This window comes from Thiobacter subterraneus, from assembly GCF_055379455.1.
Genome location: NZ_AP042402.1, coordinates 181,023 through 234,545 on the forward strand (window position 1 = coordinate 181,023; position 53,523 = coordinate 234,545).

A 53,523-nucleotide genomic window follows, 5' to 3' on the forward strand; every position below is an offset into this window, starting at 1 on the left:
GTTGATGGGCGTCATTCTCACCATGACCATGATCATGATGACAGCCCTGGCCATGACCCGGGAGCGGGAACGGGGCACCATGGAAGCGCTGCTTGCCACGCCGGTGAGTCCCCTGGAAGTGATGATCGGCAAGATCGTGCCCTACATCCTGGTGGGTTACATCCAGATCACGCTCATCCTCGTGGTGGCCCACTTTCTGTTCGGCGTGCCGGTCCAGGGCAGTGTTGCCCTGCTGCTCGCCTGCGCGCTGGTGTTCATGCTTGCCAATCTCTCGGTGGGCATGCTGTTTTCCACAATTGCCAGAAATCAGATGCAGGCCATGCAGATGACGTTTTTCTTCTTCCTGCCCTCCATGCTGCTGTCAGGCTTCATGTTTCCCTTCCGCGGCATGCCCCATTGGGCGCAGCACCTGGGCGAGATCCTGCCGCTGACGCACTTCCTGCGCATCGTGCGCGGCATCCTGCTCAAGGGCAATGGCGCCGCGGACGTCGTGCCGCATCTGTGGCCCCTCGCAGCCTTCATGCTGGCGGTGATTTTGCTCGGGCTCAAGCGCTATCGCAGGACGCTCGATTGAACAGGGGAGTGCCGCGTGATGGACCGCCGCGGGAGGTTGCGGCATAGGGCGGATGGCCGGGAGAGAGGGTAGGTGGCTCCGGCGGTTGGGATCGAACCAACGACCAACGGATTAACAGTCCGCTGCTCTACCGCTGAGCTACGCCGGAAGGTAGAGAACACGCGGCGGGGCCGCGCAACAAGCCGCGTATAATAGCCACTCGCCCCATTTCGGTCAACACGCGGCGGCGCTTGCAACGCCTGCCGCCAGGACGTCGGCATGAAACCCATCAAAACGCTGGGCCTGATCATCCTTCTGCTGGTGGCGCTTGCCCTGGTGCTGCCTTTCCTGATTCCGGTCAGAAGCTACATCCCGACGCTGCAGAAGCTCGCCGCGGACAGGCTGGGTGAGCCGGTGGTCATCGGCAGTCTGGGTTTCCGCCTGCTGCCGGCGCCGGTGGTGGCGCTGCAGGACCTTCGCATCGGGCCGCAGGAAGAGGTGAGAATCGGTGCGGTGCATGTGCATCCGGATGTGTGGACCCTGACTGCCCCAGTGAAGATCCTGCGGCGCGTGGAAATCGAGGGCGTGACCGTGGACGCACCCCTGGTGCAACGGCTGGCGCACTGGTCGCAGAAACCGGCGGGGCCCAGGACGGTGGCGGTGCGTGAAGTCCGGCTGCGCGACGTACGACTGGCCTTCGGTGATTTCCAGTGGGGCCCCTTGCGGGGGGATGTCTGGCTCGACCTTGAGGGCCTGCAAAAGGTCGAACTGGGCACGCAGGACGGCAGCCTGCAGGTGAACCTGGCGCCGCAAGGGGAGCAATATGCCTTGGCGCTGGAGGCACGCAACTGGACGCTGCCCGTGAAACCGGCCCTGCGTTTCGACGAACTGCGGGGCCGGGGCACGCTGGATGCTGCACGCCTGATCCTGCCGGAACTGGAGGGCCGGCTCTATGGCGGTGAGCTGCATGCGGCGGGCAGCATCGGCTGGAAAGAGGGCATCCGCATCGAGGGCGAGGCGCGCGCGGCGGGTGTGGAGATCGAGCCCATCGTGCGCCTGCTGACCCAGTCTGCCGCGGTGAGCGGCCTGCTCTATGGGGGAGGACGCTTCCAGCTGGCGGCGAAGGAGCCGGCGCGCCTGGCCGACAGTCTGCGTGCCACGTTCCGCTTCGAGGTGAAAAAGGGCGTGCTTTACAACTTCGATCTGGCCGGGGCGGTGCGTTCCCTGGCGCGCGCAGGCACCCGGGGCGGGCAGACGAGTTTCAACGAACTGTCAGGCACGGTGCATCTGGTGGGCAGGGCCGTCCAGCTGCGGGACGTGCGGGTGGCCTCCGGCCTGCTTCAGGCCGACGGCGATGTGGACATCGCCGCCAACCGCAGTCTGTCGGGCCGGGTGAATGTGGAAATGAAGGGCACGGCCAGTCTGGTGAGCGTGCCCCTGGAACTGGCCGGCACCCTGCGCGATCCGGTGCTGTTCCCCAATCGCGCGGCCCTGGCGGGCGCGGCAGTGGGGACGGGACTGATGGGACCGGGCCTGGGCACCACGGTGGGGGCCAGGGCGGGCACCGCGCTGGAAAAACTGTTCAGGTAAGACGCCGCGAAAACCTCTGGCGGCGGCCGGTTCGGGCGCGACCCTCAGGCCAGCGCCTGCTGCATGCGTGCCAGGGCCCGTTGCAGGTTTTCCAGGGAGGTGGCGAAGGAGAGGCGGATGTAACCCTCCAGGCCGAAGGCCGAGCCCGGTACCACCGCCACCCCGGCCTTTTCCAGGAGATAGTTGCTGAAGGCAATGTCGCTCGCCTCGGCAATGCCGCCCCTGGCGTGCAGGGACCGGATGGCCTCGCGCACGTCCGGGAAGGCATAGAAGGCACCGCCCGCCGGCAGGCAGTGCACGCCGGGAATGCGGTTGAGCGCGTCCACCACGAAGGTGTGACGGCTGCGGAAGGCGGCGACCATGGGTGCGATACAGGCCTGATCACCGTTCAGCGCCGCTTCCGCCGCCACCTGGGAAATGGAGGTGGGGTTGGACGTGCTCTGGGATTGCACGTTGGTCATGGCCGTGATGATGGACTCGGGCCCCGCCGCGTAGCCGATGCGCCAGCCTGTCATCGCATAGGCCTTGGACACGCCGTTGAGCACCAGGGTGCGGTCGTAGAGTTCCGGGCAGGCGTTGAGGATGTTCACGAAGGGCGCGTCCGTGAGACGGATGTGCTCGTACATGTCGTCCGTGGCAATGAGCACACCGGGGTGGGCCTTGAGCACCTCGCCCAGCGCCCGCAGTTCCTCCAGGGTGTAGACGGCGCCGCTGGGGTTGCTGGGGCTGTTGATGACCACCAGCCGGGTGCGCGGGGTCAGGGCGGCCTCCAGCTGCGCGGGCGTGATCTTGAAGCCCTGTTCGATGCCCGCCGGGACAAACACCGGCGTGCCATCGGCGAGCAGCACGATGTCCGGATAGGACACCCAGTAGGGCGCGGGAATGACCACCTCGTCGCCCGGATCGACGACGGCCTGCACCAGGTTGTAAAAGCTCTGTTTGCCCCCACATGAGACCAGGATCTGGCGCGGCGTGTATTCCAGGCCGTTGTCGCGCCGGAATTTGGCGATGATGGCCTGCTTGAGCGAGGGCGTGCCGTCCACCGCGGTGTACTTGGTGAACCCCTTGTGGATGGCCTCGATGGCCGCGGCCTTGATGTGATCCGGCGTGTCGAAATCGGGTTCGCCCGCCCCGAGACCGATGATGTCCTTGCCCTGGGCCTTGAGACTGGCCGCAAGCGCGGTCACGGCAAGGGTGGGGGAGGGCTTGATGGCCTGTACACGTCTCGAGAGTTGCACTTGGGGTTCCACCGGGCGCTAGGGGGATGGTCGGGTCCGAATCGGGCGGCACCCCCGGCACCGGGGGCAAATCGGCCGCGTGCTAGAATCCACTGTTTTGCAAATTGCGCAATTCTACCCTTGATCGTCACCTTCCCCAATAGCCCCTACCAGCTCCACCAGCCCTTCCCGCCGGCGGGGGACCAGCCCACGGCCATCGAGCAGCTGGTGGAAGGCATCCGGGACGGGCTGGCCTTCCAGACCCTGCTGGGCGTGACGGGCTCCGGCAAGACCTACACGATGGCCAACGTGATCGCCCGCCTGGGGCGGCCGGCCATCGTCATGGCGCCCAACAAGACGCTGGCCGCCCAGCTCTATTCCGAGTTCCGGGAATTTTTTCCCCACAACGCGGTGGAGTATTTCGTCTCCTATTACGACTACTACCAGCCCGAGGCCTACGTCCCCGCGCGGGACCTGTTCATCGAAAAGGATTCCTCCATCAACGAGCACATCGAACAGATGCGCCTGTCCGCCACCAAGGCCCTGATGGAGCGGCGCGATGCGGTGATCGTGGCGACGGTCTCGGCGATCTACGGCATCGGCGACCCGGTGGACTATCACTCGATGATCCTGCACCTGCGCCAGGGCGAGAAACTCACCCAGCGCGACGCCATCCGGCGCCTGGCGGAGATGCAGTACGAACGCAACGAGACGGAGTTCCGGCGTGGCGTGTACCGCGTGCGGGGCGACGTGATCGACATCTTCCCCGCCGAGCACGCCGAGCTGGCGGTACGCCTGTCCCTGTTCGATGACGAGATCGAAAGCATCTCCCTGTTCGATCCCCTCACCGGGCACATGGTGCAGAAGGTGCCGCGCTTCACGGTCTATCCCTCCAGTCATTACGTCACCCCTCGTGCCACCACGTTGCGCGCCATCGAAGCCATCAAGGAGGAGCTGCGGGAGCGCATCGAGTGGTTCCAGAGCCAGGGCAAGTTGGTGGAGGCCCAGCGCATCGGCGAGCGCACCCGCTTCGATCTGGAAATGCTCAACGAGCTGGGGTTCTGCAAAGGCATCGAGAACTATTCCCGGCATCTCTCGGGACGTCAGCCGGGGGAGCCGCCGCCCACCCTGATCGATTACCTGCCGCGGGATGCCATCATGTTCATCGACGAGTCCCACGTCACCATCCCCCAGATCGGCGGCATGTACCGGGGCGACCGGGCGCGCAAGGAAAACCTGGTGGAATACGGCTTCCGCCTGCCCTCGGCCCTGGACAACCGGCCGCTGCGTTTCGACGAATTCGAGAAGCTCATGCCCCAGACCATCTTCGTGTCCGCCACGCCGGGCGATTACGAGGCGCGCCATGCGGCCCAGGTGGTGGAACAGGTGGTGCGCCCCACTGGCCTGGTGGATCCGGAGGTGGAAGTACGGCCCGCTTCCACCCAGGTGGACGACCTGCTGGCGGAAGTCAGGGCGCGCGCGGCGGCCAACGAACGGGTCCTGGTGACCACCCTCACCAAGCGCATGGCAGAGGACCTCACGGATTACCTGCTGGACCACGGCGTGCGGGTGCGCTACCTGCACTCGGACATCGACACCGTGGAACGGGTGGAAATCATTCGCGACCTGCGGCTGGGGGAGTTCGACGTGCTGGTGGGCATCAACCTGCTGCGCGAGGGGCTGGATATTCCGGAGGTCTCGCTGGTGGCCATTCTGGATGCGGACAAGGAGGGTTTCCTGCGCTCCGAACGCTCCCTGATCCAGACCATCGGCCGCGCGGCGCGGCACATCCACGGCAAGGCCATCCTGTATGCCGACACGGTGACCGAATCCATGCGTCGCGCCATCGACGAGACCGAGCGGCGACGGGCCAAGCAGATTGCCTACAACCAGACCCACGGCATCACCCCCAAGGGGGTGGTCAAACGCATCAAGGACATCATCGAGGGTGTCTACGACTATGAGCAGGCCCAGGAAAAGCTGCTCGCCCAGCAGGAAGCCGCGGGCTATGCCCACATGAGCGAGAAGGAACTCACCCGCGAGGTGAAGCGCCTGGAGAAGGAAATGCTGGAAGCGGCGAAAAATCTGGAATTCGAGAAGGCCGCCCAGCTACGGGACCGCATGAATCTGCTCAAGCAGCAGTTGTTCGGAGTGGTGGAGCATGACCAGGGTTAAGGTGCTGTTCGTGTGCATGGGCAACATCTGCCGTTCCCCCACCGCGGAAGCGGTGTTCCGCGCCCACCTGGAGCAGGCAGGGCTGGACCGCCACGTGGAGGTGGATTCGGCAGGGACCCACGCCTATCACGTGGGGGAACCGCCGGATGCCCGTGCCCAGCAGGCGGGGCTCAAACGGGGTTACCGCATGGCCCACCTGCGCGGGCGCCAGGTGAGCCGGCGGGATTTCGAGGAATTCGACTACGTGCTGGCCATGGACATGGACAACCTCACCCGCCTGCAGCGCCAGTGTCCCGAGGAACATGCCCACAAACTCTCCCTGTTCATGGAGCACGCGCGCAACTTCGTGGAACGCGAAGTGCCGGATCCCTACTATGGCGGTCCCGCCGGTTTCGAGCGGGTGCTGGACATGGTGGAGGACGCGAGCCGCGGCCTGATCGAGCACATCCGGCGGCGGCATTTTTCCGACCGAGGCTGACCAGCCTCGCCCCGGCGCGCCGCCGAAAAGCCTGCCTCGGTGGAACCTGTCGGCCCGGCAGGGATTGCCCCGCGATGAAAAACGCCGTGCCCGGGGGCACGGCGTCGGCGCGGCGAACCGATCAGAGATCGCGCCGGGTTTCCACCTGCTGCAGGGGCTCCTCGCTCACGGGCATCGCCTGCTGGGCCCAGGCCGGCTTGGGGCGCGGGCCGCGGGGCCGGGGCGCCTGCTCCGGCTGCTGGGCCTGGACGGCGGCCAGGGCCTCGGGACGGGTCTCGATGAGGATCAGGCCCGCCGCTTCCAGATCCACCGTCACCGGTTTGGGCGCTGCCGCCTCCTCGACCTTCACCGGCGCAGGCGCGGGCGCCAGCGGCGCGAAGGGCAGTTCCGTCTGGATGGCCACCGGCACGGGCGGTGGCGCACTGGGGACCGCCGCCGTGGGCGCCGTTTCGGGGCCGGTTCCGGTGGCTTCTGGGTGGGCCGGGGCGGCTTCCGACTGGGCCTGGGCGGCGGCAGCGGCGCGCGCGGCCCGCGTCAGCGCGGCATCCTCGATGATGGCCTCGATGACGGGCGCCGCCGGCTCGCGGGGGGCGCGGGCCTGGCCGCGCTCCCGCCGCCCATTGCCCTCCGCGGGACGCGCGGGGCGGGCTTCAGCCCCACCCCGGCCTTCGCGCGCGGCCGCTTCGCCGGCCCTCGCTTCCCGGGTCTCGGTCAGGCCGGTCTCCTCCCGCCGCTCGCCGCGGCCACGGCCGCGCCGCCCCCGGCGACCTCCGCGCTCCTGGGCTTCCGCAGGGGCCGCGGCCGGGGCAGCCGCGCCAGCGGCTTCCGGTTTCTCGGCGCGCGGGGCTTCCGCCCGCGGCAGGACGCTCTCGCTGCGGGGCGTCTGGCTTTCGGCCCGCGCCTCCCGCCGCTCGCCGCGCTCGCCCCGATGGCGATCACGGCCGCGCCCACGCCCACGGCCCCGCTCCCCACGCTCGCTGCGCGCGGCCGGACGTGCCGCAGGCGCGGCTGCCGTTTCGGTTTTCTTCTCGCCGCCGAACAGGCCGGCAAACCAGCCTGCCACCTTGGACAGCCAGGCTTCCTTCTTTTCCTCCTTTTCCGGCGTCTTTTCCGGCACCACCGGCGCGGGCTGTGCAGGGGTGATGTCCCGTACCACGGCCACCTGGCGCGGTTTGGGCGGCTCGGCAGCAGCTTCCGGTTCGGCGGTTTCGGCCGGCGCTTCCACCAATTCGTAGGTGGGACGGTCAATGGCCGCCACGTCATCGGCCTTGAGGCGCTGGACCTTGAAGTGAGGGGTCTGCAGGTGGACGTTGGGGATGAGCACCACGCTCACCTTGAAGCGGGCCTCGATCTTCCAGATGTCCGCCCGTTTCTCGTTGAGCAGGAAGGTGGCCACGTCCACGGGAATCTGCGCGTGGACCGCGGCGGTGTGCTCCTTCATCGCCTCTTCCTGGATCAGGCGCAGGATGTGCAGGGCAGTGGACTCCGCGCCCCGGATGTGGCCGGTGCCGTTGCAGCGGGGGCACACCACGTGGCTGGTCTCGCCCAAAGAGGGCTGCAGACGCTGGCGGGACAGCTCCAGCAGCCCGAAGCGGGAAATCTTGCCCATCTGCACCCGCGCCCGGTCGAGATGCAGGGCGTCGGCCAGACGTTTTTCCACCTCGCGCTGGTTGCGCTGGCTTTCCATGTCGATGAAGTCGATGACGATCAGCCCGCCCAGGTCGCGCAGGCGCAGCTGGCGGGCGATTTCGTCCGCGGCCTCCAGGTTGGTGCGGAAGGCGGTTTCCTCGATGTCCGCCCCCTTGGTGGCGCGGGCGGAGTTCACGTCGATGGCGGTGAGGGCCTCGGTATGGTCGATGACGATGGAACCGCCGGAGGGCAGATTCACCGAACGCGCATAGGCCGACTCGATCTGGTGCTCGATCTGGAACCGCGAAAAGAGGGGCACGTCATCCCGGTAGAGCTTGATTTTGTTGACGTTCTGGGGCATGACGTGGCTCATGAACTGCCGCGCCTGCTCGTAGATCTCCTCGGTGTCGATGAGGATTTCACCGATGTCCGGCTGGAACAGATCCCGGATGGCGCGGATCACCAGGCTGCCTTCCTGGTAGATCAGGAAGGCGCCAGACTGGCTCGCCGCGGCGGCCTCGATGGCGCGCCACAGCTGCAGCAGGTAGTTGAGGTCCCACTGCAACTCCTCCACGGTGCGGCCGATGCCGGCGGTACGGGCGATGATGCTCATGCCGGGCGGGACGTCCAGCTTGGCCATGGTTTCGCGCAGCTCGTCCCGGTCCTCGCCCTCGATGCGGCGCGACACGCCGCCGCCGCGCGGGTTGTTGGGCATGAGTACCAGGTAACGGCCGGCCAGGCTGATGAAGGTGGTGAGGGCCGCGCCCTTGTTGCCGCGCTCGTCCTTTTCCACCTGGACGATGAGTTCCTGGCCTTCCTTCACCGCATCCTGGATGCTGGCCCGGCCCACCGTGGCCCCCTCACGGAAATAGCTGCGCGCGATTTCCTTGAAGGGCAGGAAGCCATGCCGCTCCGCCCCATAGTCCACGAAGCAGGCTTCGAGACTGGGCTCGATGCGGGTGATGACGCCCTTGTAGATGTTGGACTTGCGCTGTTCCTTGGCTGAGGATTCGATGTCGAGGTCGATGAGCTTCTGACCGTCGACGATGGCGACACGCAGTTCCTCGGCCTGCGTGGCGTTGAACAACATGCGTTTCATTTGTTTGGTCTCCCGCGCTCAGGACACGGGAAGGCCAGACCGCGCACATCACGGGGATGCGCGATTCCTGCTCAAACGAAGGAGAGACGGGAAAATCCGGATTCGTTCAGGGGCATGGAAAAGGCTGGTCTGGTTGAAACGTCGGCGATGGGATGCATCCAGGGCATCGGCAGCCGGCCAGGCATCAGGCCCGGGCTGCTCACATCGCCTGTAAAGCCCCGTTCGCGGGGCCCCGTGGCTTCAGGCCGGCGCGCAGCGCGCGTCGGCGGAATCCCAAGTGCTCTGAGCGCGTAAATCAAGTACTATCGCTGCTTTTGCCGCGGCGGTGAGCGAGATAACCGCCTGCTTTTGCGACGCCGGTTCGGGAGTGCCGGGCGCTTTCACTCAAAGCACGCCGCCAACGCCGTTACGGGGACCGGATCACCCGCCGGACCCGGGGCCCGGAGCCGCTGTGGCGTCTCCGCAGCCAGGGCCGGAGGCGACAGTATATTGAAAATGAAAGAGTTAAGCAAAGAAACCGTCACCTGGCTGACGATCGGGGAACAGGCAGCCGGCCAGCGCATCGACAATTTCCTGCTGCGGGAGCTGAAGGGGGTCCCCAAAAGCCACATTTACCGCATCCTCCGCAGCGGCGAGGTGCGGGTGAACAGCCGCCGGGTGGACGCGACCCACCGGCTGGCGGCGGGCGACCGGGTGCGCCTGCCGCCGCTAGCCCGGCCGACGGCGTCCGCGCCCGGGCGGGCCGGACGCTTCGCCGGCAGGCTGCTTTACGAGGACGACGCCCTGCTGGTGGTGGACAAGCCGGCGGGTACCGCGGTCCACGGGGGCAGCGGGGTTTCCCACGGCCTCATCGAGCAGCTGCGCCAGGCACGGCCGGAGCTGCGGTTCCTGGAACTGGTGCATCGGCTGGACAAGGAAACCTCGGGCGTGCTGCTGCTCGCCAAGAAGCGCCCGGCGCTCACCCGGCTGCACGCCATGCTGCGCGAGGGGCGGGTGGAAAAGCACTACCTGGCCCTGGTGAAGGGGCGTTGGCCCCATGCCCGGCAGCACGTGAAGCTCGCCCTGCACAAGTTCGTCACGGCGTCGGGCGAGCGGCGGGTGCAGGTGAGCGAGGAAGGCCAGCCGGCCCACACCATCTTCACCCTGGTGCGCCGGCTGGGGGACTTCAGCCTGCTGGATGCGGAACTCAAGACCGGGCGCACCCATCAGATCCGGGTCCACCTGGCGCATCTGGGGCACCCCATCGCCGGGGATGACAAATACGGCGATTTCACCCTCAACCGGCAGCTCGGCAGGCAGGGTCTCAAACGCATGTTTCTCCATGCCAGGAGCCTGGCCTTCGAGCATCCGGTCAGCGGTGAGCGCGTGGTGTTCGAGGCGCCCCTGCCCCGGGAGCTGGAAACCTTTCTCGCCAGCCTGCAGGAGCGTTCGGAATAGGCAGGACCATGGCAAGACGATTCGATCTCATCGTATTCGACTGGGACGGCACGCTCATGGACTCGGCAGGCGTGATCGTTGCCTCGATTCGGCGCGCCGCCGAGGATCTGGGGCTTGAGCCGCCTTCCGAGGCGGCCTGCCGCCATATCATCGGCCTGGGGCTCACGGAAGCCCTGCAGCACCTGTTCCCGGCGCTGCCCGAGGCGGAGCATCCCCGTCTGGTGGAACGCTACCGCCACCATTACCTGGGGCGGGATGCGGAGATTCCCCTGTTTGCCGGGGCCGACGCCGTGGTGCGCGGACTCCACGCGCGGGACTATCTGCTGGGCGTGGCCACCGGCAAGAGCCGCAAGGGACTGGACCGGGTGCTGGGCTATACCGGACTTCGGCCCTATTTCCACGCCACGCGCTGCGCCGACGAGTGTTTTTCCAAACCCCATCCCCAGATGCTGGAGGAATTGATGACGGAACTGGGTGTGCGTCCCGAACGGACGCTGATGATAGGCGACACCAGCCACGACCTTCAGATGGCGGCCAATGCCGGTGTGCCGGCGCTGGCGGTGAGCTATGGCGCCCATGGGCGCGAGGATCTGCTCGCCCATGGGCCGCTGGCCTGCGTGGACAGTGTGCAGGAGCTGGGGACATGGCTGGCAACCTGCGCCTGATCTGCGCCAGCGACGAGCTGGAGGAGGGCGGGCGCGGGGTACGCTTCGAAGTCCTCTACGGGGGCATGCTCAAACCGGCCTTCGTGGTGCGCTTCGACGGCCTGTGCCGCGCCTACCTCAACGAGTGCGCCCATGTCCCGGTGGAGCTGGATTTCCGGGAGGGTGAATTCTTCGATGACTCGGGCCTGTACCTGATCTGCTCGACCCACGGCGCCCTGTATGCGCCCGAGTCCGGTGCCTGCCTGGGCGGCCCCTGCAACGGCAAAGGGCTCACACCCCTGCAGGTGGTGGAAATGGATGGACAGGTTTACGTGCGGGAGGAAGTCGGACATGGCGGAAGCTGACAACTGGGAACGGCAGACCCTGGAGAAAATCGCCCTGGCGGCGGTGACGGAGCAGCGCCGCGCGCGGCGCTGGGGCATCTTTTTCAAGGCCCTGGGCTTTCTCTACCTGTTTCTGGTGCTGGCCGCCTTCATGGGCTGGCTTACGCCCGAGGAGTTGCCGGCGGCCGGCCGCCGGCACACGGCGCTGGTGGATGTCGAGGGCGTGATCGCGCCGGGGGCGCCGGCCAACGCGGACCGCATCATCGAGGGACTCAACAAGGCCTTCAAGGACAAGCATACCCAGGGCGTGGTGCTGCGCATCAACAGTCCCGGCGGCAGCCCGGTGCAGGCTGGCCGCATCAATGACGAAATCCGCCGTCTGCGCGCCCAGTATCCGCAAATTCCCCTGTATGCAGTGGTGGACGACCTGTGTGCCTCGGGCGGCTATTACATCGCGGTGGCGGCGGACCGCATATACGTGGACAAGGCCTCGATCATCGGCTCCATTGGTGTGCTCATCAACGGCTTCGGTTTCACCGGCACCATGGACAAGCTGGGGGTGGAACGGCGTCTGCTCACGGCCGGGGAGAACAAGGCCTTTCTCGATCCCTTCTCCCCGGAGAATCCGAAACACAGGGCCTATGCCCAGCGCATGATCGAGGAGATCCACCAGCAGTTCATCGCGGTGGTGCGCCAGGGACGGGGCAGCCGCCTCAAAGAAACCCCGGACCTCTGGAGCGGGCTGGTCTGGCACGGCGCCAAGGCCATCGAGCTGGGGCTGGCCGATGCCTACGGCAGCGTCCAGTCCGTGGCGCGGGACGTGATCAAGGCGGAAAACGTGGTGGACTTCACGCCCCAGCAGAGCCTGGCCGACCGGCTCGCGCGCCGGTTTGGCAGCGCGGCGGCCCAGGCCCTCCTCGACAGCGCCGGGAGCGTGACACTCAGATGAGCGAGCCTTACCGACCCATCGCCTGCGCAGACCACGAGCGGCTGGAGTTCGCCGTGCTGCGCCGCCTGCCCCTGACCCTGCTGCTGGCCGATGGCCGCAGCCTCAGCGGCCAGGCCCTCGACGTGTTCACCCGGGAGGGCGCGGAGTGGCTGCGCCTGCGCGAGGCCAATGGCAGCGAACACCTGCTGCGTCTGGATTCCATCGTCCGGATTCAGGAGTCCTCCTGAGTCTTTTCGCGGCTGAAGCCGCGCCCGGGAAACGATGGCATACGCCCGCTCAACGGGCCTGCAGGCAGAATACCGCGGGCAGCTTTTCCAGCTCCGGCGCCTTCTCCTTCCACGCGGCGACGGCGCGGGTGACGATACGCTGCTGGGGTGTGGTGAGGGCCATGGCCACACACAGTAGGGTGTCGTCGCGGCAAGTTTCCAGGATGGCGCGCAGCAGCGGCGTGTTGCGGTAGGGGGTCTCGATGAACATCTGGGTTTCCCGCCTGCGGCGCGAAGTGGCTTCCAGTTCCAGCAGGGCCTTTCTGCGCTCGGCCGCCTGCACCGGCAAATAGCCGTGAAAGCTGAAGCGCTGGCCGTCGAGGCCGGAAGCCATCAGGGCGAGCATCAGGGAGGAGGGTCCCACCAGCGGCATCACCGGGATGCCCTCCTCATGGGCCAAGCGCACCAGCGCCGCCCCCGGGTCGGCCACCGCAGGACAGCCCGCCTCCGACAGCAGCCCCACGTCGTGGCCGGCGCGCAGGGGGGCAAGCAGGGCCGGCAGCCGCTCAGGCGGCGTGTGTTCATCGAGCACTTCTAAATGCAGGGCCTGCAGCGGCGTGGCGGGGCCCACTTGCTTGAGAAATGCGCGGGCGGTCTTGGGGTGTTCGACGATGAAGTGGACAAGACGGCCTGCCACCTGCTGCACCTCGCGCGGCAGGATCCAGTCCAGGTCCGTCTCGCCGAGGGGTGTGGGAATGAGGTAGAGCGTGCCGGTTTTCATGGACCTGCCCCCTGCTGCAACACGATCAGGGCCACGCCCGCCACCATCACACTGCCCGCGAAAAGATGCCGCGACAGGCGGCGGTCGCCGAACAGCAGGGCACCAAACAGAATGCCGAACAGGATGCTCACCCGCTTCACCGCGATCATGTAGGCGGTCTGGATGCGTTCCAGGGCGAGGAAATGGGTCACCACCATCACCGCCATCAGCGCGGCGACGGCCAGGGCGCCCGGCCCCGGGTGGCGCAGCACCCGCAGTGACGCAGGCTCGCGCAGGCCGAACACGGCCAGGGTGAGCAGCCCCAGCAGCACGAAATAGAAGGCGCCGAATTCCATGCCCGCCATGTACTGCATGGCACCCTTGCCCTGCACCGAGGTGACACTGTAGATGAGCGCCACCGCCAGCATCAGGCGCGAGCCCCGGTTGCGCACCATGGCCGCGAAGGGAGCAAGCCAGGAACGGGGCTCATTCAGGCGCGCGTGATCCAGATTGAGCACATAGGCACCACCGGTCACCAGCAGCACGCCCAAGAGCCCCTGGGCCGACAGGCTTTCTCCCAGCAGGAACCAGCCCACCATGCTGGCGAATACCGGGGTGAAGGCCATGTAGGGGAGGGTGAGGGCGAGCGGGGTGTGCCGGATGGCCAGGACGTAGAGCACCATGGCCAGCACTTCCAGGGGCAGGGCGGTGCCCACCCACAGCCAGAAGGGCGCCGGGGGCAGCTGCGGCGGATGCAGCGCGAGCCAGGGCAACAGCCATACGGCCGCCAGGGTGAAGCGAATCAGCACCAGTTCTGCCGCCGTGTGCCGGGCCAGCCATTTCTGGGTGAGGGCATCGGCGGCGGCGAGGCTGGCGGCACACACCAGAGCCAGGGCAAACCAGCTCAACGCCCACCCCCGAGGCGGGCGGCGAGCTTGTCCTCGTAACCCGGTACCAGGCGCAGCGCCATACCCCGCGCGGCAAGCCGGGCCCGGATCAGGCTGAGCTTGAGGCTCAATCGGCGTCTTTCCGGGTCCTCCTCCGCGTGTGCCAGGGCCTGCTCCAGTTGCGCGACATCGCGCAGGGCTTCCACTTCAGGCGGGAGATAGCCGGCATTCCTGAGGATGCGCCAGGCCATGCGCAGTTCGGGCGGCACCAGGGCATCGTCGTCCAGGTCGAGGGGCCGGCCGGCGCCGGGCAGGGCGTCGAACTCGCCCGCCGCCATGGCGGCCTCGATGCGTTGTTCGGCAAGCTGCTGGAACAGATCCATGACGCGGCGCAGCTTACGGAAACCCTGCCCGAAGGGCAACCGGCAGGACGCTATACTGCCGTTTCTGGATCGAGCAAACCGCCATGAACGAGACCGGCAGCCCGCCACCCGACAGCCTCGTCACGTTGACCCACGTGATGTATGGCCTCCATGCCTTCAGTGCCCTCACCGGCATGCTCACCCCGGCGCTGGTGGTGACGGCCTTTCTCACGGGCTGGCCGTCCATCATCGCCATCATCCTCAATTACGTGAAACGGGACGAAGCACGGGACACCTGGCTCCTGACCCATTTCCACTGGCAGGCCCGCACCTTCTGGTTCGCCCTGCTGTGGCTCGCAGTGGCCGGCCTGATGGTGATGACCGTCTTCCTGATACCGCTTGCCATGGTGCTCCTGCTCTGCGTGGGCATCTGGGTCGTGTATCGCATCGTGCGCGGCTGGCTGGCCCTGCTGGAACGCCGCGCGCTGCCCTCATAGCCCGAGGAGATGGCGCACTTCGGCTGACCGGCGGGCGCGGCAGGCTGCCTGCGCCAGCCTGCTGGCTTCCCGCGTGTCCACCCGCGCGATGGCCGCTGCCAGCCAGGGCAGTAGGGCGGGATCCACCGAGAAACGGCGAAAGCCCAGCCCCAGCAGCAGGACCATCGCGCCGGGCCACTGACTGAGCAGGCCGTTTACCTGCAAACGTTCGGGGTCGCCGGCGCGCTGCACGATGCCGGCCAAAAAGCGGTAGAGGACGGGCGCGTGGAAATCCAGCCGGTCTGCGACCGCCGGCTCGTCCCGGTTGGCCGCGAACAGGCATTGCATGAGATCGTTGCAGCCCAGGGCGGCGAAGTCCGCCACCTCCAGCAGACTGTCCACGGCCAGGGCGGCGGCCGGCGTTTCCAGCATCGTTCCCACGGGCAGGCTGTGCCCAGGCAGTCCCGTGGCGCGGCGCACTGCCAGTTTCCAGGTCTCCAGTTCCTCCCGGCAGGTGACATAGGGCAGCAGGACACGCAGGGGAAACACGGGCGCTAGATGGCCGATGGCCGCGAGCTCGGCCTCAACCACCTGGCGTGCCGGCGCATGCCGATAGAGGCGCACGCCCTGGAGGCCCAGGGTGGCGTTGACGCCCGGCAGGTCCGGCAGCCAGGGGGGATGCTTGTCACCGGCCACGTCCAGCAGCCGGACGGTGACCGGCTGCCCCGCCGCCACTTCACACACGGCACGCAGGCGCGCTTCGAACAGGCGCTCGTCTGGTGCGGCCGGGGTGTCCGGAAGGACGTATTCCGACCGGAACAGGCCAATGCCCTGGGCGCCGTTGGCCATGGCGAGCCGCGCCGCGTCCACGCTGCCCACACTGGCGAGCAGCGTGACAGGGGTGCCATCGGCGGTGCGCAGATCCGCCGGGGCGGGAGGCGGCGCGGGCGGCTGGGGCGGCGGGCAGGTGGCAAGTGCCCCGCGCGCCGCGTCGAGCCAGACGATTTCGCCCAGGGGCAGACCGTCCCCCCGGGCCAGCACCATGGGCAGTCCCCAGCCCCGCAGGCGCAACACGGGGTGGGAGAGGGGCGCGGCGTCCACCACCACGAGGCCCTGTAAGTGGGGCGTGGGCGCGAGCCCCGGCTGCAGCTCCGTCTGGTGCAGGACGGCGATATACGGCTCCGCCCCATGCCCGAGCCCGCGCACGAGACGGCCGTGGGCCAGGCCGGGAACGAAGGGGATGAGGGTGAAAGCGTCCATGCCGGGTTTTCCGGCCTGCTGCGGTTTATGGCAGGCTGACGCCTTCCTCGCGCAGCATGTCCACCAGTGCGATCAGGGGCAGCCCCACCAGGGCATTGGGATCCTCCCCCTCAAAGCGCTCGATGAGGACGATGCCGAGTCCTTCCGACTTGGCACTGCCGGCGCAGTCGTAGGGTTGTTCCCGCTTAAGATAACGCTCGATCTGCTCCGCGCCGAGGGGACGGAATTTGACGCCGAAAGGCACCACCCGCGCCTGCATCCGGCCGGTGGCGGCATTGAGCAGGGCGAGCGCCGTGTGGAACACCACCTCGCGCCCGCTCGCGGCAAGCAGCTGTTGCTTTGCGTTTTCGAAATTGCCGGGTTTGCCCAGGGGCCGGCCGTCCAGCACCGCCACCTGGTCGGAACCGATGATGAGCGCCTGGGGATACTGCCGCGCCACCGCCCGGGCCTTGAGTTGCGCCAGGCGCAGCGCCGTGTCCCAGGGCTTTTCGCCGGGCAGGGGCGTTTCGTCCACGTCGGGGGACATCACCTCGAAGGGCAGCATGAGGCGTGCCAGGAGCTGGCGCCGGTAGGGGGAGGAGGAGGCGAGCACCAGCTGCACGGCGGCGTTCATTCCGGCTGGATTTCGATCAGGGCCTCCCGGGGTTTCACCGCATCGCCCTTGGACACGAAGATGTTGGTCACGGTACCGGACACCGGCGCCTGGATTTCGTTTTCCATCTTCATCGCCTCGATCACCAGCACCGGATCGCCGGCCTTGACCTTTTTCCCGGTATCCACCAGCACGTCCACGATGGTGCCCGGCATGGCAGTGGTGACGTGGCCCTTGTGGGTGGCCGCCGGCCGGCCCGCCTCCGCCACCGCCTTGACCTTGGGCCGGGCCTGCCCGGCGCCCGCCCCGCTGCCGCTCACTTCCACCTCGGCCAGCGTTTCGATGACCACTTCCTCGCTCACGCCATCCACCAGCACGTAGTAGGGGCGCGGTTCGACGCCGGGCGCGCCACTGCCCGTGAGCTTGATGTGATAGGTCTCGCCGTGCAGGGTGATGTTGAACTCGGTGGGGGCGAAGCGTTTGGCGCCGGGCTGGGCCGCCTCGCGCGGCAGCAGGGGCTCGGGCTTGAGGGTGCCGGCAGCGCGTTCCTGGAAGAAGGTGCGCGCCAGTTCCGGGAACATGGCATAGGTGAGCACGTCTTCCTCACTGCGGGCGAGCCCTTCCACCTCGCTGCGCAGCTTGTCCAGCTCGTCCGGCAACAGGTCCGCGGGCCGGCAGGTGATCACCTCGGCATTGCCGATGGCGAGGCTTCTGACCTGTTCGTTCACCGGCCCCGGCGCCTTGCCGTACAGGCCTTGCAGGTAGTGCTTCACCTCGGTGGTGACGCTCTTGTAGCGTTCACCCGTGAGCACGTTGAGTACCGCCTGGGTGCCGACGATCTGTGAGGTGGGCGTGACCAGCGGCGGGAAGCCCAGATCCTCGCGCACGCGGGGAATCTCCGCCAGCACCTCGTCCATGCGGTCGAGGGCGCCCTGTTCCTTGAGCTGGTTGGCCAGGTTGGAGATCATTCCGCCCGGTACCTGATTGACCAGCACGCGCGTGTCCACACCCGTGAATTCGCTCTCGAACTGCCAGTATTTCTTGCGCACTTCGCGGAAATAGGCGGCGATTTCCTGCAGCAGGGGCAGGTCGAGGCCGGTGTCGTATTCGGTGCCGGCCAGGGCCGCGACGATACTTTCCGTGGTGGAATGGCTCGCCCCCTCTGAAAAGGCGGACAGGCAGGTATCCAGCATCAGGGCGCCGTTCTCCACGGCCTTCAGATGGCACATGCTGGAAAGCCCCGAGGTGGCATGGCTGTGCAGGTGGATGGGCACCCGCACGGCCGCGGTGAGCTCGCGCACCAGCTCGGCGGTGGCGTAGGGCGTGAGCAGCCCGGCCATGTCCTTGATGGCGATGGTGTCGCAGCCCATTGCTTCCAGTTCGCGCCCCAGGGCCACGAAGTGGGCGATGTCGTGCACGGGACTGGTGGTATAGCAGATGGTGCCTTCGGCATGCTTGCCGGCCTCCTTCACCGCCTCGATGGACACCCGCAGATTGCGCAGGTCGTTCATGGCATCGAAGATGCGGAACACGTCCACGCCATCGTTGGCGGCACGTTTGACGAAGGCGCGCACCACGTCATCGGAATAGTGGCGGTAGCCCAGCAGGTTCTGGCCGCGCAGCAGCATCTGGATGCGGGTGTTGGGCAGGGCGCGGCGCAGGGCCTTTAAGCGCTCCCAGGGATCTTCCCGGAGGAAACGCACGCAGGCGTCGAAGGTGGCGCCGCCCCAGGCTTCCAGCGACCAGAACCCGACACTGTCCAGCTTGCCGCAGATGGGCAGCATGTCCTCGGTGCGCATGCGGGTGGCGATCAGGGACTGGTGGCCGTCGCGCAGGACGAGTTCGGTGATCTGGATTTTCGCCATGCTTTTACCTGTTCGAGACTGTTACAGCCCTTCGTGGGCGGCAATCGCGGCGCCGATGGCGGCGGCCAGCAGTTCCTTGGGCCGCGGCACCTGATAATCGACCAGCTCGGGATGCTTTTCCACGAAGCTGGTGTCGAAGCGGCCGCTGCGAAAGTCCGGGTTCTGCAGGATTTGCTGGTAATAGGGAATGGTGGTCTTCACACCATAGACCACCATGTCGTTCAGGGCGCGCCGGCCCCGTTCGATCACCCCGGGCCAGGTGAGATTCCACACCGTGAGTTTGGCACACATGGAATCGTAATAGGGCGGGATGACATAGCCGGTGTAGATGGCCGCATCGGTGCGCACCCCGGGTCCGCCCGGGGCATAGTAGCGGGTCACCCGTCCGTAGCTGGGCAGGAAATCGTTCTTGGGGTCCTCGGCGTTGATGCGGAATTCCATGGCATAACCGCGGTATGTCACGTCCGACTGCTTGTATTGCAGCGGCAGCCCGCTGGCGATGCGGATCTGTTCCTGGACGATGTCCACCCCGGTGATGCTTTCCGTCACCGTGTGTTCCACCTGCAGCCGGGTGTTCATTTCCATGAAGTAGAACTGGTTGTCGGCATCCAGCAGGAACTCGATGGTGCCGGCATTGACATAGCCCACCGCGCGCGCCGCCTGAACCGCCAGCTTGCCGATGTAGTTGCGCTGCAGTTCGGTGAGCTGGGGGGAGGGGGCGATCTCGATCAGCTTCTGGTTGCGGCGCTGGATGGAACAGTCGCGCTCGAACAGGTGGATGACATTGCCGAAGTTGTCCCCCAGCACCTGTACCTCGATGTGACGCGGGTTGATCACCGCCTTTTCCAGGAACACCTCCGGCTTGCCGAAGGCCTTGGTCGCCTCGGAGACAACCCGGTCGTAGTTCTTGCGCAGCTCCTCTTCGCTGTTGCAGCGCCGGATGCCCCGGCCGCCGCCGCCGTTGGTGGCCTTGAGCATGACCGGATAACCGATCTTCCTGGCCAGGGCCACGGCTTCCTCGACCGACTCCAGGTTGTGGTCGGAGCCTGGGACGACGGGGATGCCGGCCTTGATCATGGCCTGTCGGGCGGCGATCTTGTCGCCCATCTGGCGGATCACCTGGGCCGAGGGGCCAATGAATTTGATGCCGCGCCGGGCACAGATCTCGGCGAGCTGGGGATTTTCCGAGAGGAAGCCATAGCCCGGATGCAGCGCGTCGCAGCCGGAGGCCACGGCCAGGTTGACGATGTTGTGGGCGTTGAGATAACCCAGGACCGGATCGGAGCCGATGTTGTAGGCCTCGTCCGCCTTTTTCACGTGAAGCGCGTGGCGGTCGGCATCGCTGTAGATGGCGACCGACTTGATACCCATTTCGGAGCAGGCGCGCACGATGCGCACGGCGATCTCGCCCCGGTTGGCAACGAGTATTTTCCTGATCACACGCGTGAATCCGCTTTGACAGCCAAAGCCCGCGATTGTATCATGTGCCCCTTATGTCTGAACAGGTTACGGTCGATAGCCTGGAATTTGCACGCAGCGGGAAAACCCTGTCCGGCAGCTTCCAGGTGGCCACCCTGGAACGTCTGCACGACCAGCTTGCCTCGCTGGATGCTGCCCTGGCCTATGAACTGGTCGGGCAGGTGGACGAGAAGGGCAAACCCGGTCTGCAGTGCCGGGTGCGCGGCACGCTCAAGCTGACCTGTCAGCGCTGTCTGGAGCCCATGGACTGGGAGGTGGTGCTGGATTCCCATCTGCTCCTGGTCACCAGCGAGGCGGAGCTGGCCGAGGACGAGCCCGACGCACCGGACCGGCTGCTGGCACAGAAGGAGATGGACGTGCGCGCCCTGGTGGAAGACGAAGTGCTGCTGGGCCTGCCGTTGGCGCCCAGGCACGCGGAAGGGCAGTGCCGCATGGCGCTGACCCGGGCGGGGGCGGACAGCCATCCCTTCGCCGTCCTGGCGCAGCTCAGGCGCCCGGATACCGACAAACGAGATCGAGAGTAAAGGAGTCATCAACATGGCCGTTCAGCAGAACAAGAAGTCGCCGTCGAAGCGTGGCATGCATCGCTCCCACGACTTTCTGACCAATCCGCCGCTCGCGGTGGAGCCGGCCACCGGCGAGGTGCATCTGCGTCACCACATCAGCCCCAGCGGCTACTATCGCGGCAAGAAGGTCCTGCGTAGCAAGGGCGAGTGAGACACCGGGCGCGCACGGCGCCCGATGTTTTTTCCCGGCAATGGACATCACGGTCGCAATCGATGCCATGGGCGGCGATCACGGCCCCCATGTCACGGTCCCCGCGGCGCTTGCGGTCCTCGACCGCGATCCCCAGGTCAACATCGTTCTGGTCGGCGTGCGTGACGTGCTCGAGGCCGAGCTGCGTCAACGCCGGCGCCACACGGACAGCCGCCTGCGCATTCACCACGCATCGGAGGTGGTGGCCATGGACGAGCCGCCGGCCCAGGCCATGCGCAACAAGAAGGATTCTTCCATGCGCGTGGCGGTGGAGCTGGTGAAGACCGGGGAGGCCCACGCCGCCGTCAGCGCCGGCAACACCGGGGCGCTGATGGCCATTTCCCGCTTCGTGCTCAAGATGCTGCCGGGCATCGAGCGCCCGGCCATCTGCACCGTCCTGCCTTCCCTGCGCGGCCCGGTGTACATGCTGGATCTGGGCGCCAACGTGGACTGCACCCCGGAAAATCTGCGTCAGTTCGCCGTGATGGGCGCCATGCTCGCCTCCGCCGTCGAGGAGAAGCCCAATCCCAGCGTGGGACTGCTCAATATCGGCACCGAGGTGATCAAGGGCAATGACGTGGTGAAGGAAGCGGCCGAGCTTTTGCGCCACAGTCACCTCAATTTCCACGGCTACGTGGAAGGCGACGACATCTACAAGGGCACCACCGACGTGGTGGTGTGCGATGGCTTCGTGGGCAACGTGGCCTTGAAGACCACCGAGGGCCTGGCCCGCATGCTGGGCGCCTTCCTGCGCGAGGAATTCAAGCGCAGCCTGATCACGCGCCTGATGGCGCTGGCCGCCTGGCCGGTGATCCAGCGTTTCAAGAAACGGGTGGATCCGCGCCGCTACAATGGCGCGACCCTGGTGGGCTTGCGCGGCATCGTCGTCAAGAGTCACGGCGGGGCCGACAGCTTCGCTTTTCGCTTCGCCATCGAGCGGGCCGTGTCCGAGGCGCGCCACGGCGTGCTGCGCCGCATCAGCGACCAGATGGCGCTCATCCATCCCGAATCCCCGGAACAACCTGCGGTGGTGCAATGATCCACGCCCGCATCGTCGGCACCGGCGGCTACCTGCCGGAAAAAATCCTGACCAATGCCGATCTGGAACGGCTGGTGGACACGTCCGACCAGTGGATCGTGGAGCGCACCGGCATCCGCGAGCGGCACATCGCCGCCGAGGGCGAATACACCAGCGACCTGGCGGTGGCGGCCGCCCGCCGCGCCCTGGAAATGGCCGAAGTGCCGCCTGCCAGCGTGGATCTCCTGATCGTCGCCACCACCACGCCGGACCGGGTATTCCCCAGCACCGCCTGCATCGTCCAGTCCAAGCTGGGCATTGCCAACGCCTCGCCCGCCTTCGACGTCCAGGCGGTGTGCAGCGGCTTTATTTACGCCCTGGCCACCGCCAACAATTTCATCCGGGCCGGTCAGGCGCGCACCGCCCTGGTGATCGGTGCCGAGACCCTGTCCCGCATCACCGATTACACGGACCGGACCAATTGCATCCTGTGGGGCGACGGCGCCGGGGCGGTGGTGCTGGCGGCAGCGGAGGCGCCGGGCATCATTTCCACCCATCTCCACGCCGATGGCCGGCATCAGGATCTGCTCTACGTGGATGGCGGACCCTCCATGGGCAACTGCACCGGCGCGGGCCCGCACATGCGCATGCAGGGCAATGCCGTGTTCAAGATGGCGGTGAACACGCTCGATGCCATCGTGGACGAAACGCTGGCCGCCAACGGCCTGCTCAAGAGCGATATCCACTGGCTGGTGCCCCATCAGGCCAACATCCGCATCATCCAGGCCACCGCCAAGAAACTGGGCATGAGCATGGACAACGTGGTGCTGACCGTGGACAGGCATGGCAACACTTCCGCCGCCTCGATCCCCCTCGCGCTGGACACCGCCGTGCGCGATGGCCGCATCAAGCGCGGCGAGACGCTGCTCATGGAGGCCTTCGGCGGCGGCTTTACCTGGGGGTCGGCCCTGGTGCGTTACTGATGCCCCCGCGAGCCAGCCGTCCCATCCTTCCCATCCGAACCATCCGCAGGACGCACACGACATGAAATTCGCCTTTCTCTTTCCCGGCCAGGGCTCCCAGTCGGTGGGCATGATGGCCGGGTTCTCCGACCGGCCCGTCGTCCGGGAGACTTTCGTCGAGGCCTCCGACATCCTCGGCCAGGACCTGTGGGCCCTGGTGAGCGATGGACCCGCCGAGACCCTGAACCAGACGGTGAACACCCAGCCGGCCATGCTGGCCGCCGGCATCGCGGTGTACCGCGCCTGGCGTGAAGCCGGCGGGCCCGAGCCGGCGCTGATGGCCGGTCACAGTCTGGGCGAATACACCGCGCTCACCGCCGCCGGCGCCCTGGCCTTCGCCGATGCCCTGCCGCTGGTGCGGCTGCGGGCGCAGGCCATGCAGGAGGCCGTGGCGGAAGGCGAGGGGGCGATGGCCGCCATCCTGGGGCTGGAGGACGACGTGGTGCGGGCGGTCTGCCGGGAAGCGGCCCAGGGGCAGGTGCTGGAAGCCGTCAATTTCAACTCTCCGGGGCAGGTGGTGATCGCCGGTCACCGGGCTGCAGTGGAGCGGGGGGTGGAATTGGCCAAGGCCCGGGGTGCCAAGCGTGCCGTTCCCCTGCCGGTGTCCGTGCCCTCCCATTGTGCCCTGATGCGACCGGCGGCGGAGGTGCTGGCCCGCCACCTGGAGCAGGTGACCGTGCACGCGCCGCGCCTGCCCGTGGTCCAGAACGCGGACGTGACGGCCTTCGCCGATCCGGCGGCCATCAAGGCCGCCCTGGTGCGCCAGCTCTACAGCCCGGTGCGTTGGGTGGAAACCATTCGCCACATGGCGGCGCAGGGCGTGGCCGCCGCGCTGGAGTGCGGGCCCGGCAAGGTGCTGGCGGGGTTGAACAAGCGCATCGTGCCCGAGATGAAATGCCTCGCGGTGACCGACTCGGCGGCGCTTTCCGGCGCACTTGACAAGCTTAAACAGTAGGTTACATAGAAAACTTCATTTAGATTGTCAGGACAAGGAGCGAGCATGCTGGACGGACAAATCGCCCTGGTCACGGGTGCCAGCCGTGGCATCGGCCAGGCCTGTGCCCTGGAGCTGGGGCGCATGGGGGCCACCGTGATCGGAACTGCCACCACCGAATCCGGGGCCGAGGCCATCGGCCGTTACCTCGCGGAGGCCGGGCTGAAAGGCCGGGGCTATGTCCTCGACGTCCGGGATGGGGCAGCCATCGAAGGGATGCTGGCTGCCATCCGGTCGGAATTCGGCGAGGTGAGCATCCTGGTCAACAATGCCGGCATCACCCGGGACAACCTGCTCCTGCGCATGAAGGAAGAGGAGTGGGACGAGATCATGGATACCAATCTCAAGTCGGTGTTTCGCTTGTCCCAGGCGGTGCTGCGTCCCATGACCAAGGCCCGTTACGGCCGCATCATCAGCATCGCCTCCGTGGTGGGCGCCATGGGCAATGCGGGTCAGACCAATTATGCGGCGGCCAAGGCAGGCATCATGGGCTTTACCAAGTCCCTGGCGCGGGAAGTGGGTTCCCGCAACATCACCGTCAACTGCGTCGCCCCCGGCTTCATCGACACCGACATGACGCGCGCCCTGCCCGAAGCCCAGCGGGCGGCGCTGCTGGCCCACATTCCCCTGGGTCGGCTGGGGATGCCCGAGGACGTGGCCGGCGCCGTGGCCTTTCTGGCCTCGCCCAAGGCGGCGTACATCACCGGCGTCACACTCCATGTCAACGGCGGCATGTACATGATTTGATTCATGAAATCGGGCCCACCCCGGGTTTGGTCGGGGCAGGGGATTCTGATACAATGCGCAGGTTTTTTGCGATCTCACCCACAGAAAGGTAAGGAGCCCCAGATGGAAAACATCGAACAACGCGTCAAGAAGATCGTCGCCGAGCAGCTCGGTGTGAACGAGGCGGAGGTGAAGAACGAGTCCTCCTTCGTGGACGATCTGGGCGCGGATTCCCTGGATACCGTGGAACTGGTGATGGCCCTGGAGGAGGAGTTCGATTGCGAAATCCCGGACGAGGAGGCGGAAAAGATCACCACCGTGCAGCAGGCCATCGACTACATCAACGCCCACGTCAAGAAGTAAGCTTTCTGGTTTTCCCCTCGCATCCGGAGTCATTTTGTCCAGACGCAGAGTAGTCGTGACCGGCCTGGGCATCGTCAGCCCGGTGGGCAACACCGTGGACGAAGCCTGGGCCAACATCCTGGCCGGCAAATCCGGCATCACCCGCATCACCAAGTTCGACGCCTCGCCCTTTGCCTCCCAGATCGCGGGGGAGGTGAAGGGCTTCGACGTCACCCAGTACCTGTCCGCCAAGGAAGCCCGGCGCATGGATACGTTCATCCATTACGGGATGGCGGCGGGGATCCAGGCCCTGCGTGATGCGGGCATCGACCCCAGGCCGGCGGACCCGGAGCGTTACGGCATCATCGTCGGCTCCGGCATCGGCGGCCTGCCCATGATCGAGGCCACCCACAGCGAATATCTGGCCAACGGGCCGCGGCGCATTTCGCCGTTTTTCATCCCGGCCACCATCATCAACATGATCTCGGGCAACCTGTCCATCATGTATGGCTTCCAGGGGCCCAACCTGGCCATCGTCACGGCCTGTACCACCGCCACCCACTGCATCGGCGAGGCCGCGCGTCTCATCCGCTACGGCGATGCGGACGTGATGGTGGCGGGCGGGGCGGAGGCCACCGTGAGCCCCCTGGCCATCGGCGGCTTCTCCGCGGCCAAGGCCCTGTCCACCCGCAACGATGACCCGGCCACCGCCAGCCGGCCCTGGGACGTGGGCCGCGATGGCTTCGTGCTGGGGGAGGGCGCCGGTGTGCTGGTCCTGGAGGAGTACGAACGCGCGCTGGCGCGCGGCGCCCGCATCTACTGCGAGATCGCCGGCTTTGGCATGGGGGCCGATGCCTACCACATGACCGCGCCCTGCGAGGACGGTGCCGGTGCCGCCCGCTGCATGCGCAACGCCCTGCGGGATGCGGGCATCGCCCCGGAAGAGGTGGACTACATCAACGCCCATGGCACCTCCACCCCGCTGGGTGACAAGGCCGAGACCCTGGGCGTGAAGGTGGCCCTGGGCGACCATGCCAAGCGCGTGGTGATCAGCTCCACCAAGTCCATGACCGGCCACCTGCTGGGGGCCGCGGGCGGGGTGGAAGCGGTCTTCACCGCCCTGGCCGTGCGCGACCAGGTGGCTCCGCCCACCATCAACCTGTTCGAGCAGGACCCGGAATGCGATCTCGACTACGCGCCCAATGCCGCGCGCAAGATGAAGATCGATGTGGCCCTGTCGAATTCCTTCGGTTTTGGCGGCACCAACGGCACCCTGGTGTTCCGCCGGGTCTGAGCCGCCCGGGCCCCCTGCAGCATCCGGCGCGCGGGGTTGTTCGTGATCGCAGTCCCGCTGCCGGCCGTGCCGGACCTGCTGGCCCTGCACGCCACCCGGCCGGGGCGCTATCCCTATTTGTTGCACACGGGGGGCGGAGCGGCCGGGTGGGACATCCTGTTCGCCTGTCCCCGCACCGTCCGTCTCTTTGCCGCCGACGAAAGCGGTGTGCTCGATGCCCTGCACGCCGCCTGGCGCGGGGAGGGCGGGGCGGCGCCCGCGCCCGTTGGCCTGCCTTTCACCGGGGGCTGGTTCCTCTACCTGGGCTATGAGGTCCTGCACGAGATCGAGCCCCGCGTTGTACCCCGGCCCGGTTCCTGGACTTTGCCCAAAGCCGTGTTGAGCCGGGTACCCGCCGCCCTCCTGGTGGACCAGGCCCAGGGGCAGGCATGGCTCGTGGCGGAGGACCAGGCCTGCCGCGAGGCCATCGAAGCCGACCTGGCTGCGCCCACGGCCTGGCACCCCACGCCGGTGGCGGCGGAAAGCGTCGAGGAAGATGCGCCGGAAACCTTTCTGCGGGGCGTGGAGCGCATCCTCCACTACATTCGCGAGGGGGATGTGTTCCAGGTGAACCTGGCAAGGCGCTGGCGGGCTACGCTGGCGGCGGGGGCGGGACCGGCGGATGTGTTGGCGGCCCTGGACCGGCACAATCCAGCCCCGTTTGCCGGCAGCGCGGTGTTCGGCACGGCAGCCATCGTCAGTTCCTCGCCGGAACGGCTGGTCAGGGTGCGGGACGGTCTGATCGAAACCCGCCCCATTGCCGGCACGCGGCCCCGCGCCGCCGATCCGGCGGCGGATTCCGCCCTGCGGCGCGAACTGCTGGCCACCGCCAAGGAACGGGCGGAGCACATCATGCTCGTGGATCTGGAACGCAACGATCTCGGGCGGGTGTGTATGCCGGGCAGCGTGGAAGTGCCGGCGTTGCTGGAGCTGGCGAGCTATGCCCACGTGCACCATCTGGAGTCCACGGTGCGGGGACGCCTGCGTCCCGACGTGGAGCCGGCGGCGGTGGTGCGCGCCCTGTTTCCCGGCGGTACCATCACCGGCTGTCCCAAGGTGCGCTGCATGCAGATCATCCGCGAACTGGAGGCTGCCCCCCGCCAGGCCTACACGGGGAGCATGGGATATCTGAACCGGGACGGCAGCATGGACCTCAACATTCTCATCCGCAGTTTCATGGTCCGGGGCCACCAGGTGGAATTCTGGGCCGGCGCCGGCATCGTCGCCGACTCCCGCCCCGAGCGGGAGCTTTCGGAAACCCGCGCCAAGGTCCGCGGCCTGCTGCGGGCCCTGGGCAGGCTGGCGTCATGACGGCTGCCCTGCCGGAAGTGCTGGTCAACGGCGTGCCGGCGAGCCAGGTGGCCGTCCTGGACCGCGGCCTCATGTATGGTGACGGCGTGTTCCGCACGCTGCGGGTGGCAGGGGGCCAACTGCGACACTGGGCGCGCCATTACCGACGCCTTGCGGCCGACTGCGAACGGTTGGCCATCGCGCCGCCTCCCCGGGCCCTGCTGGAAGAGGAGCTGGTCCGGCTCACGCGCGGCGTGCCGGAGTGCGTGGTGAAGATCGTGGTGACCCGGGGCGAGGGCAGCCGGGGCTATGCGCCGCCCCGGGAAGCGCACCCCACCCGCATCCTGCTGCGCACCCCGCCCCCGGCTTACCCAGCCCACTACCGTGAGGCGGGCGTGCGCCTGCATCTGTGCCGGCTGCGCCTGGCGCACCAGCCGCGGCTCGCGGGCGTCAAGCACCTCAACCGCCTGGAAAACGTGCTGGCCCGCGCGGAATGGTCGGATCCGGACGTGCCGGAAGGCCTGCTGCTGGATGCCGAGGACCACGTGATCGAAGGCACCATGAGCAATGTCTTCATGCGCACGGGCTCGCGGCTGGTCACACCGGAGCTGGATCGCTGTGGCGTGGCGGGCGTGCAGCGGGAATGCATCCTGGAGGCTGCGCCGCGTCTGGGGCTCACCTGTGAGGTGCGCCGCTTCGGGTTGAGCGAGCTGTTGGCGGCGGAGGAGGTGTTGGTGTGCAACAGCGTCATCGGCCTGTGGCCGGTGCGGGCCCTGGGGGAGCACAGCTGGCGCCCCGGCAGCCTGGTGGCGGATCTCTCCCCTATCGTGGAGGCGCTCGATGCTTAGGCGACTGCTGCTGGTGGCCCTGGGGGCAGGGCTGGTGTTGGCGGGCTGGCTGGCCTGGTTCGCCTTGGGCAGGCTGTCCCTGCCCCAGACGCCGTTCGCCTTCGAGGTCCAGCCCGGCAGCAGCGTCAGGAGCGTGGCGCGCCAGTTGAGCGCCGCAGGCCTGTTGCGCGAGCCCTGGAGCCTGGTGGCGCTGGTGCGGCTCACGGGCAAGGCAGGGGCGGTGAAGGCGGGCAACTATCTCCTCGAACAACCGCCCACCGGGCTGGAGCTCTACCGGATGCTCACCCGCGGCGAAGTGCGCCCCAGTGAGATCCGTTTCATCGAAGGCTGGACCTTCCGCCAGCTGCGTGAGGCCTTGGACGCCCATCCCGCCCTGCGCCATGAGACCGCCGGCCTGACCGACGCAGAAATTCTGCGCCGGCTGGGGATCGAGGCGCCCCACGCCGAAGGACTGTTTTTCCCGGATACCTATTATTTCGGCGCCGGCGTGAGCGATCTGTCCATCCTGCGCAGGGCGCATGCGCTGCTGGCGGAGCATCTGGACCGGGCGTGGCAGACACGGGATCCCGGGCTGCCCTATCGGACGCCCTACGAGGCCCTGATCATGGCCTCCATCGTGGAAAAGGAGACCGGTGTCGCGGCCGAGCGTCCCCTCATCGCCGGCGTGTTCGTGAACCGCCTGCGTCTGGGCATGCGTCTGCAGACCGACCCCACCGTGATCTACGGCCTGGGCGAGGCGTTCGACGGCAACCTTCGGCGCAGCCACCTGCAGGAGGACGGCCCCTACAATACCTACACGCGTGCGGGGCTGCCGCCCACGCCCATCTGTCTGCCGGGGCTTGGGGCCATTCAGGCCGCCCTGCATCCGGCGCGAACGCGCGCCCTTTATTTCGTCAGCCGGGGGGACGGGAGCCATGTCTTTTCCGACACCCTGGAGGCGCACAACCGGGCCGTGGCCCGCTATCAGCTGAGGTGAGGATGAGGGGAAAATTCATCACGCTCGAGGGCATAGACGGGGCGGGCAAGAGCACCCACCTGCCCTGGATCGCCGACTGGCTGCGGGCCCGTGGCCATCAGGTGGTGGTCACCCGGGAGCCCGGCGGCACGCCCCTGGGGGAAATGCTGCGCGATCTGCTCCTTTCCCAGTCCATGCACCGGGAGACGGAGACCCTGCTCATGTTCGCGGCGCGCCGGGAACACATCGACAAGGTGATCCGGCCGGCCATGGAGAAGGGCCACTGGGTGATTTCCGACCGTTTCACCGATGCCACCTTCGCCTACCAGGGCGGCGGGCGCGGCATTCCCCTGGCCAAACTGGAAGTTCTGGAGCAGTGGGTGCAGGAGGGACTCGAGCCCGATCTCACGCTCCTCTTCGACGTGCCCCCGGAAGTGAGCGAGGCCCGACTGGCGCTCAACGCCACCCGCGACCGCTTCGAACATGAGAAGCGGGATTTCTTTGCAAGGGTGCGGGAAGCCTACCTGGCGCGGGCGCGCGCCTGTCCCGGGCGCATGCGCGTGGTGGACGGCGGCCGTTCCGTGGCGGCCATCCGGGCGGAACTGGAGACCATCCTGCAGGGATTGGCCTGATGCCCCTTCATCCCTGGCAGAAGGCGCTCTGGCTGCAACTGACCCGGACGCGGGAGCGGTTGCCCCATGCCCTGCTGCTGCAAGGCCGGCGGGGCACCGGCAAGCGCGATTTCGCCCTGGCCCTGGCGCACTGGCTGTTGTGCGAGGCGCCGGTCGGCGACCAGCCCTGCGGTCGCTGCCGGGCCTGTCACCTGGTCGCGGTGGGCAACCACCCCGACCTGCGCCTGATCGAGCCGCTGGAAGGGGAGGAGGAGGGGCGGGCGATGCGCCAGATCGCCATCGCCCAGGTACGGGAGCTGGCGGATTTCGTGGGACTCACCAGCCACCAGCAGGGGCGCCGGGTGATCGTGATACATCCCGCGGAGGCCATGAATCCGGCGGCGGCCAACGCCCTCCTCAAGACTTTGGAGGAACCGGCCGACAATACGGTATTCCTGCTGGTGAGCCACCAGCCCCGGCAGTTGCTCCCTACCGTGGTGAGCCGCTGCCGGACGGTGGCCCTGCCGCTGCCGGACGAGCGGACGGCGCGCGCCTGGCTGGAGACCCAGGGGGTGACGGATGCGGGACTGTGTCTCGCCCTTGCGGGCGGTGCGCCGCTGGAGGCCCTGCGTTACGCGGACGGTGAGTATCTGGCGGCGCGCCGGGCGTTTCTGGCGGCCCTGGCGGAACCGGTGCGGCTCGACTGGCTCAAGCTGGCGGAGCAGGGGGCGCGCCAGGAAGCTTCCGGCCAGATCGCCAGCCAGATCGAATGGCTGCAGAAATGGCTCTACGATCTGCTCGCGGTCCGGCTGGCCGGGCGGGTACGCTACAACCCGGATTTCGCGCCACGCTTGCGGGAACTGGGGGCAGGGGTTAACGTTAACGCCTTGCTGCGTTTCGCGCGGGAGCTGGAGGGGGTGCGCCGCCACCTGCACCATCCCCTGAACCCGCAGCTCCTGCTGGAAAGGGTTTTTTCCGGATACCAACGGGCGGTGATGACGCAAAATGGCTGATCTCCAGAACAAGCCGGCAGGCGGCGGGGCACGTCCCGGCGTGCTGTCCCTGAGCATCAAGGAAAAGTCCGCGCTTTATGCGGCCTACATGCCATTCCTCAAGCATGGCGGGATTTTCATTCCCACCACCAAGCCCTACCGTCTGGGGGACGAGGTGTTCATGCTGCTCACCCTCATGAACGATCCCAACAAACTGCCGGTGGCCGGCCGCGTGGTCTGGATCACTCCCGCCGGGGCCCAGGGTGGCAAGACCCAGGGCATCGGCGTGGAATTCGCGGCCAATGAAAGCGGCACCGCCGCCCGCAACAAGATCGAGGGGCTGTTGGGCGGCTCCCTCAAGTCCAGCCGGCCCACCCACACCATGTGACGCGGGCGCCGGGACGATTCCCCGCCCGCGGCCACTGTTTTCCCTTTGTGCTTCCCATGTTCGTCGACTCCCATTGCCATTTGGATTTTCCCGAGCTCGCGGCCCAGACCGAAGAGGTGCTGGCCCGCATGGCCGCCAACGGGGTGACCCACGCCCTGTGTGTGGGGGTGGACCTGCCGGATTTTCCCCGAGTGAAGACCCTGGCCGAGACCCACCCAAACCTGTTTGCCTCCGTGGGGGTCCACCCCGACTACACGGACACGCCCGAACCCAGCGTGGCGGAACTGGTGGCTCTGGCCAATCACCCGCGGGTGGTGGCCATCGGTGAGACGGGGCTCGATTATTTCCGCCTCAAGGGGGATCTGGAATGGCAGCGGGAGCGTTTCCGCACCCATATCCGCGCGGCGCGGGAGGCAGGCAAACCCCTCATCATCCACAGCCGGGAAGCAGCGGCCGACACCCTGCGCCTGCTGCGTGAGGAGAAAGCAGACGAGGTGGGGGGCGTCATGCACTGTTTCACCGAGAGCTGGGAGGTGGCGGAGGCCGCCATGGAGCTGGGCTTCTACATTTCCTTTTCCGGCATCGTGACCTTCAAGAATGCCGAAGCGCTCAGGGAAGTGGCCCGGCGCGTTCCCCTGGAGCGCATGCTGATCGAGACCGATTCCCCGTATCTGGCCCCAGTTCCCCTCCGGGGCAAGACCAATGAACCTGCCTACGTGCGTCACGTGGCCGAGGAAATCGCCCGCGTCAAGGCGATCGACGTGGCCGAGGTGGGACGCGTCACATCTGGAAACTTCTTTAAGTTATTCAAGCAAGCGATTGTTTAATAAAGCTATTAGGTCGCTATTCCTATGCGCCTGGGCCCTTGCCGGGGCCGCCTGGGCGGGCGACATCGTGGACGATATCCGGCAGGCCATCCAGATCGATGATGCCGCCGGGGTGCGGTTGCAGCTGGCCCGGGGCGCGGACGTGAACCTTGCGGACGAGCACGGCGACACGCTGCTCATGCTGGCGGTGCGGGAGGAAAGCGCGGCATCCGTCGGCCTTCTGTTGGCTGCCGGGGCCCGCATCAACCAGGCCAATGCCGTGGGCGACACGGCCCTGCACCTGGCGGCTTGGAACGGCAACCCCAACATTGTGCGCATGCTGCTGGACCAGGGCGCGTCGGTGGCGGCCAATCCGAGGGGGTGGACGCCACTCATGTACGCAGCCTATGCCGGTCACGATGGTGCAGTGAAATTGCTGCTGGAGGCCGCGTCTCTCGTCAACGCCGCCACCCAGGCCGGGCTCACCGCGCTCATGCTGGCCGCCATGAAGGGTCACGAGGACATCGTGCGCCGGCTGCTCGCGGCGGGTGCCGATCCGCGCCGGGTGTCCGCGGATGGCAAGACCGCGCGGACATTGGCGCTGGAAAACGGCAACACCGACGTGGCGGACATCCTGGCGGCCGCGGAAGCGCGTGCAAGGTAGAAAGGGCACGGCCTGGACCGGCCCGGGGCATGACGCGCCACCGCCCTGGGGCCCCGTGGATACGCATAATGTATATTATGTCAAATCGTAGCTGAACCCCACGATTATGGCTGGACGGCATGTCGGGCCCCTCCCTTGCGCCTGGTGTCACGTGGAAAACGGCAGGCGGTGTCGGAGCCGGCGGCCCTGGCAGGAAAGCCAGGCCGGCTGACCGGCTCAGGCCAAGGGTGCCTTGGCGTTGCGCGGGAAAAGGGCGGCGAAGTAACGCTCCAGCAGGACATCCACGGCTTGCGCCTCGCGCGCGAGGCCCTGTGCCGGGACGCCCGCCCGCGCACCTTCGAAGGCGGCGTTGAGCGCGAGCAGCCGGGCCATGAAGGCGCGTTCCTCGGCGCTCAGGGCGGCAGTGTCGGAGGATCCCGAAATGGCGGAAAGACTCATGGTTCTGGCCGATGCAGGGTGATGTGCTCTGTATCGGCACGCCATGCCGGAACTTGAGGCCGGAAGCAACACCGGGCCGCGTGCTTGAGCAGCGCGGAATACGAAAGCCTGGCTTCGGAAAGATTGGCCGTTTAAAAGCTGCTGGGGTGGCTCCACGGCTGGGCGTGGCGCCCGCGCCCTCCCCTGGCGCCCGTGATGGCTGCGTCCCAGCGGTCGGGGCGCCCTGCATCGCGCCCGCTGCGCGCGTTTCTTCAATGGCCTGTTTACTGGATGGGGCCTGTCTACCGGATGGTGCCCGGAGCCGGAGTCGAACCGGCACGGGCTTTTGGCCCGAGGGATTTTAAGTCCCTTGTGTCTACCTGTTCCACCATCCGGGCGGATGTGGAGGCGGGGGTCGGAATCGAACCGGCGTCCACGGCTTTGCAGGCCGCTGCATAACCACTCTGCCACCCCGCCCTGTCGAACCCAGTGATCGCTTGAACCGCGAGGCAGGCGCGCAGGACACGCGCCCGGTTGAAACTAAAAAGGGAAAACGAAGGGTCTGCCTTCGCTTTCCCTGAATCTGGAGCGGGAAACGAGTCTCGAACTCGCGACCTCAACCTTGGCAAGGTTGCGCTCTACCAACTGAGCTATTCCCGCGTAACCGAGAGGCGCCATTTTACTGAACTTCGTCCCGATGTCAACAAATGCCGTCTATTTGCCGGCGTTTGCCGGGCGCAGCGCCTGCACGAGGTAGTACACCATGGAAGCGATGGTGAGCACCGCCGCCAGGTAGATGAGCCAGGTACCGATCTCGCCCACCGGCAGGCCCGCCACCGGCTCGTGATAGAGCAGCAGCAGGATGGCCACCATCTGGGACGCCGTCTTGATCTTGCCGATCAGGGCCACCGCCACGTTTTTGCCCTGCCCCGCCCCCGCCATCCATTCGCGCAGGGCGGAAATGGCGATTTCCCGGCCGATGATGATGAGGGCGATGAAGCCCTGCACCCGCTGCAGCTCCAGCAGCACGATCAGGGCGGCGGCCACCATCAGCTTGTCCGCCACCGGATCCAGGAAGGCGCCGAAGGGTGACGTCTGGTTGAGGGCGCGCGCCAGATAGCCGTCTAGCCAGTCGGTGACGGCCGCGGCGGCGAAGATGACCGCGGCGCTCAGGTTGAGCAGGTGGCTGTCCAGCCAGCCGGCCGGCAGATAAAACAGCAGGACGAACACCGGGATGAGCAGGATGCGCAGCCAGGTGAGGAGATTCGGCAGGTTGAGGGGCATGGCTCAGTGGAACTGGGCGTAAATCTTTTCCGCCAGGGCGCGGCTGATGCCTTCCACCTTGGTCAGCTCGTCGATGCTGGCGTTGCGCACGCCCTTCACGCCGCCGAAGCGGGTGAGCAGCATCTGCCTGCGTTTCGGCCCCACGCCCGGAATCCCGTCGAGGACGGACTGGGTGCGCGCCTTGCCGCGCCGCGCCCGGTGACCCGTGATGGCGAAACGGTGGGCCTCGTCGCGGATCTGCTGAATGAGGTGCAGGCCCGGATGGTCGGCAGGCAATTGTAGCGGCTTTCGCTCATCGGCAAAAACCAGTTCTTCCAGCCCAGGCTTGCGTTCCGGTCCCTTTGCCACGCCCACCACCTCGACGTCGTTCACGCCCAGTTCCGCCAGCACTGCGCGGGCCACGGCCACCTGTCCCCTGCCGCCGTCGATGAGCAGCAGATCCGGCAGCTTGCCCTCCCCCGCCGTGAGCCGGCGGTAGCGGCGTGTGAGGGCCTCGCGCATCGCGCCGTAATCGTCGCCGGGCACCACGTCCGCGATATTGAAGCGACGGTATTCCGAGGGCTGCAGGGCGAACTCGTCATAGACCACACACGCCGCTACGGTGGCTTCGCCGAGGGTATGGGAGATGTCGAAGCATTCGATACGCCGGGCGGAGTCCGCCAGTCCGAGGGCTTCCTGCAGGGCGGCGAACCGGAGCTGCTGCGTGGTCTGCTGGGACAGGCGCTGGCGAAGGGCGATGCGGGCATTCTGAGCGGCCATTTCCAGCCAGATCCGGCGCTCACCCGAGGCGCGGGACACGATCTGGACCCGCCGACCCGCCCGGCCGGTGAGAAGCGCGGCGAGGGCGCCGCTTTCCACGGCCTCGTTGACCAGGATCAGGGGCGGGGCCGCCTGCTCGGCATAATGGTGGGCGAGAAATGCCTCCAGGACCTGGGCTGGCGTGTGTCCAGCCGCGTTCTGGGGAAACAGTGTCTTGTCTCCCAGATGGCGCCCGGCCCGGATCATGGTCAGGTTCACACAGACCAGGCCGCCCTCTGCCACCACGGCCACCACGTCGGCGTCCAGCCGCCGGCCGCTTTCCACGAACTGGCGTTCCTGCACGGTGCGCAGGGCCTTGATCTGGTCGCGGTAGAACGCTGCCTCCTCATAGGCTTGGGCTTCCGACGCGGCCAGCATCAGGCGTTCCAGCTCGGCCAGCACCTGTTGCTCCCGACCCAGCAGGAACTGGCTGGCCCGTTCCACGTCGCGGGCGTACTCCGCCTCGGAAATGGCGCCCACGCAGGGGCCGCTGCAGCGCTTGATCTGGTAGAGCAGACAGGGACGGGAGCGATGGCTGAATACGCCGTCCTCGCAGGTGCGCAGGCGGAACACCTTCTGCAGCAGCTGCAGGCTCTCGCGCACCGCGTGGGCGCTGGGGTATGGGCCGAAGTAACGGTCCCCCTTCTGCTGGGGTCCGCGGTGCAGCGCGAGGCGCGGGAAGGCATGGCCGGTGAGGACGATGCTGGGATAGGACTTGTCGTCCCGAAACAGGATGTTGTAACGGGGCGTGAGCCCCTTGATCAGGTTGTTCTCGAGCAGGAGCGCCTCGGCCTCGGAACGGGTGACCGTGATTTCGATGTCGGTCACCTGGGCCAGCATGAGCTGGATGCGGGGCGACAGCTGGGTTTTCTGGAAATAGGACGAGACCCGTTTCCTCAGGTCGCGCGCCTTGCCCACATAGAGCACTTCCCCGCCGGCGCCCAGCATGCGGTAGACCCCGGGCAGATGGGGCAGCCCGGCCAGGAATTCCGTGGGGTCGAACATTTGACAATCAACGTGAAAATTAGATTACAAGTCTAGGATTTTACGGCTCTTCGTCGAGCAGCTTGCCGCCGATGGCCCACTGCTCGTCCGGCAGTTCGTCGAAGGCGATGTAGGTGTAGGACTTGGGCTTGTGGGCGATGCGTTCAAGGGTGTCGGTGATTTCCTCGGCAATCCTGCGTTTCTGCTCGCGGGTCAGGGTGCCGGCGATGCGGATGTTCACGTAGGGCATGTCAGCTCCTTTCCAGATGATGGCGAATGGCCTGGAACACGGCGTCGAACATGGCCGGGGTCAGGCGCCGCGTCTGGGTATTGTAGCGGCTGCAGTGGTAGCTATCGAACAGCGTCAGCCGGGGCAGGCGGTGGATCGCACCGTGGGCGAAGGGAAACTCCCGCGGCCGCAGGCGCAGGGCGCGCAGCACCGCCTCGTGGGCGATGGTGCCCAGGGCGAGCACGGCCGAACCATCACAAAGAACTTCAAGTTCGTGCTTCAAGTACTTGTTGCATTTATTGATTTCCTCCGGCATCGGTTTGTTCTGCGGGGGCAGGCATTTCACCGCATTGGTGATCCGGCAGCCCGGGAGCACCAGGCCATCGTCCGCGTGCTCCGATACGGGCCGGCTGGCAAAGCCGTGGCGGTACAGGGTTTCATAGAGCAGGATGCCGGCGTGGTCCCCGGTGAAGGGGCGCCCGGTGCGATTGGCACCATGCAGGCCGGGCGCCAGCCCCACCACCAGCAGGCGCGGCCGTTCGTCGCCGAAGGGAGGCACCGGACGGGCGTGGTAGTCCGGGTGGTCGCGGCGCACCTGGGCAAGAAACGCCGCCAGCCTGGGACAGGCGGTACAGTCCGGGGAGAAGGCGGTCATGGGTGGGGCGGGCCGGACCGGAGGCTGTGCAGGGGGGTGACGGCGCGGGCGGGGGGACGCAGTTCCGGCTGCAGGGTGACGTGCTCGATGCCGAAGCGGTCGTGGAGGAGCTGCTGCATGGCGGCCAGGATGCGCGGCCAGCGGCCGAGGTCTGCCAGCACCACGTGGGCGGAAAGGGCGATGCGGCCGCTGGCCAGGGTCCAGATGTGCAGGTCGTGGACGGACGCGACACCCGGCACCTGCGCCAGGGCCTGGCCCACCTGCGCCAGGTCCAGGGAGGCCGGCACGCCTTCCATGAGCACGTGCAGCGCCTCCCGCAGCAGGCGCAGGGTGGCCACCAGGATCAGCCCCGCCACCACCAGGGAGAGAATGGGATCGGCCGGGGTCCAGCCTGTGAAATAGACCACCGCGCCGGCGGTGAGGGCGGCCAGGGAACCCAGGAGGTCCCCCAGCACGTGGAGCAGCGCCGCATGCACGTTGAGTCCCTCCCCACCCCGGCTCAACACCCAGGCCACGGCGGCGTTGATGGCGAGGCCGATGCCGGCGATGGCCATCACCCAGCCGCCGGCCACCGGCTGGGGATGGCGCAGCCGCTCCACCGCCTCGATGACGATGAACAGGATCACGCCCAGCATCAGCAGCCCATTGGCCAGCCCCCCCACGATTTCCGCCCGGGCCAGGCCGTAGCTGTGGCGGGCCGAGGGGGGACGGCGGGCGATCCAGGCCGCCAGGGCCGCCAGTGCGAGGGAGAAGGCATCGGTGACCATGTGCCCCGCATCCGAGAGCAGGGCCAGGGAGCCGGCCCACCAGCCCCCCGCGGCTTCCACCAGGGCGAAACCCAGGGTGAGCATGAGGGCCCAGCCCAGGGCACGGCCGCTTGCCGGGCGATGGTGATGATGACCGTCGTGGGTGGCTTCAGCGTTGGGCACAGGGATCGCTTCCGGGGGTCAGGGGCAATTCGGCCGTTGCACCGCCGATGCTGCCCACGGCATGCACCGCCGCGGCGTAACGGGCGTCTTCGTGCAGGCGCGTGAGGTCCGGGGCGCCGGGCCGGCCGTGCAGGCGCGCCAGCCGCGCGAGGCTCACCGGCGGTTCGGTCCACTCGAGCCGGTCGAGCACGGCCTGGGCGCCCCGGGGATCGTTGCAGACCAGCACCATGTCGCACCCCGCGCCGAGGGCGGCACGTGCCCGCCCCACCAGGTCGCCCGCCACGCTGGCCCCCTCCATGCTGAGGTCGTCACTGAAGATGACGCCGTCGAAGCCCAGTTCGCCGCGCAGGATGTGTTTCAGCCACACGGGCGAGAAGCCCGCCGGCCGGGCATCCACGCGGGGATAGATGACATGGGCCGGCATGATGGCCGGCAGCCCGTAGTCGATCATCTGCCGGAAGGGAACGAGGTCCGCCAGCTCCAGGTCGGCGCGTTCCCGCTCGTCCACCGGCACGGCCAGGTGGGAATCGGCAGCCACATGGCCATGCCCGGGGAAATGCTTGCCCACCGCCGCCATGCCCGCTTCCTTCATGCCCAGCATGAGGGCGTGGGCCAGCTCCGACACTGCCTGGGGATGGCGGTGGAAGGCACGGTCGCCGATCACGCCGCTGGTGCCCCAGTCCAGATCCAGCACCGGTGTGAAGCTGAAATCCACGCCGCAGGCCCGCAGCTCCGCGGCCAGTACGTAGCCCACCTGGTGCGCCAGCCGGCGCGCGCGCTGGGGATGGGCATCCCAGATCTCCCCAAGGCGGCGCATGGCGGGCAGGCGCGTGAAGCCGTCGCGGAAGCGTTGCACGCGGCCGCCCTCGTGATCCACGCCGATCAGAAGACGGGGCTGGCGCATGTCGTGGATGGCGCGGGTCAGTTCGCGCAGCTGGGCGGGCGAGGCGTAGTTGCGCGCGAACAGGATGACACCCCCCACCAGGGGATGGCGCAGGCGGTCCCGTTCCTCGGGCGTGAGTTCGGTGCCCGAAAGGTCCAGCATGACGGGACCGAGGGGCGTCATGTCGCACGCTCCAGCACGACGAAGGCGGCCACCAGCTCCTTCTCGTCGCTCACGGACAGATGACAGGCGAGGATGCCGCGCGCGGCCAGCCATTCGCCCAGGATCGCATCCCAGGCGAAACCGGGTTTGCCCAGGGCATCGTGGGTGATGCTGAGGCGGGTGAGGGACACCGGGTGTCTCAGTCCCGTGCCGGCGGCTTTGGCGAAGGCTTCCTTGGCGGCGAAGCGTTTGGCCAGAAAGCGTTCCGGAAAAGCGCTGGCCGCGAATTCCGGCAGTTCGCGCGGACTCAGCACGTGGCGCGCGAAGCGTGTCCCGTGGCGCGCCAGGATGGCCGCCATGCGCCGCACTTCCACGATGTCGGTGCCGATCCCGTAGATGGCCATGGAGCTGTCACAAGCCGCGGGCCGCCAGCATCAGGCGCTTCATTTCCCGCACCGCCGCCTCCCAGCCCGAGAACAGGGCCTGGGCGACGATGGCATGGCCGATGTTGAGCTCGCGGATTTCCGGAATGGCTGCGATGCGCTGCACGTTGTGGTAGTGCAGGCCGTGACCGGCGTTGATCTGCAGCCCCAGGGCGGCGCCGAACGCCGCCGCGCTGCGGATGCGTTCGAATTCCCCATCGCATTCCGGGCCGGGTTCCAGGTTGGCGTAGTGGCCGGTGTGGATCTCGATCACGGGCGCGCCCGCCTCCTTGGCCGCGCGCACCTGCTCTTCGTCCGGGGCGATGAACAGGGACACGCGGATGCCGGCCGCCCCCAGCACGGTGCAGGCATGGCGCACGCGGTCGAACTGGCCCACCACGTCCAGCCCGCCCTCGGTGGTGAGTTCCTCGCGCCGTTCCGGCACCAGGCAGGCGTCCTGGGGACGCACCCGCTGGGCGATGGCCAGCATTTCCTCGGTCACCGCCATTTCCAGGTTCATGCGGGTCTGCAGGATCTGGCGCAGGATCTCCACGTCCGCATCCTGGATGTGGCGCCGGTCCTCGCGCAGGTGCAGGGTGATGGCATCGGCCCCCGCGGATTCGGCGATGAGCGCCGCCTGCACGGGACTGGGATAGCGGGTGCCGCGCGCCTGACGCACAGTGGCGATGTGGTCGATGTTGACGCCGAGGTAGATCATAGTTCCTGCAGGTCCATGAGCAGTTGGCGGGTTTGCAGGGCGTCGCCGCCCAGCTGGTGGGCAATCAGCATGCGCATGAGCTGCTTCGCCTGGGCGAGCGTGAGGGGATCGGAGTAATCGTCGCGGGCCAGATCCAGCAGCGTGCGTCCCCGCAATTGTACACCGCCCTCCCCCGCCGCCCGCCGCAGGGGACCATGTTCCGGCTGATAGACGTAAAGGACGTCCGGCGCGATGGGCACGTCGCTGTGGGCTTCGTGCTCCAGCACCAACGCATAGCCCAGCTCCTGCAGCAGGGCCTTCTCGAAGCGGCGCAATACCGGTGCCTGGGGCTGGCGCTGCCCGAGGGCCTGGAGTGCCGTCTGGTAGTGGCCGAACAGCGCGGGATGGGGATCGTCCCGGGGCAGCAGGCGCAGCAGCAGCTCGTTCAGGTAGAAGCCGCACATGAGCGCCGGGCCGGTGAGGGGAAGCTGTCCGCCCTGCCATTCGGCCTGCCTGAGGGTGCGCAGCTCACCCTTGCCGAACCAGGACAGCGTGAGGGGCTGGAAGGGCATGAGCAAGCCGCGCACCGCCGAGCGCGGCCGACGTGCCCCGCGTGCCACCAGGGCCACGCGGCCCGCATCGCGCGCGAAGGCTTCCACGATCAGGCTCGTCTCCCGGTAGGGACGGCTGTGGAGCACGTAGGCAGACTGGTGGTCCTGCGGCCGCTCGGGTGCGGTCATGGCTCAATCGGTATAGCCGAGACTCTTCACCGCCCGTTCATCGTCCGCCCAGCCGCTCTTCACTTTCACCCACAATTCCAGATACACCTTGCCGCCGAACAGACGCTCCAGGTCTTGGCGTGCCTCGCTGCCGATGGCCTTGAGCTTCTCGCCACCCTTGCCGATCACGATGGCCTTCTGGCTCTCTTTCTCCACGATGATCGAGGCATATATACGACGCAGGTTTCCTTCCTGCTCGAATTTGTCGATCATCACCGTGGTGGCGTAAGGCACTTCGTCACCCAGCAGGCGAAACACCTTTTCGCGCACCGTCTCGGCGGCCAGGAAACGCTCGCTGCGGTCAGTGATGTCGTCCTTGTCGTAGAGCGCCGGCCCCTCCGGCAGATAGGGGCGGATCGCGCGCAATAGCTCGGGGATTTGGCTGCCGGTGCGGGCGCTCACGGGCACGATTTCCGCGAACGGGAAGGTGGCGGCCATCTGCTCCAGGAAAGGCAGGAGCTGCGCCTTGTCCTTCACCGTGTCGGTCTTGTTCACCGCCAGGATCACCGGCCGGTCCCGGGGCAGGAGTTTGACCACCTCGGCGTCGCGCGCGTCGTAACGCAGGGCTTCCACCACGAACACCACCACGTCCACCCCTGCCAGGGCATCGGTGACCGTCCTGTTCATGGTGCGGTTAAGGGCGTTGCGGTATTGCAGCTGGAAGCCCGGCGTGTCCACGAACACCCATTGCGCCGTGTCATCGGTATGGATGCCGACGATGCGGTGGCGCGTGGTCTGGGGTTTGCGCGAAACGATGCTGATCTTCTCGCCGACGATGGCGTTGAGCAGGGTGGACTTGCCCACGTTGGGCCGCCCCACGATGGCGATGAAACCGGCACGGAACCCGGCGGGTTCAGTCATGACTGACCGCTCCTGCCGTGCACGACCTCGTAGGCCAGGCGTGCCGCTTCCTGTTCGGCCTTGCGCCGGCTCGAGCCTTCGCCCAGCACGCGGATGTCCAGTTCCGGAATATGGCACTCCACCCGGAAATGCTGCTCATGGGCCTCGCCCTCGGTGGCGACGATGGTGTACTTGGGCAGGCGCAGCTTGCGTCCCTGAAGGAATTCCTGCAGCCGGGTCTTGGGATCCTTGGACAGGGTATGGGGATCCAGGCGCCCGATCACCGGCGCGTACAGTTCGTTGAGCACGCGCTGGGCCTCGGGAAAGCCGCCATCCAGATAGATGGCGCCGACGATGGCCTCCAGGGCATCGGCCAGAATGGAGGGACGGCGGAAGCCACCGCTTTTGAGCTCGCCCTCGCCCAGGAAAAGATAGTCGCCCAGGGACAGGCTTTGAGCGATTTCCGCGAGTGTGGGTTCCTTTACCAGATGCGCACGGACGCGCGACAGCTCGCCTTCGGTCAGGCGCGGGAAGTCGTGGAACAGGCGGGTGGAAATCGCCAGGGACAGGACGCTGTCGCCCAGGAACTCCAGCCGCTCGTTGTGCGGCGTGCCGTAGCTGCGGTGGGTGAGTGCCTGGCGCAGCAGCTTCGGCTCTTTGAAAACATAGCCCAGCTGGCGCGCAAGACGCTTGAGGTCGCCCGTCATTCCACCATCTGGGCCGGCTTGCTGCCGGCTGTGCTGGCGGAAAAGTCCAGCAGCACGCTCACGTTGTAGAACAGTGGGATCTTCTGGGTGTATTCCACGCTCACCACGTTTTCTCCATCCTCCTTGCGGATGTCCAGGTCCTGGGGCGTGACGGCACTCACGTAATCGATGGCAAGCCGGCGCTCGAAGGACTTGCGGATTTCCGCCGGGGTCATGGTGGCGAAACCGGGCTCCTTGGCCATGGTGGCGAGGATCTTCTTCACCGAAAAGAACTCAATATAGGCCGGCACGACCTTGATGCCCACGTACACATAGGTGAGCACCAGGGCCAGCACCACGACCCAGCCGATGAACGTCATGCCCCGTTGATGTTTCATCCCGCTCCCCTTCATTCGATGGATTTGCCGATGCGGCCGAAGTCGTCGAAGTTCATCCAGATCAGGAAGGCGCGCCCGACGATGTTTTCATCCGGCACGAACCCCCAGTAACGGCTGTCGGTGCTGTCGTCCCGATTGTCGCCCATGGCGAAGTAGTAACCGGGCGGCACCACACAGGTGAAGCCGCGTTCATTGTAATCGCAATGATCGCGGTACCGGAAGACACGCACACCCTCCAGCCGCACCGGTGGCTCCTCGGGCTGGATCAGCACGCGATGGGGATGTCCATCCAGGTGTTCCAGATAGAGCTGTGCCACGACATTGTTGAGGCCGGGTTTGACATAGTCGTAGGGCCCGAGGAAATCCAGCCTCACCGGTTTTCCGTTGATGCTGAGCTGCTTGTCGATGTAGCTCACGCGATCGCCCGGCAGACCCACGATACGCTTGATGTAGTCCAGCGAAGGATCCACGGGATAGCGGAATACGGCCACGTCGCCCCGCTGCGGCTGGTTGATCTCGATGATCTTGCGGTTGATCACCGGCAGGCGGATGCCCCAGGTGTACTTGTTGACCAGGATGAAATCACCCGCCTGCAGGGTGGGAATCATGGAACCGGAAGGAATCCGGAACGGCTCCACCAGAAAGGAACGCAGCAGGAACACCACCAGGATCACCGGAAAGAAACTGCGGGAATATTCCACCAGCAGCGGTTCCTTTCGTCCCGCAGACCGGCGCGGCTTGAATGCGATGTGGTCGACGAGCCAGATGGCACCGGTCACTACCAGGGCGATGAACAGGATGAGGGCAAAATTCATGATCCGGAAAACCTCAGTTGACCAAGGTCAGGCACGACGTGCGGGGACAGCTGACGGTGGCATTGGTTGCAGGAAGGATCACTTCCCTTCCACCTGCAAAACGGCGAGGAAGGCTTCCTGCGGAATTTCCACGTTGCCCACCTGTTTCATGCGTTTCTTGCCGGCCTTCTGCTTTTCCAGCAGTTTTTTCTTGCGGGTGACGTCGCCGCCATAGCACTTGGCCAGCACGTTCTTGCGCAGGGCCTTCACTGTCTCACGCGCGATGATGTGGCTGCCGATAGCGGCCTGGATGGCGATGTCGAACATCTGGCGGGGAATGAGTTCCCGCATCTTGGCCGCCAGCTCACGGCCCCGTGCCTGGGCGTTGGATCGGTGCACGATGGTGGACAGGGCATCCACCCGCTCGCCGTTGACGAGGATGTCCAGCTTCACCAGATCCGCGGCGCGGAATTCCTTGAACTCGTAATCCAGGGAGGCATAGCCGCGGGATGTGGATTTCAGCTTGTCGAAGAAATCCACCACCACCTCGTTCATGGGCATTTCGTAGGTGAGCATCACCTGCCGGCCCATGTACTGCATGTTCTTCTGCACGCCTCGCTTCTGGGTGCACAGGGTGATCACATTGCCCACGTAATCCTGGGGCACCAGGATGGTGGCGGTAATGATGGGCTCGCGGATTTCCTGGATTTTGGAGGGGTCCGGCAGACGGGAGGGATTCTCGATTTCCTGCACCGTGCCGTCACGCAGCACGACCTCGTACACCACCGTGGGCGCGGTGATGATGAGGTTCATGTCGTATTCCCGCTCCAGACGCTCCTGCACGATGTCCATGTGCAGCATGCCCAGGAAACCGCAGCGGAAGCCGAAGCCCAGCGCCTGGGAGGTTTCCGGCTCGTACTGCAGCGAGGCGTCGTTCAGGCGCAGTTTTTCCAGGGCATCGCGCAGCGCGTCATACTCGTGGGAATCCACCGGATACAGCCCGGCGAACACCTGCGGTTTGATCTTCTTGAAACCCGGCAGGGGCTCCGTCGCCGGCCGCGTGGCCAGGGTCACCGTATCCCCCACCTGGGCATGGCGCAGCTCCTTGATGCCGGCGATCACGAAGCCCACCTGCCCTGCCGACAGTTCTTCCCGCTGCATGGACTTGGGCGTGAACACGCCCACCTGCTCGCACATATAGGTGGCGCCGGTGGCCATGAGCAGGATCTTGTCCTTGGGCCGGAGCCGGCCATCCACCACACGCACCAGCATCACCACACCCACGTAGTTGTCGAACCAGGAATCGATGACGAGCGCCTTCAGGGGGGCTTCCGGGTCGCCCTGGGGGGGCGGGATCCTGGTCACCACTGCTTCCAGGATGTCCTCGATGCCCAGACCCGTCTTGGCACTGGCACGCACCGCATCATGGGCATCGATGCCGATGATGTCCTCGATTTCCTGGATCACCCGCTCCGGGTCGGCTGCCGGCAGGTCGATCTTGTTGAGCACCGGCACCACTTCCACCCCCTGCTCGATGGCGGTGTAGCAGTTGGCCACGGTCTGGGCTTCCACGCCCTGGGAGGCATCCACTACCAGCAGCGCCCCCTCGCAGGCAGCCAGGGAGCGCGATACCTCGTAGGAAAAATCCACGTGGCCCGGCGTGTCGATCAGGTTCAGGTTGTAAATCTGGCCGTCGCGGGCGTGGTAGGTGAGCGCCGCGGTCTGGGCCTTGATGGTGATGCCCCGTTCCCGTTCCAGGTCCATGGAATCGAGCACCTGCTCGGCCATCTCCCGCTCCGACAGCCCGCCGCAGTGCTGGATGAAGCGGTCCGCCAGCGTGGATTTGCCGTGGTCGATGTGGGCGATGATGGAAAAGTTGCGGATGTTCTTCATTGCGACCCATCAAATCCGGATGGTCCCTTGGACCGGCGCGTGCCCGGTGTGCGCGGCACATCGATGCAGACGCGGTGAGCCGTGGAGGGCCGGGGACCCGGGCGGGCCTCGCTCGCCTCTCTAGCGGTCATTTTGCGCGCCAGTCCCCGGCCGGGTGTCCCAGCTGGCCTGCGACCGTCGCGCGCAAACGGCCTCACCCACGGGCGGTGCACCCTCCCGCGTCACAATGCGTTCCCCGGGGCGTTCCACGGGGCATTCTCCGGGAGACTCGCCGGCGGGCTGTCCGGATTAAAAAAAGGGCACCCGGGTGCCCTTTTTGTGCCAGCCCGCCATTCTAGCGGAAAAGCGCCTGGCAATCATTCACTTCTCCCCAGCCGGGCGCGCAGGACGGCGACGTCCAGGAAATAGTGGCACAGCACCTCCTCCCCCAGGGCCAGTACCGGCACCAGGGCGCCGTAACGGGCGGCGAGGGCCGGGTCGCCGTCCACGTCCACCGTCCGGTAGTCGAAGGCCAGCTCGTCGCGCAGGGCGTCGAGCCCCGCTGCCATGTCCTCGCACAGGTGGCAGCCGGCGCGGGCGTAAAGGGTGAGACAGGACCCCGGTTTCACAGGCGGCGCAGGATGCGGGGCCGTGCCGGTGCCCGCCGCTGGAATCCGCGCGCAAGCCACCAGCCCGCGGCCACCCCCAGCAGCGCGCCCAGGGCGGCGATGCCGTCGCCACCCCCGAACAGCTGGCGCGCGCCCATTGCGCCGGTCAGCAGAAGCACCAGGGGCAGCAGATAGACGAGGAGGCTCGCACCCAGCACGCTGCCCTCCTCCACGCCCACCACCACCCGCTCGCCGGGCCGCGTGCCGAGGGTATCGACCACTTCCAGCGGCCCGCGTGGATTGCGTGTGAACAACTGGGCCAGGATGGCCGCGCCGCAGCCGCCGGTGGCGCAGGCGCCGCTGCCGCAGCCGCCGCCGTAGTCGGCCTCCACCAGGGCCACGCCGTTGCCACTGCGGATCACCCGCGCCGGGGTTTCGAGCAGGGAGGGGCCAAGCATCTGTCAGGGCTCGTAGCTGATGGAATCGCCGATGAGGCGCACCGTCGCGGCCGGCACTTCACCCAGCACCTTCACGTCATGGTTGGCGACCAGACGCGTATAGACGTGCAGCGCGCCCCGCTGGGACAGGCCCCGTTCCGTCCCGGTCTGGGCCGGCTCGATGAAGATGGAGACCGCCGCCAGTCCGTCCGAATAGACGATATGGTTGACCGGGGTGTCCTGTCCCGGCAGCCTGCGCTTCATGGCGGAAATGCGCTTGAAGCCCGGCGGCACGCTGGCCACCTTCCAGCCCGGCTCCACCTCGGCATCCGGGGTCTGGGCCGGGTCGTGCCGGATGACATGCCGCCCCGCCAGCTGCGGTCGGACTTCCGAACGCCGGATGGGCGCACCGATGGTCACCTGGGTGAAGGAGAAGCGGTCCACCATCTCCCCTTCTTTCTGCCACACACCTGCCCGCAGGAGCAGGCCGGTTTCCCTGTCCGCCCAGAACTTGTGACCGTAGCGGTAGGCATCACGGGGGGTCAGCACCACCACCTGGGTCTCGCGTCCCGCCACGCGGCCCCGGCCGGCCAGGCGTGCGTCATAGGAAGCCTTGAGCTCGCCGATCCGGTCCGGCAGCAACGTGGGAAACAGCTTGCGCGCGCGGCTCCTGTCCAGCAGCGCGGTCTTGCCGTCCGGCAGGAAGCACAGCACGTCGTCGTTGATGCGGTAGGTTTCCCGTGGCTGCCCGTCGAGATAGACCAGTTTGGCATGCTCGCCGGATTCGTCCACCCGGTGCACGATGCGGGCGGTTTCCACCCGGTCCTCACGCTGATAGACGAATACCCCGCTGTAATTCAGACGGTGGGTGGCCTGGGCCATTTTCTGCAGCCAGGCAAAGGCGGCATCCGGGTCGTCCGCGGGCGCAGCCCAGCCCGCGCCGGCCAGCGCCGCCAGCACGGCGGCCGCGAAAAACCGTCTCATTGACCGGCGTCCGGCTGGGCCACCACGCGCACGTAGGCAGGCATGCCGGCCATGGCGTAGCTGGGCGAGAACTCCTGATGGGCGAGCAGGTAGGCCTCGGCCGCACCCGACGGGAAGCGCACCCGGGGCGGTTCCGGACTGCGGACCGCGGCGGTCTGTTCGTGGGGTTCGGCTGGCGCGGCGACCGGCAGCGCGGCGCGGGGTTCGAGCGCGACCACCTGCCCGGCGTTCACGTTGGCACCGTCCAGGCGGGTGAGTTGCCAGGCGAGCAGCCCAACCAGGCTCAGCGCAGCCACCGAAGCTGCCAGCGCCATCGCCGGCACACGCGGCTTCCACACCGGGCGGCTGGCCCGGGGCGCCAGCACGGTGGGCTCCGCCGCGAGGCGCCGGGCCACCTTGTCCGTGACGTCCAGGGTGAGCGGTCCGCTCGCCCGCAGGGCATCACCGATCAGATGATAGGTCGCCCACGTCGCCCGCAGCTCGCCATCCCGGCCGAGGCTGGCCAGGGTGCGTGCGGTCTCCTCCGGATCCAGTTCGCCGTCCATCAGGGCGGAAATGTCTGCAGTCATGGTTACCACCTCTTGTCTTTGCTGGTGCCCAGAAGCGGGCGGAGTTTTTCGGCAATGGCCTCGCGCGCGCGAAAGATGCGCGAACGCACGGTGCCGATGGGACAGTTCATGGCCTGCGCGATTTCCTCGTAGCTCAGGCCATCGATCTCGCGCAGGGTGATGGCGGTGCGCAGCTCTTCGGGCAGGGCTTCCATGGCGGCGGTGACCGTCTCGCCGATTTCCTTGGTGAGCAGGGCCGCCTCCGGGGTATCCACGTCGCGCAGCAGGTCCGCCTCTTCGAAGCCCTCGGCTTCTTCGGCATCGAACTCGGTGCTGGTGGGAGCCCGGCGCCCCTGGGAGACCAGGTAGTTTTTCGCGGTATTGATGGCGATGCGGTACAGCCAGGTATAGAACGCACTGTCCCCGCGGAAGGACGGCAGCGCGCGGTAGGCCTTGATGAAGGTTTCCTGGGCCACGTCCTCCACCTCCGCCGGGTCGCGGATGAAGCGCGACAGCAGACGGGCGAGTTTGCGCTGGTATTTGGCGACCAGAAGCTCGAAGGCATGCTTGTCGCCGGCCTGGGCCCGCTCGACCAGGGCCTGGTCGATCTCCCGATCACCCATCTTGGGGGCGTCCCTGAATGCTTGTCGTTGGAGGATGATTTCCCGAGCGGGAAAGTCGATTATCTGGCCCAAAGTATACCTGCCCCCTGCCTGACTGAGGAACGGAATCGCGCAACCTGTCTCCACAGACCGGCGCGCGGCCGGTTAGTTCAGCGCCGCAGGCCAGGCAAGGCTGCGCAGGCACGCGCCACCCGGCGCGGGGTGCTATGATCCGCGCTTTCACGGCGGGAGTCGCGGGTGGAGCACTATGACGTGATCATCGTGGGCAGCGGGCTGGCGGGGCTCACCCTGGCCCTGCATCTCGCCGACGCGCGCCGGGTGGCGGTGATCAGCAAACGCGCGCTTCTGGACAGCGCCAGCGACTGGGCCCAGGGGGGCATCGCCGCCGTGCTCTCCGGCGAGGATTCCATCGAGGCGCACGTGCGCGACACCCTGGTGGCTGGCGCGGGACTGTGCGACGAGGCCGTGACCCGGGAGATCCTGCGCCAGGGACCGGAGATGATCCGCTGGCTCATGGACCAGGGCGTGGCCTTCACCCGCGATCCGGACAGCGACACCGGCCTGCACCTCACGCGTGAGGGCGGCCACAGCCACCGCCGCATCGTGCATGCCGCCGATGCCACCGGCCATGCGGTGCAGACCGCCCTGATCGCCCGCGCCCGGTCCCATCCCAACCTCACCCTGCTGGAACAGCACATTGCCATCGACCTCGTCACCGGGGCCAAGTTGGGGCGGCAGGACAACCGCTGTTACGGTCTCTACGTGCTGGACAAGACCGGGGGACGGGTCAGGACACTGGCGGCGGATTTCACCGTCCTCGCCACGGGCGGGGCCGGCAAGGTCTATCTCTACACCACCAATCCGGACGTGGCCACCGGCGACGGCGTGGCCATGGGCTGGCGGGCCGGCTGTCGGGTGGCCAACATGGAGTTCATCCAGTTCCACCCCACCTGCCTCTACCATCCCCACGCCAAATCCTTTCTGATCACCGAGGCGGTGCGCGGGGAAGGAGGACTGCTCAAGCGTCCGGATGGTTCCCGTTTCATGCCGGAGCACGACCCCCGGGCGGAACTCGCGCCGCGCGACGTGGTGGCCCGTGCCATCGACTTCGAGATGAAGAAGCATGGCTATGACTGCGTGTATCTGGACATCAGCCACAAGCCGGCGGACTTCCTCAAGAGCCACTTCCCCACCATCTACCGGCGCTGCCTGGAGCTGGGCATCGACATCACCCGCGAGCCCATTCCCGTGGTGCCGGCGGCCCATTACAGCTGCGGTGGCATCCTCACCGACGTCCACGGACGCACCGACGTGGACGGCCTCTATGCCGTGGGTGAGGTGGCCTGCACCGGGTTGCACGGCGCCAACCGGCTGGCCAGCAATTCCCTTCTGGAATGCCTGGTGGTGGGCCGCGCCGCGGCGCGCGACATTCTCGCCCAGCCGCGGCCCGGGCGGCTTGCCCTGCCCGCGTGGGATGAAAGCCGCGTCACGGACCCGGACGAGGAAGTGGTCATCTCCCACAACTGGGATGAGCTGCGCCGCTTCATGTGGGACTACGTGGGCATCGTGCGCACCGACAAGCGGCTCCGGCGCGCCCTCAACCGCATCAACCTGCTCACCGAGGAAATCGTGGAGTACTACCGCAATTTCCGGGTGAGCAACGATCTCATCGAACTGCGCAACCTGGTGCTCACCGCGGAACTGATCGTGCGCTGCGCGCTGGCCCGCCACGAAAGCCGCGGCCTGCACTACAGCCGCGACTATCCCTTCACCCTGCCCCGCGCCGAAAATACCGTGCTCTCGCCGCGCCAGCTGGCGGGCTGAGCCCCGCACTCACGGTTGCGGCGGCGTTTCCGGGGTAGCGGATCCCTCGGCCGAATCGGGCGCGGCGGGATGCCAGCCCCAGCGCAGCCACACCCGCAGGCGCCGGTAGGCTTCGGCGTCCACCCGCTCGGGTGTGAGGAGCAGACTGCGGCGCCCCGTCTCCGTGGCGAACGCCAGCGCCGTAAGCCAGGGTGTGACGACACTGGATGCCAGGATCCGAGCGGGCTGGGCCTGGCCCGAGCCATCGATGAGATACACCCGGCCTTCGGCGTCCAGATCCAGCCTGCGGATGGCACGGGGATGCCGGCCGAGGCCATGGCGCCATAGGGCGTGGCTGGCGGCGGCAGCCAGCATCGCCACCAGGACGGCCTGGAGCAGGCCGGGCAGCGGCACGATGACCACACAGACCGCTGCGCCCAAATAGAAGAGACCCAGCAGGAGACTCAGGCGTGGCGCCGGACGAATGACGAGGCTCAACATTGCCGCAGACGTGCGACGATGTCCTGCCAGGGATCAGGCACCTGGCCGCCCCCGAGGAAATCCAGCAGCACCGCGTCCTCCAGTTCCAGCAGGGCATGGAAGGCCTCCCGCTGGGCAGGCGTGAGATACGGATACTGCCGTTCCACGAAGTCCAGCAGCACCAGGTCCAGCTCCAGCATGCCGCGCCGGCAGCGCCAGCGCAGTCGCGCCAGGTCTCTGTCGCCGGTGGGCAGGCATGCGCTCATATCGTGCGCCGGGTGAGGAGGGCCTTGATGCGGCCGATGGCCAGGGTGGGATTGAGCCCCTTGGGGCAGGCGTCGATGCAGTTCATGATGGAATGGCAGCGGAACAGCCGGTAGGGATCCTCGAGCCCGTCCAGCCGTGCGTCGGCGGCCTGGTCCCGGCTGTCGGCCAGGAAGCGGTAGGCCGCGAGCAGCGCCGCCGGCCCGAGGAACTTGTCCGGATTCCACCAGAAGGAGGGGCAGGCGGTGGAACAGCAGGCGCACAGGATGCACTCGTGCAGCCCTTCCAGCGCGGCGCGCTCCGCCGGGGTCTGCAGGCGCTCGATTTCGGGTTCCGGGTCGTGGTTGATGAGCCAGGGCTTGACGGCCCGGTATTGGCGGTAGAAGGGCTCGAGATCCACGACCAGATCGCGGATCACGGGAAGTCCCGGCAGCGGCCGCAATTCGATGGGCTGCCTGAGTCCCGCCAGCGGCGTGATGCACGCCAGGCCGTTGCGGCCGTTGATGTTCATGGCATCGGAACCGCACACGCCCTCGCGGCAGGAACGCCGCACGGCGAGGGTGGGATCCTGGTCCTTGATGGCCAGGATGGCGTCCAGCAGCATCCGGCCGTGGGGCGCCATGTCCAGCACATAGTCCTGCATGCGCGGGGCGGCGCCCGACTCCGGGTCGTAACGGTAGATGGAGAGGTGCACGGGCATCAGTAACTCCGCGCCACCGGTGGGAAGGATTCCACCGTCAGCGGTTTCAGGCGCACCGGCTTGTAGTCGAGCCGGCTGCCTTCCAGGAAATAGAGGGTGTGCTTGAGCCAGCGATCATCGTCCCGGGCCGGAAAATCCACGCGCGAATGGGCGCCCCGGCTCTCCTCCCGGGCGGCGGCGGAGACGATCGTGGCCAGCGCCACTTCCATCATGTTTTCCAGCTCCAGCGCCTCGATGCGCGCCGTGTTGAAAATGCGGCTGCGGTCGGTGAGGGTGGCGTGGCGCAGCCGCTCCCGCAGGGCGCGGATCTCGGCGATCCCCACTTGGAGTTCACTCGCGGTGCGGAACACGCCACAACGCTGTTCCATCACGCGTTGCATCTCGTCGCGGATGACCGGGATGCGCTCGTCGCCCACGTCGCGCTCCCAGCGTGCCAGCCGTTCCAGCGCGGGTTCCGTCGCGGAAGGCGGAATGGGACGGGGATAGGGATTCTCACGCAGGTACTCCAGCATGTGAGCCCCGGCGGCCCGGCCGAAGACCACGATATCCAGCAGGGAATTGCCGCCGAGGCGATTGGCGCCATGCACCGAGACGCAGGCACACTCCCCCACCGCATAGAGTCCGGGCACCGGCTCCTCCGGGCCGGTGGCGGTGGGCACCACCACCTGGCCGAAGCGGTTGGTGGGAATGCCGCCCATCATGTAGTGGGCGGTGGGGAACACGGGGATCGGTTGTTCCACCGGATCCACATGGGCAAATCGGCGCGCCAGCTCGCGCGCCCCCGGCAGGCGTTGCTGGATGCGTTCCGCACCCAGGTGATCCAGCTTGAGCAGGACGTAATCGCCCTGGGGACCGCAGCCGCGTCCCTCTCGGATCTCGGTGACGATGGCCCGGCTCACCACATCGCGGCTGGCGAGGTCCCTGGCCTGGGGCGCATAACGTTCCATGAAACGCTCGCCCCGGCTGTTGACGAGATAGCCCCCCTCCCCCCGTGCCGCCTCGGAGATCAGGCAGCCCACCCCGGCGATGCCCGTGGGATGGAACTGGAAGAACTCCATGTCCTGCAGGGGAATGCCCGCGCGCAGCGCCATGCCCAGACCATCACCGGTATTGATCAGCGCATTGGTGGAAGTGCGGAAGATGCGCGCGGCACCACCCGTGGCGAGCAGGGTGGCACGCGCCTCGATCAGCAGCGGCTCGCCGGTCTCGATGGCCAGGGCGAGCACCCCCAGCACGTAGCCGGCGTCGTCCTTGATGAGGTCGAGGGCGAAATACTCGTCGAAGAAATGGGTGCGCGCGCGGATGTTTTGCTGATACAGGGTATGCAGCATGGCGTGCCCCGTGCGGTCGGCCGCCGCACAGGTACGCGTGGCCTGGCCGCGTCCCAGCTCCGTGGATTGTCCCCCGAAGGGCCGCTGATAGATGCGCCCGTCGGGCAGACGCGAAAAGGGCAGCCCGTAGTGCTCCAGCTCGTAGACCGCCTGCGCCGCCGCGCGGCAC

59 protein-coding genes, 4 tRNA genes and 1 pseudogene (2 of these 64 running past the window's edge) are annotated in these 53,523 nt (G+C 67.1%); 27 read left to right on the top strand and 37 right to left on the bottom strand.

Annotated features, from left to right (window positions below; translation table 11 throughout):
• Window positions 1-574 carry the 3' portion of an ABC transporter permease gene (locus ACZ42P_RS01020; RefSeq protein ID WP_464898252.1) on the top strand. Its footprint begins 563 nt before the window's first position, so only the last 574 of its 1,137 coding nucleotides appear in the window; the start codon falls outside the window, past its left edge; the stop codon is at window positions 572-574.
• A gap of 73 nt (window positions 575-647) precedes the next feature.
• Here ACZ42P_RS01020 and ACZ42P_RS01025 read toward each other — a convergent pair.
• Window positions 648-722: transfer RNA gene (locus ACZ42P_RS01025), tRNA-Asn, on the bottom strand.
• Between the two features lie 110 nt (window positions 723-832).
• Between ACZ42P_RS01025 and ACZ42P_RS01030 the strand changes: the two genes are divergently transcribed.
• Window positions 833-2,143: a hypothetical protein gene (locus tag ACZ42P_RS01030; protein WP_464898253.1), complete on the top strand. Its 1,311-nt coding sequence runs from the start codon at window positions 833-835 to the stop codon at window positions 2,141-2,143.
• A gap of 44 nt (window positions 2,144-2,187) precedes the next feature.
• On the opposite strand, the gene ACZ42P_RS01035 is transcribed toward ACZ42P_RS01030, so the two are convergent.
• On the bottom strand, window positions 2,188-3,381 hold the full coding sequence (locus ACZ42P_RS01035; protein WP_464898254.1) for a pyridoxal phosphate-dependent aminotransferase: 1,194 nt from the start codon (window positions 3,379-3,381) through the stop codon (window positions 2,188-2,190).
• A 120-nt stretch (window positions 3,382-3,501) separates the two neighbouring features.
• Here ACZ42P_RS01035 and uvrB point away from each other — a divergent pair, with 120 nt between their 5' ends.
• The gene (gene uvrB / locus ACZ42P_RS01040) at window positions 3,502-5,535 is read left to right on the top strand and encodes an excinuclease ABC subunit UvrB (protein WP_464898255.1); all 2,034 of its coding nucleotides are present in this window, start codon (window positions 3,502-3,504) and stop codon (window positions 5,533-5,535) included.
• The gene (locus tag ACZ42P_RS01045) at window positions 5,522-6,013 is read left to right on the top strand and encodes a low molecular weight protein-tyrosine-phosphatase (RefSeq protein WP_464898256.1); all 492 of its coding nucleotides are present in this window, start codon (window positions 5,522-5,524) and stop codon (window positions 6,011-6,013) included. The genes uvrB and ACZ42P_RS01045 overlap by 14 nt, the downstream gene beginning before the upstream one ends.
• A 121-nt stretch (window positions 6,014-6,134) precedes the next feature.
• Here the strand turns inward: ACZ42P_RS01045 and ACZ42P_RS01050 are convergent, their stop codons facing one another.
• The gene (locus tag ACZ42P_RS01050; protein WP_464898257.1) at window positions 6,135-8,741 is read right to left on the bottom strand and encodes an Rne/Rng family ribonuclease; all 2,607 of its coding nucleotides are present in this window, start codon (window positions 8,739-8,741) and stop codon (window positions 6,135-6,137) included.
• 495 nt (window positions 8,742-9,236) lie between these two features.
• Between ACZ42P_RS01050 and ACZ42P_RS01055 the strand changes: the two genes are divergently transcribed.
• Genes ACZ42P_RS01055 through ACZ42P_RS01075 form a run of 5 tightly spaced genes read left to right on the top strand, consistent with a single transcriptional unit; the run spans window position 9,237 to window position 12,342 of the window.
• The gene (locus ACZ42P_RS01055) at window positions 9,237-10,178 is read left to right on the top strand and encodes an RluA family pseudouridine synthase (protein ID WP_464898258.1); all 942 of its coding nucleotides are present in this window, start codon (window positions 9,237-9,239) and stop codon (window positions 10,176-10,178) included.
• A gap of 8 nt (window positions 10,179-10,186) precedes the next feature.
• Window positions 10,187-10,843, top strand: a complete 657-nt coding sequence (locus ACZ42P_RS01060; protein ID WP_464898259.1) for an HAD-IA family hydrolase — start codon at window positions 10,187-10,189, stop codon at window positions 10,841-10,843.
• Window positions 10,822-11,187: a Rieske (2Fe-2S) protein gene (locus tag ACZ42P_RS01065; RefSeq protein WP_464898260.1), complete on the top strand. Its 366-nt coding sequence runs from the start codon at window positions 10,822-10,824 to the stop codon at window positions 11,185-11,187. Before ACZ42P_RS01060 ends, ACZ42P_RS01065 begins: the two co-directional genes overlap by 22 nt.
• The gene (locus ACZ42P_RS01070) at window positions 11,174-12,115 is read left to right on the top strand and encodes a S49 family peptidase (RefSeq protein ID WP_464898261.1); all 942 of its coding nucleotides are present in this window, start codon (window positions 11,174-11,176) and stop codon (window positions 12,113-12,115) included. Before ACZ42P_RS01065 ends, ACZ42P_RS01070 begins: the two co-directional genes overlap by 14 nt.
• Window positions 12,112-12,342 carry a Rho-binding antiterminator gene (locus tag ACZ42P_RS01075; RefSeq protein WP_464898262.1) on the top strand — a complete coding sequence of 77 codons (231 nt, stop codon included), beginning with the start codon at window positions 12,112-12,114 and terminating at the stop codon, window positions 12,340-12,342. Before ACZ42P_RS01070 ends, ACZ42P_RS01075 begins: the two co-directional genes overlap by 4 nt.
• Window positions 12,343-12,391: 49 nt before the next feature.
• Here the strand turns inward: ACZ42P_RS01075 and ACZ42P_RS01080 are convergent, their stop codons facing one another.
• Genes ACZ42P_RS01080 through ACZ42P_RS01090 form a run of 3 tightly spaced genes read right to left on the bottom strand, consistent with a single transcriptional unit; the run spans window position 12,392 to window position 14,351 of the window.
• Complete coding sequence (locus tag ACZ42P_RS01080) at window positions 12,392-13,102, bottom strand: SAM-dependent methyltransferase (protein WP_464898263.1); 711 nt, start codon at window positions 13,100-13,102, stop codon at window positions 12,392-12,394.
• Window positions 13,099-13,989, bottom strand: coding sequence for a DMT family transporter (locus tag ACZ42P_RS01085; protein WP_464898264.1), 891 nt, complete (start codon window positions 13,987-13,989; stop codon window positions 13,099-13,101). The genes ACZ42P_RS01080 and ACZ42P_RS01085 overlap by 4 nt, the downstream gene beginning before the upstream one ends.
• A complete protein-coding gene (locus ACZ42P_RS01090; protein WP_464898265.1) occupies window positions 13,986-14,351 on the bottom strand; it encodes a DnaJ family domain-containing protein in 366 nt (121 codons plus the stop codon). The genes ACZ42P_RS01085 and ACZ42P_RS01090 overlap by 4 nt, the downstream gene beginning before the upstream one ends.
• An 83-nt stretch (window positions 14,352-14,434) precedes the next feature.
• Here ACZ42P_RS01090 and ACZ42P_RS01095 point away from each other — a divergent pair, with 83 nt between their 5' ends.
• The gene (locus tag ACZ42P_RS01095; protein WP_464898266.1) at window positions 14,435-14,827 is read left to right on the top strand and encodes a DUF4870 family protein; all 393 of its coding nucleotides are present in this window, start codon (window positions 14,435-14,437) and stop codon (window positions 14,825-14,827) included.
• Here ACZ42P_RS01095 and ACZ42P_RS01100 read toward each other — a convergent pair.
• From ACZ42P_RS01100 to ACZ42P_RS01115, 4 genes are read right to left on the bottom strand one after another with little or no spacing between them, the layout of a single operon-like run.
• Entirely contained in the window at window positions 14,822-16,066 is a 1,245-nt protein-coding gene (locus ACZ42P_RS01100) for a putative PEP-binding protein (RefSeq protein ID WP_464898267.1), read from the bottom strand. The two genes, ACZ42P_RS01095 and ACZ42P_RS01100, sit on opposite strands and share 6 nt — an antisense overlap.
• Window positions 16,067-16,091: 25 nt before the next feature.
• Entirely contained in the window at window positions 16,092-16,679 is a 588-nt protein-coding gene (locus tag ACZ42P_RS01105) for a Maf family protein (RefSeq protein ID WP_464898268.1), read from the bottom strand.
• Window positions 16,676-18,523: a sodium-extruding oxaloacetate decarboxylase subunit alpha gene (gene oadA, locus ACZ42P_RS01110; RefSeq protein ID WP_464898269.1), complete on the bottom strand. Its 1,848-nt coding sequence runs from the start codon at window positions 18,521-18,523 to the stop codon at window positions 16,676-16,678. Before oadA ends, ACZ42P_RS01105 begins: the two co-directional genes overlap by 4 nt.
• A 21-nt stretch (window positions 18,524-18,544) precedes the next feature.
• Window positions 18,545-19,963, bottom strand: coding sequence for an acetyl-CoA carboxylase biotin carboxylase subunit (locus tag ACZ42P_RS01115; RefSeq protein WP_464898270.1), 1,419 nt, complete (start codon window positions 19,961-19,963; stop codon window positions 18,545-18,547).
• 53 nt (window positions 19,964-20,016) lie between these two features.
• Here ACZ42P_RS01115 and ACZ42P_RS01120 point away from each other — a divergent pair, with 53 nt between their 5' ends.
• The 16 genes from ACZ42P_RS01120 (at window position 20,017) to ACZ42P_RS01195 (ending at window position 32,747) form a co-directional block, all read left to right on the top strand.
• Window positions 20,017-20,526, top strand: coding sequence for a YceD family protein (locus ACZ42P_RS01120; RefSeq protein ID WP_464898271.1), 510 nt, complete (start codon window positions 20,017-20,019; stop codon window positions 20,524-20,526).
• A 13-nt stretch (window positions 20,527-20,539) separates the two neighbouring features.
• Window positions 20,540-20,719: a 50S ribosomal protein L32 gene (gene rpmF / locus ACZ42P_RS01125; RefSeq protein ID WP_464898272.1), complete on the top strand. Its 180-nt coding sequence runs from the start codon at window positions 20,540-20,542 to the stop codon at window positions 20,717-20,719.
• Window positions 20,720-20,759: 40 nt separating this feature from the next.
• Complete coding sequence (plsX, locus tag ACZ42P_RS01130; protein WP_464898273.1) at window positions 20,760-21,797, top strand: phosphate acyltransferase PlsX; 1,038 nt, start codon at window positions 20,760-20,762, stop codon at window positions 21,795-21,797.
• Window positions 21,794-22,759 carry a beta-ketoacyl-ACP synthase III gene (locus tag ACZ42P_RS01135; protein ID WP_464898274.1) on the top strand — a complete coding sequence of 322 codons (966 nt, stop codon included), beginning with the start codon at window positions 21,794-21,796 and terminating at the stop codon, window positions 22,757-22,759. Before plsX ends, ACZ42P_RS01135 begins: the two co-directional genes overlap by 4 nt.
• A 61-nt stretch (window positions 22,760-22,820) precedes the next feature.
• Complete coding sequence (gene fabD, locus ACZ42P_RS01140; RefSeq protein WP_464898275.1) at window positions 22,821-23,753, top strand: ACP S-malonyltransferase; 933 nt, start codon at window positions 22,821-22,823, stop codon at window positions 23,751-23,753.
• Window positions 23,754-23,798: 45 nt separating this feature from the next.
• Complete coding sequence (gene fabG / locus ACZ42P_RS01145; RefSeq protein ID WP_464898276.1) at window positions 23,799-24,539, top strand: 3-oxoacyl-ACP reductase FabG; 741 nt, start codon at window positions 23,799-23,801, stop codon at window positions 24,537-24,539.
• Between the two features lie 102 nt (window positions 24,540-24,641).
• Entirely contained in the window at window positions 24,642-24,881 is a 240-nt protein-coding gene (acpP, locus tag ACZ42P_RS01150) for an acyl carrier protein (protein ID WP_464898277.1), read from the top strand.
• A 34-nt stretch (window positions 24,882-24,915) separates the two neighbouring features.
• Window positions 24,916-26,154, top strand: a complete 1,239-nt coding sequence (gene fabF, locus ACZ42P_RS01155; RefSeq protein ID WP_464898278.1) for a beta-ketoacyl-ACP synthase II — start codon at window positions 24,916-24,918, stop codon at window positions 26,152-26,154.
• A gap of 42 nt (window positions 26,155-26,196) precedes the next feature.
• Complete coding sequence (locus ACZ42P_RS01160; RefSeq protein ID WP_464898279.1) at window positions 26,197-27,504, top strand: aminodeoxychorismate synthase component I; 1,308 nt, start codon at window positions 26,197-26,199, stop codon at window positions 27,502-27,504.
• Window positions 27,501-28,331: an aminodeoxychorismate lyase gene (gene pabC, locus ACZ42P_RS01165; RefSeq protein WP_464898280.1), complete on the top strand. Its 831-nt coding sequence runs from the start codon at window positions 27,501-27,503 to the stop codon at window positions 28,329-28,331. The genes ACZ42P_RS01160 and pabC overlap by 4 nt, the downstream gene beginning before the upstream one ends.
• On the top strand, window positions 28,324-29,307 hold the full coding sequence (gene mltG, locus ACZ42P_RS01170) for an endolytic transglycosylase MltG (protein WP_464898281.1): 984 nt from the start codon (window positions 28,324-28,326) through the stop codon (window positions 29,305-29,307). The genes pabC and mltG overlap by 8 nt, the downstream gene beginning before the upstream one ends.
• Window positions 29,308-29,309: 2 nt before the next feature.
• Window positions 29,310-29,918 carry a dTMP kinase gene (gene tmk / locus ACZ42P_RS01175; RefSeq protein WP_464898282.1) on the top strand — a complete coding sequence of 203 codons (609 nt, stop codon included), beginning with the start codon at window positions 29,310-29,312 and terminating at the stop codon, window positions 29,916-29,918.
• Window positions 29,918-30,910, top strand: coding sequence for a DNA polymerase III subunit delta' (gene holB, locus ACZ42P_RS01180; protein ID WP_464898283.1), 993 nt, complete (start codon window positions 29,918-29,920; stop codon window positions 30,908-30,910). Before tmk ends, holB begins: the two co-directional genes overlap by 1 nt.
• Window positions 30,903-31,277, top strand: coding sequence for a PilZ domain-containing protein (locus tag ACZ42P_RS01185; protein ID WP_464898284.1), 375 nt, complete (start codon window positions 30,903-30,905; stop codon window positions 31,275-31,277). The genes holB and ACZ42P_RS01185 overlap by 8 nt, the downstream gene beginning before the upstream one ends.
• A 56-nt stretch (window positions 31,278-31,333) precedes the next feature.
• On the top strand, window positions 31,334-32,104 hold the full coding sequence (locus ACZ42P_RS01190) for a TatD family hydrolase (RefSeq protein WP_464898285.1): 771 nt from the start codon (window positions 31,334-31,336) through the stop codon (window positions 32,102-32,104).
• A gap of 67 nt (window positions 32,105-32,171) precedes the next feature.
• Window positions 32,172-32,747 carry an ankyrin repeat domain-containing protein gene (locus ACZ42P_RS01195; protein ID WP_464898286.1) on the top strand — a complete coding sequence of 192 codons (576 nt, stop codon included), beginning with the start codon at window positions 32,172-32,174 and terminating at the stop codon, window positions 32,745-32,747.
• 216 nt (window positions 32,748-32,963) lie between these two features.
• Here the strand turns inward: ACZ42P_RS01195 and ACZ42P_RS01200 are convergent, their stop codons facing one another.
• The 23 genes and pseudogenes from ACZ42P_RS01200 to rpoE form a co-directional block, all read right to left on the bottom strand.
• Entirely contained in the window at window positions 32,964-33,185 is a 222-nt protein-coding gene (locus ACZ42P_RS01200; RefSeq protein ID WP_464898287.1) for a hypothetical protein, read from the bottom strand.
• A 289-nt stretch (window positions 33,186-33,474) separates the two neighbouring features.
• Window positions 33,475-33,562, bottom strand: a tRNA-Leu gene (locus ACZ42P_RS01205).
• Window positions 33,563-33,567: 5 nt separating this feature from the next.
• Window positions 33,568-33,641: transfer RNA gene (locus tag ACZ42P_RS01210), tRNA-Cys, on the bottom strand.
• 107 nt (window positions 33,642-33,748) lie between these two features.
• A tRNA-Gly gene (locus tag ACZ42P_RS01215) sits at window positions 33,749-33,824 on the bottom strand.
• Window positions 33,825-33,878: 54 nt separating this feature from the next.
• Complete coding sequence (pgsA, locus tag ACZ42P_RS01220) at window positions 33,879-34,448, bottom strand: CDP-diacylglycerol--glycerol-3-phosphate 3-phosphatidyltransferase (RefSeq protein ID WP_464898288.1); 570 nt, start codon at window positions 34,446-34,448, stop codon at window positions 33,879-33,881.
• A gap of 3 nt (window positions 34,449-34,451) precedes the next feature.
• The gene (uvrC, locus tag ACZ42P_RS01225) at window positions 34,452-36,251 is read right to left on the bottom strand and encodes an excinuclease ABC subunit UvrC (RefSeq protein ID WP_464898289.1); all 1,800 of its coding nucleotides are present in this window, start codon (window positions 36,249-36,251) and stop codon (window positions 34,452-34,454) included.
• Window positions 36,252-36,291: 40 nt separating this feature from the next.
• Window positions 36,292-36,480 carry a tautomerase family protein gene (locus ACZ42P_RS01230; protein WP_464898290.1) on the bottom strand — a complete coding sequence of 63 codons (189 nt, stop codon included), beginning with the start codon at window positions 36,478-36,480 and terminating at the stop codon, window positions 36,292-36,294.
• Between the two features lies 1 nt (window position 36,481).
• Window positions 36,482-37,114, bottom strand: a complete 633-nt coding sequence (locus ACZ42P_RS01235; RefSeq protein WP_464898291.1) for a uracil-DNA glycosylase — start codon at window positions 37,112-37,114, stop codon at window positions 36,482-36,484.
• Window positions 37,111-38,043, bottom strand: coding sequence for a cation diffusion facilitator family transporter (locus ACZ42P_RS01240; RefSeq protein WP_464898292.1), 933 nt, complete (start codon window positions 38,041-38,043; stop codon window positions 37,111-37,113). Before ACZ42P_RS01240 ends, ACZ42P_RS01235 begins: the two co-directional genes overlap by 4 nt.
• Window positions 38,030-39,109, bottom strand: a complete 1,080-nt coding sequence (gene nagZ / locus ACZ42P_RS01245; RefSeq protein WP_464898293.1) for a beta-N-acetylhexosaminidase — start codon at window positions 39,107-39,109, stop codon at window positions 38,030-38,032. The genes ACZ42P_RS01240 and nagZ overlap by 14 nt, the downstream gene beginning before the upstream one ends.
• The gene (acpS, locus tag ACZ42P_RS01250) at window positions 39,106-39,492 is read right to left on the bottom strand and encodes a holo-ACP synthase (RefSeq protein ID WP_464898294.1); all 387 of its coding nucleotides are present in this window, start codon (window positions 39,490-39,492) and stop codon (window positions 39,106-39,108) included. Before acpS ends, nagZ begins: the two co-directional genes overlap by 4 nt.
• A gap of 7 nt (window positions 39,493-39,499) precedes the next feature.
• Window positions 39,500-40,228 (bottom strand): pyridoxine 5'-phosphate synthase, encoded by a 729-nt coding sequence (gene pdxJ / locus ACZ42P_RS01255; protein ID WP_464898295.1) that lies wholly within the window; start codon window positions 40,226-40,228, stop codon window positions 39,500-39,502.
• A complete protein-coding gene (gene recO / locus ACZ42P_RS01260; protein WP_464898296.1) occupies window positions 40,225-40,947 on the bottom strand; it encodes a DNA repair protein RecO in 723 nt (240 codons plus the stop codon). Before recO ends, pdxJ begins: the two co-directional genes overlap by 4 nt.
• Window positions 40,948-40,950: 3 nt before the next feature.
• Complete coding sequence (era, locus tag ACZ42P_RS01265; protein ID WP_464898297.1) at window positions 40,951-41,847, bottom strand: GTPase Era; 897 nt, start codon at window positions 41,845-41,847, stop codon at window positions 40,951-40,953.
• A 17-nt stretch (window positions 41,848-41,864) separates the two neighbouring features.
• Window positions 41,865-42,533: pseudogene (rnc, locus tag ACZ42P_RS01270) on the bottom strand (ribonuclease III); the annotation flags it as partial.
• Complete coding sequence (locus tag ACZ42P_RS01275; protein ID WP_464898298.1) at window positions 42,530-42,910, bottom strand: DUF4845 domain-containing protein; 381 nt, start codon at window positions 42,908-42,910, stop codon at window positions 42,530-42,532. The gene ACZ42P_RS01275 and the pseudogene rnc, both read right to left, overlap by 4 nt.
• Before the next feature lie 11 nt (window positions 42,911-42,921).
• A complete protein-coding gene (gene lepB / locus ACZ42P_RS01280; protein ID WP_464898299.1) occupies window positions 42,922-43,725 on the bottom strand; it encodes a signal peptidase I in 804 nt (267 codons plus the stop codon).
• A gap of 78 nt (window positions 43,726-43,803) precedes the next feature.
• Window positions 43,804-45,597, bottom strand: a complete 1,794-nt coding sequence (gene lepA, locus ACZ42P_RS01285; RefSeq protein WP_464898300.1) for a translation elongation factor 4 — start codon at window positions 45,595-45,597, stop codon at window positions 43,804-43,806.
• A gap of 356 nt (window positions 45,598-45,953) precedes the next feature.
• Complete coding sequence (locus tag ACZ42P_RS01290) at window positions 45,954-46,205, bottom strand: glutaredoxin family protein (protein ID WP_464898301.1); 252 nt, start codon at window positions 46,203-46,205, stop codon at window positions 45,954-45,956.
• Window positions 46,202-46,642, bottom strand: a complete 441-nt coding sequence (locus ACZ42P_RS01295) for a SoxR reducing system RseC family protein (RefSeq protein WP_464898302.1) — start codon at window positions 46,640-46,642, stop codon at window positions 46,202-46,204. Before ACZ42P_RS01295 ends, ACZ42P_RS01290 begins: the two co-directional genes overlap by 4 nt.
• Before the next feature lie 3 nt (window positions 46,643-46,645).
• On the bottom strand, window positions 46,646-47,605 hold the full coding sequence (locus ACZ42P_RS01300; protein WP_464898303.1) for a MucB/RseB C-terminal domain-containing protein: 960 nt from the start codon (window positions 47,603-47,605) through the stop codon (window positions 46,646-46,648).
• Window positions 47,602-48,174, bottom strand: coding sequence for a sigma-E factor negative regulatory protein (locus ACZ42P_RS01305; RefSeq protein ID WP_464898304.1), 573 nt, complete (start codon window positions 48,172-48,174; stop codon window positions 47,602-47,604). The genes ACZ42P_RS01300 and ACZ42P_RS01305 overlap by 4 nt, the downstream gene beginning before the upstream one ends.
• A 2-nt stretch (window positions 48,175-48,176) precedes the next feature.
• Entirely contained in the window at window positions 48,177-48,776 is a 600-nt protein-coding gene (gene rpoE, locus ACZ42P_RS01310; RefSeq protein WP_464898305.1) for an RNA polymerase sigma factor RpoE, read from the bottom strand.
• A 237-nt stretch (window positions 48,777-49,013) separates the two neighbouring features.
• Here rpoE and nadB point away from each other — a divergent pair, with 237 nt between their 5' ends.
• Complete coding sequence (gene nadB / locus ACZ42P_RS01315; RefSeq protein ID WP_464898306.1) at window positions 49,014-50,600, top strand: L-aspartate oxidase; 1,587 nt, start codon at window positions 49,014-49,016, stop codon at window positions 50,598-50,600.
• A 9-nt stretch (window positions 50,601-50,609) separates the two neighbouring features.
• Here the strand turns inward: nadB and ACZ42P_RS01320 are convergent, their stop codons facing one another.
• The 4 genes in view from ACZ42P_RS01320 to sdhA are tightly spaced (each overlapping or abutting the next) and all read right to left on the bottom strand, a layout consistent with a single transcriptional unit that may run on beyond the window.
• A complete protein-coding gene (locus ACZ42P_RS01320; protein WP_464898307.1) occupies window positions 50,610-51,080 on the bottom strand; it encodes a protein YgfX in 471 nt (156 codons plus the stop codon).
• Window positions 51,074-51,325 carry an FAD assembly factor SdhE gene (locus ACZ42P_RS01325; RefSeq protein WP_464898308.1) on the bottom strand — a complete coding sequence of 84 codons (252 nt, stop codon included), beginning with the start codon at window positions 51,323-51,325 and terminating at the stop codon, window positions 51,074-51,076. The genes ACZ42P_RS01320 and ACZ42P_RS01325 overlap by 7 nt, the downstream gene beginning before the upstream one ends.
• Complete coding sequence (locus ACZ42P_RS01330) at window positions 51,322-52,023, bottom strand: succinate dehydrogenase iron-sulfur subunit (protein ID WP_464898309.1); 702 nt, start codon at window positions 52,021-52,023, stop codon at window positions 51,322-51,324. Before ACZ42P_RS01330 ends, ACZ42P_RS01325 begins: the two co-directional genes overlap by 4 nt.
• On the bottom strand, window positions 52,023-53,523 hold the 3' portion of the coding sequence (gene sdhA, locus ACZ42P_RS01335; protein WP_464898310.1) for a succinate dehydrogenase flavoprotein subunit. The gene runs 263 nt beyond the window's last position; 1,501 of the gene's 1,764 nt are visible here — the last part of the coding sequence; its start codon lies beyond the right edge, outside the window; the stop codon is at window positions 52,023-52,025. The genes ACZ42P_RS01330 and sdhA overlap by 1 nt, the downstream gene beginning before the upstream one ends.

Coding starts and splice junctions, on each gene's coding strand:
- lepB (WP_464898299.1), bottom strand. CDS start 43,725: ATGAATTTTGCCCTCATCCTGTTCATCGCCCTGGTAGTGACCGGTGCC.
- acpS (WP_464898294.1), bottom strand. CDS start 39,492: ATGGCCATCTACGGGATCGGCACCGACATCGTGGAAGTGCGGCGCATG.
- nagZ (WP_464898293.1), bottom strand. CDS start 39,109: ATGACGCCCCTCGGTCCCGTCATGCTGGACCTTTCGGGCACCGAACTC.
- ACZ42P_RS01080 (WP_464898263.1), bottom strand. CDS start 13,102: ATGAAAACCGGCACGCTCTACCTCATTCCCACACCCCTCGGCGAGACG.
- ACZ42P_RS01320 (WP_464898307.1), bottom strand. CDS start 51,080: ATGTTGAGCCTCGTCATTCGTCCGGCGCCACGCCTGAGTCTCCTGCTG.
- ACZ42P_RS01325 (WP_464898308.1), bottom strand. CDS start 51,325: ATGAGCGCATGCCTGCCCACCGGCGACAGAGACCTGGCGCGACTGCGC.
- ACZ42P_RS01120 (WP_464898271.1), top strand. CDS start 20,017: ATGTCTGAACAGGTTACGGTCGATAGCCTGGAATTTGCACGCAGCGGG.
- lepA (WP_464898300.1), bottom strand. CDS start 45,597: ATGAAGAACATCCGCAACTTTTCCATCATCGCCCACATCGACCACGGC.
- ACZ42P_RS01075 (WP_464898262.1), top strand. CDS start 12,112: ATGAGCGAGCCTTACCGACCCATCGCCTGCGCAGACCACGAGCGGCTG.
- ACZ42P_RS01070 (WP_464898261.1), top strand. CDS start 11,174: ATGGCGGAAGCTGACAACTGGGAACGGCAGACCCTGGAGAAAATCGCC.
- tmk (WP_464898282.1), top strand. CDS start 29,310: ATGAGGGGAAAATTCATCACGCTCGAGGGCATAGACGGGGCGGGCAAG.
- ACZ42P_RS01190 (WP_464898285.1), top strand. CDS start 31,334: ATGTTCGTCGACTCCCATTGCCATTTGGATTTTCCCGAGCTCGCGGCC.
- ACZ42P_RS01060 (WP_464898259.1), top strand. CDS start 10,187: ATGGCAAGACGATTCGATCTCATCGTATTCGACTGGGACGGCACGCTC.
- ACZ42P_RS01100 (WP_464898267.1), bottom strand. CDS start 16,066: ATGGACGCTTTCACCCTCATCCCCTTCGTTCCCGGCCTGGCCCACGGC.
- oadA (WP_464898269.1), bottom strand. CDS start 18,523: ATGGCGAAAATCCAGATCACCGAACTCGTCCTGCGCGACGGCCACCAG.
- pdxJ (WP_464898295.1), bottom strand. CDS start 40,228: ATGATCTACCTCGGCGTCAACATCGACCACATCGCCACTGTGCGTCAG.
- ACZ42P_RS01200 (WP_464898287.1), bottom strand. CDS start 33,185: ATGAGTCTTTCCGCCATTTCGGGATCCTCCGACACTGCCGCCCTGAGC.
- ACZ42P_RS01330 (WP_464898309.1), bottom strand. CDS start 52,023: ATGCCCGTGCACCTCTCCATCTACCGTTACGACCCGGAGTCGGGCGCC.
- recO (WP_464898296.1), bottom strand. CDS start 40,947: ATGACCGCACCCGAGCGGCCGCAGGACCACCAGTCTGCCTACGTGCTC.
- ACZ42P_RS01095 (WP_464898266.1), top strand. CDS start 14,435: ATGAACGAGACCGGCAGCCCGCCACCCGACAGCCTCGTCACGTTGACC.
- ACZ42P_RS01135 (WP_464898274.1), top strand. CDS start 21,794: ATGATCCACGCCCGCATCGTCGGCACCGGCGGCTACCTGCCGGAAAAA.
- plsX (WP_464898273.1), top strand. CDS start 20,760: ATGGACATCACGGTCGCAATCGATGCCATGGGCGGCGATCACGGCCCC.
- holB (WP_464898283.1), top strand. CDS start 29,918: ATGCCCCTTCATCCCTGGCAGAAGGCGCTCTGGCTGCAACTGACCCGG.
- ACZ42P_RS01300 (WP_464898303.1), bottom strand. CDS start 47,605: ATGAGACGGTTTTTCGCGGCCGCCGTGCTGGCGGCGCTGGCCGGCGCG.
- ACZ42P_RS01295 (WP_464898302.1), bottom strand. CDS start 46,642: ATGCTTGGCCCCTCCCTGCTCGAAACCCCGGCGCGGGTGATCCGCAGT.
- ACZ42P_RS01105 (WP_464898268.1), bottom strand. CDS start 16,679: ATGAACGCCGCCGTGCAGCTGGTGCTCGCCTCCTCCTCCCCCTACCGG.
- rpoE (WP_464898305.1), bottom strand. CDS start 48,776: ATGGGTGATCGGGAGATCGACCAGGCCCTGGTCGAGCGGGCCCAGGCC.
- ACZ42P_RS01275 (WP_464898298.1), bottom strand. CDS start 42,910: ATGAAACATCAACGGGGCATGACGTTCATCGGCTGGGTCGTGGTGCTG.
- ACZ42P_RS01305 (WP_464898304.1), bottom strand. CDS start 48,174: ATGACTGCAGACATTTCCGCCCTGATGGACGGCGAACTGGATCCGGAG.
- ACZ42P_RS01030 (WP_464898253.1), top strand. CDS start 833: ATGAAACCCATCAAAACGCTGGGCCTGATCATCCTTCTGCTGGTGGCG.
- fabG (WP_464898276.1), top strand. CDS start 23,799: ATGCTGGACGGACAAATCGCCCTGGTCACGGGTGCCAGCCGTGGCATC.
- uvrC (WP_464898289.1), bottom strand. CDS start 36,251: ATGTTCGACCCCACGGAATTCCTGGCCGGGCTGCCCCATCTGCCCGGG.
- era (WP_464898297.1), bottom strand. CDS start 41,847: ATGACTGAACCCGCCGGGTTCCGTGCCGGTTTCATCGCCATCGTGGGG.
- ACZ42P_RS01185 (WP_464898284.1), top strand. CDS start 30,903: ATGGCTGATCTCCAGAACAAGCCGGCAGGCGGCGGGGCACGTCCCGGC.
- fabD (WP_464898275.1), top strand. CDS start 22,821: ATGAAATTCGCCTTTCTCTTTCCCGGCCAGGGCTCCCAGTCGGTGGGC.
- ACZ42P_RS01050 (WP_464898257.1), bottom strand. CDS start 8,741: ATGAAACGCATGTTGTTCAACGCCACGCAGGCCGAGGAACTGCGTGTC.
- ACZ42P_RS01230 (WP_464898290.1), bottom strand. CDS start 36,480: ATGCCCTACGTGAACATCCGCATCGCCGGCACCCTGACCCGCGAGCAG.
- rpmF (WP_464898272.1), top strand. CDS start 20,540: ATGGCCGTTCAGCAGAACAAGAAGTCGCCGTCGAAGCGTGGCATGCAT.
- ACZ42P_RS01065 (WP_464898260.1), top strand. CDS start 10,822: ATGGCTGGCAACCTGCGCCTGATCTGCGCCAGCGACGAGCTGGAGGAG.
- ACZ42P_RS01055 (WP_464898258.1), top strand. CDS start 9,237: ATGAAAGAGTTAAGCAAAGAAACCGTCACCTGGCTGACGATCGGGGAA.
- mltG (WP_464898281.1), top strand. CDS start 28,324: ATGCTTAGGCGACTGCTGCTGGTGGCCCTGGGGGCAGGGCTGGTGTTG.
- ACZ42P_RS01045 (WP_464898256.1), top strand. CDS start 5,522: ATGACCAGGGTTAAGGTGCTGTTCGTGTGCATGGGCAACATCTGCCGT.
- ACZ42P_RS01090 (WP_464898265.1), bottom strand. CDS start 14,351: ATGGATCTGTTCCAGCAGCTTGCCGAACAACGCATCGAGGCCGCCATG.
- acpP (WP_464898277.1), top strand. CDS start 24,642: ATGGAAAACATCGAACAACGCGTCAAGAAGATCGTCGCCGAGCAGCTC.
- pabC (WP_464898280.1), top strand. CDS start 27,501: ATGACGGCTGCCCTGCCGGAAGTGCTGGTCAACGGCGTGCCGGCGAGC.
- ACZ42P_RS01235 (WP_464898291.1), bottom strand. CDS start 37,114: ATGACCGCCTTCTCCCCGGACTGTACCGCCTGTCCCAGGCTGGCGGCG.
- pgsA (WP_464898288.1), bottom strand. CDS start 34,448: ATGCCCCTCAACCTGCCGAATCTCCTCACCTGGCTGCGCATCCTGCTC.